Source organism: Alteromonas sp. 1_MG-2023 (assembly GCF_030547075.1).
Lineage (GTDB): Bacteria > Pseudomonadota > Gammaproteobacteria > Enterobacterales > Alteromonadaceae > Alteromonas.
Genome location: NZ_JAUOQH010000005.1, coordinates 173,015 through 230,685, shown reverse-complemented (window position 1 = coordinate 230,685; position 57,671 = coordinate 173,015). Strand labels below are relative to the sequence as shown.

The 57,671-nt window shown below is 43.9% G+C and carries 50 protein-coding genes (2 of these 50 running past the window's edge); 34 read left to right on the top strand and 16 right to left on the bottom strand.

Annotation, left to right across the window (positions count from 1 at the left end; genetic code table 11):
- From Q4561_RS07645 to Q4561_RS07630, 4 genes are all read right to left on the bottom strand, one after another.
- On the bottom strand, positions 1-396 hold the 5' portion of the coding sequence (locus tag Q4561_RS07645; protein ID WP_303458820.1) for a bifunctional diguanylate cyclase/phosphodiesterase. 1,539 nt of this gene lie to the left of the window's left edge; only the first 396 of its 1,935 coding nucleotides appear in the window; its start codon is at positions 394-396; the stop codon falls past the left edge of the window.
- 517 nt (positions 397-913) lie between these two features.
- Positions 914-2,554, bottom strand: a complete 1,641-nt coding sequence (gene groL / locus Q4561_RS07640) for a chaperonin GroEL (RefSeq protein ID WP_303458819.1) — start codon at positions 2,552-2,554, stop codon at positions 914-916.
- 40 nt (positions 2,555-2,594) lie between these two features.
- The gene (locus Q4561_RS07635; RefSeq protein WP_013786601.1) at positions 2,595-2,885 is read right to left on the bottom strand and encodes a co-chaperone GroES; all 291 of its coding nucleotides are present in this window, start codon (positions 2,883-2,885) and stop codon (positions 2,595-2,597) included.
- A 219-nt stretch (positions 2,886-3,104) separates the two neighbouring features.
- A complete protein-coding gene (locus tag Q4561_RS07630; RefSeq protein WP_303458816.1) occupies positions 3,105-3,635 on the bottom strand; it encodes an FxsA family protein in 531 nt (176 codons plus the stop codon).
- Positions 3,636-3,837: 202 nt separating this feature from the next.
- Here Q4561_RS07630 and Q4561_RS07625 point away from each other — a divergent pair, with 202 nt between their 5' ends.
- The 7 genes from Q4561_RS07625 to Q4561_RS07595 all read left to right on the top strand — a co-directional run bounded on the left by Q4561_RS07625 (position 3,838) and on the right by Q4561_RS07595 (position 11,373).
- Positions 3,838-5,733 (top strand): protein-disulfide reductase DsbD, encoded by a 1,896-nt coding sequence (locus Q4561_RS07625; RefSeq protein ID WP_303458813.1) that lies wholly within the window; start codon positions 3,838-3,840, stop codon positions 5,731-5,733.
- A gap of 49 nt (positions 5,734-5,782) precedes the next feature.
- A complete protein-coding gene (locus Q4561_RS07620) occupies positions 5,783-6,598 on the top strand; it encodes a M23 family metallopeptidase (protein WP_303458810.1) in 816 nt (271 codons plus the stop codon).
- A gap of 356 nt (positions 6,599-6,954) precedes the next feature.
- Positions 6,955-7,395, top strand: a complete 441-nt coding sequence (gene aroQ, locus Q4561_RS07615; RefSeq protein WP_303458807.1) for a type II 3-dehydroquinate dehydratase — start codon at positions 6,955-6,957, stop codon at positions 7,393-7,395.
- 14 nt (positions 7,396-7,409) lie between these two features.
- Positions 7,410-7,871, top strand: a complete 462-nt coding sequence (gene accB / locus Q4561_RS07610) for an acetyl-CoA carboxylase biotin carboxyl carrier protein (RefSeq protein WP_303458805.1) — start codon at positions 7,410-7,412, stop codon at positions 7,869-7,871.
- A 14-nt stretch (positions 7,872-7,885) separates the two neighbouring features.
- On the top strand, positions 7,886-9,229 hold the full coding sequence (gene accC / locus Q4561_RS07605; RefSeq protein ID WP_303458801.1) for an acetyl-CoA carboxylase biotin carboxylase subunit: 1,344 nt from the start codon (positions 7,886-7,888) through the stop codon (positions 9,227-9,229).
- A 511-nt stretch (positions 9,230-9,740) separates the two neighbouring features.
- The gene (locus tag Q4561_RS07600) at positions 9,741-10,679 is read left to right on the top strand and encodes a hypothetical protein (RefSeq protein WP_303458798.1); all 939 of its coding nucleotides are present in this window, start codon (positions 9,741-9,743) and stop codon (positions 10,677-10,679) included.
- Positions 10,680-10,929: 250 nt separating this feature from the next.
- Positions 10,930-11,373 carry a hypothetical protein gene (locus Q4561_RS07595; RefSeq protein WP_303458796.1) on the top strand — a complete coding sequence of 148 codons (444 nt, stop codon included), beginning with the start codon at positions 10,930-10,932 and terminating at the stop codon, positions 11,371-11,373.
- 4 nt (positions 11,374-11,377) lie between these two features.
- On the opposite strand, the gene Q4561_RS07590 is transcribed toward Q4561_RS07595, so the two are convergent.
- The gene (locus Q4561_RS07590) at positions 11,378-11,668 is read right to left on the bottom strand and encodes a TIGR03643 family protein (protein ID WP_303459018.1); all 291 of its coding nucleotides are present in this window, start codon (positions 11,666-11,668) and stop codon (positions 11,378-11,380) included.
- A 159-nt stretch (positions 11,669-11,827) separates the two neighbouring features.
- The gene (locus Q4561_RS07585; RefSeq protein ID WP_303458795.1) at positions 11,828-13,960 is read right to left on the bottom strand and encodes an exonuclease domain-containing protein; all 2,133 of its coding nucleotides are present in this window, start codon (positions 13,958-13,960) and stop codon (positions 11,828-11,830) included.
- A gap of 250 nt (positions 13,961-14,210) precedes the next feature.
- Here Q4561_RS07585 and Q4561_RS07580 point away from each other — a divergent pair, with 250 nt between their 5' ends.
- The 3 genes from Q4561_RS07580 to Q4561_RS07570 all read left to right on the top strand — a co-directional run bounded on the left by Q4561_RS07580 (position 14,211) and on the right by Q4561_RS07570 (position 15,761).
- Positions 14,211-14,402 (top strand): CPXCG motif-containing cysteine-rich protein, encoded by a 192-nt coding sequence (locus Q4561_RS07580; RefSeq protein ID WP_303458793.1) that lies wholly within the window; start codon positions 14,211-14,213, stop codon positions 14,400-14,402.
- Positions 14,395-15,111, top strand: coding sequence for a flavin reductase family protein (locus Q4561_RS07575; RefSeq protein WP_303458792.1), 717 nt, complete (start codon positions 14,395-14,397; stop codon positions 15,109-15,111). Before Q4561_RS07580 ends, Q4561_RS07575 begins: the two co-directional genes overlap by 8 nt.
- A gap of 356 nt (positions 15,112-15,467) precedes the next feature.
- Entirely contained in the window at positions 15,468-15,761 is a 294-nt protein-coding gene (locus Q4561_RS07570; protein ID WP_303458791.1) for a high-potential iron-sulfur protein, read from the top strand.
- Positions 15,762-15,862: 101 nt separating this feature from the next.
- Here Q4561_RS07570 and Q4561_RS07565 read toward each other — a convergent pair whose 3' ends face one another.
- Together Q4561_RS07565 and Q4561_RS07560 are read right to left on the bottom strand one after the other, a co-directional pair.
- Positions 15,863-17,512: an amidase gene (locus tag Q4561_RS07565; RefSeq protein WP_303458789.1), complete on the bottom strand. Its 1,650-nt coding sequence runs from the start codon at positions 17,510-17,512 to the stop codon at positions 15,863-15,865.
- Positions 17,513-17,784: 272 nt separating this feature from the next.
- Positions 17,785-18,495, bottom strand: coding sequence for a substrate-binding periplasmic protein (locus tag Q4561_RS07560; RefSeq protein ID WP_368411524.1), 711 nt, complete (start codon positions 18,493-18,495; stop codon positions 17,785-17,787).
- Between the two features lie 383 nt (positions 18,496-18,878).
- On the opposite strand from Q4561_RS07560, the gene prmA reads away from it, so the two are divergent.
- From prmA to purD, 6 genes are all read left to right on the top strand, one after another.
- Positions 18,879-19,760 carry a 50S ribosomal protein L11 methyltransferase gene (gene prmA, locus Q4561_RS07555; RefSeq protein ID WP_303458786.1) on the top strand — a complete coding sequence of 294 codons (882 nt, stop codon included), beginning with the start codon at positions 18,879-18,881 and terminating at the stop codon, positions 19,758-19,760.
- A gap of 235 nt (positions 19,761-19,995) precedes the next feature.
- A complete protein-coding gene (gene dusB, locus Q4561_RS07550) occupies positions 19,996-20,994 on the top strand; it encodes a tRNA dihydrouridine synthase DusB (RefSeq protein WP_303458785.1) in 999 nt (332 codons plus the stop codon).
- A gap of 30 nt (positions 20,995-21,024) precedes the next feature.
- Positions 21,025-21,318, top strand: a complete 294-nt coding sequence (fis, locus tag Q4561_RS07545; protein WP_012520109.1) for a DNA-binding transcriptional regulator Fis — start codon at positions 21,025-21,027, stop codon at positions 21,316-21,318.
- A gap of 81 nt (positions 21,319-21,399) precedes the next feature.
- Entirely contained in the window at positions 21,400-22,998 is a 1,599-nt protein-coding gene (purH, locus tag Q4561_RS07540; protein ID WP_303458783.1) for a bifunctional phosphoribosylaminoimidazolecarboxamide formyltransferase/IMP cyclohydrolase, read from the top strand.
- Between the two features lie 666 nt (positions 22,999-23,664).
- On the top strand, positions 23,665-24,480 hold the full coding sequence (locus Q4561_RS07535) for a class I SAM-dependent methyltransferase (protein WP_303458781.1): 816 nt from the start codon (positions 23,665-23,667) through the stop codon (positions 24,478-24,480).
- 41 nt (positions 24,481-24,521) lie between these two features.
- Positions 24,522-25,814 carry a phosphoribosylamine--glycine ligase gene (gene purD, locus Q4561_RS07530; RefSeq protein ID WP_303458780.1) on the top strand — a complete coding sequence of 431 codons (1,293 nt, stop codon included), beginning with the start codon at positions 24,522-24,524 and terminating at the stop codon, positions 25,812-25,814.
- Between the two features lie 136 nt (positions 25,815-25,950).
- Here the strand turns inward: purD and Q4561_RS07525 are convergent, their stop codons facing one another.
- The gene (locus Q4561_RS07525; protein WP_303458778.1) at positions 25,951-26,703 is read right to left on the bottom strand and encodes a sugar-binding protein; all 753 of its coding nucleotides are present in this window, start codon (positions 26,701-26,703) and stop codon (positions 25,951-25,953) included.
- An 89-nt stretch (positions 26,704-26,792) separates the two neighbouring features.
- On the opposite strand from Q4561_RS07525, the gene Q4561_RS07520 reads away from it, so the two are divergent.
- Entirely contained in the window at positions 26,793-27,764 is a 972-nt protein-coding gene (locus tag Q4561_RS07520) for an ion transporter (protein ID WP_303458777.1), read from the top strand.
- Positions 27,765-27,777: 13 nt separating this feature from the next.
- On the opposite strand, the gene Q4561_RS07515 is transcribed toward Q4561_RS07520, so the two are convergent.
- Positions 27,778-30,438, bottom strand: a complete 2,661-nt coding sequence (locus tag Q4561_RS07515) for a DUF2339 domain-containing protein (RefSeq protein ID WP_303458776.1) — start codon at positions 30,436-30,438, stop codon at positions 27,778-27,780.
- Between the two features lie 150 nt (positions 30,439-30,588).
- Here Q4561_RS07515 and Q4561_RS07510 point away from each other — a divergent pair, with 150 nt between their 5' ends.
- The 3 genes from Q4561_RS07510 to Q4561_RS07500 all read left to right on the top strand — a co-directional run bounded on the left by Q4561_RS07510 (position 30,589) and on the right by Q4561_RS07500 (position 36,007).
- Positions 30,589-31,494: a phosphoribulokinase gene (locus tag Q4561_RS07510; protein WP_013786634.1), complete on the top strand. Its 906-nt coding sequence runs from the start codon at positions 30,589-30,591 to the stop codon at positions 31,492-31,494.
- A gap of 407 nt (positions 31,495-31,901) precedes the next feature.
- Positions 31,902-33,299, top strand: coding sequence for a nucleobase:cation symporter-2 family protein (locus Q4561_RS07505; RefSeq protein ID WP_303458774.1), 1,398 nt, complete (start codon positions 31,902-31,904; stop codon positions 33,297-33,299).
- Positions 33,300-33,457: 158 nt separating this feature from the next.
- A complete protein-coding gene (locus Q4561_RS07500) occupies positions 33,458-36,007 on the top strand; it encodes a TonB-dependent siderophore receptor (protein ID WP_303458772.1) in 2,550 nt (849 codons plus the stop codon).
- A gap of 151 nt (positions 36,008-36,158) precedes the next feature.
- Here the strand turns inward: Q4561_RS07500 and Q4561_RS07495 are convergent, their stop codons facing one another.
- Together Q4561_RS07495 and Q4561_RS07490 are read right to left on the bottom strand one after the other, a co-directional pair.
- Positions 36,159-36,977, bottom strand: a complete 819-nt coding sequence (locus tag Q4561_RS07495; protein WP_303458770.1) for a hypothetical protein — start codon at positions 36,975-36,977, stop codon at positions 36,159-36,161.
- Positions 36,978-37,140: 163 nt separating this feature from the next.
- Positions 37,141-39,507, bottom strand: a complete 2,367-nt coding sequence (locus Q4561_RS07490; protein ID WP_303458768.1) for a TonB-dependent receptor — start codon at positions 39,505-39,507, stop codon at positions 37,141-37,143.
- Positions 39,508-39,679: 172 nt separating this feature from the next.
- On the opposite strand from Q4561_RS07490, the gene Q4561_RS07485 reads away from it, so the two are divergent.
- The 5 genes from Q4561_RS07485 (at position 39,680) to envZ (ending at position 44,595) form a co-directional block, all read left to right on the top strand.
- On the top strand, positions 39,680-40,357 hold the full coding sequence (locus Q4561_RS07485) for a TetR/AcrR family transcriptional regulator (protein WP_303458767.1): 678 nt from the start codon (positions 39,680-39,682) through the stop codon (positions 40,355-40,357).
- On the top strand, positions 40,354-41,088 hold the full coding sequence (locus Q4561_RS07480) for a hypothetical protein (RefSeq protein WP_303458765.1): 735 nt from the start codon (positions 40,354-40,356) through the stop codon (positions 41,086-41,088). The genes Q4561_RS07485 and Q4561_RS07480 overlap by 4 nt, the downstream gene beginning before the upstream one ends.
- A 101-nt stretch (positions 41,089-41,189) precedes the next feature.
- A complete protein-coding gene (locus Q4561_RS07475; protein ID WP_303458763.1) occupies positions 41,190-42,287 on the top strand; it encodes a DUF2855 family protein in 1,098 nt (365 codons plus the stop codon).
- A gap of 224 nt (positions 42,288-42,511) precedes the next feature.
- A complete protein-coding gene (ompR, locus tag Q4561_RS07470) occupies positions 42,512-43,234 on the top strand; it encodes a two-component system response regulator OmpR (protein ID WP_303458762.1) in 723 nt (240 codons plus the stop codon).
- 44 nt (positions 43,235-43,278) lie between these two features.
- Entirely contained in the window at positions 43,279-44,595 is a 1,317-nt protein-coding gene (envZ, locus tag Q4561_RS07465; RefSeq protein ID WP_303458760.1) for a two-component system sensor histidine kinase EnvZ, read from the top strand.
- On the opposite strand, the gene Q4561_RS07460 is transcribed toward envZ, so the two are convergent.
- Entirely contained in the window at positions 44,586-45,761 is a 1,176-nt protein-coding gene (locus Q4561_RS07460; protein ID WP_303458759.1) for a sugar MFS transporter, read from the bottom strand. The genes envZ and Q4561_RS07460 overlap by 10 nt on opposite strands.
- A 532-nt stretch (positions 45,762-46,293) precedes the next feature.
- On the opposite strand from Q4561_RS07460, the gene Q4561_RS07455 reads away from it, so the two are divergent.
- On the top strand, positions 46,294-46,785 hold the full coding sequence (locus Q4561_RS07455) for a hypothetical protein (protein ID WP_303458757.1): 492 nt from the start codon (positions 46,294-46,296) through the stop codon (positions 46,783-46,785).
- Between the two features lie 138 nt (positions 46,786-46,923).
- Here Q4561_RS07455 and Q4561_RS07450 read toward each other — a convergent pair whose 3' ends face one another.
- The 3 genes from Q4561_RS07450 to hslR all read right to left on the bottom strand — a co-directional run bounded on the left by Q4561_RS07450 (position 46,924) and on the right by hslR (position 50,113).
- Positions 46,924-48,486 carry a phosphoenolpyruvate carboxykinase gene (locus Q4561_RS07450; protein ID WP_303458756.1) on the bottom strand — a complete coding sequence of 521 codons (1,563 nt, stop codon included), beginning with the start codon at positions 48,484-48,486 and terminating at the stop codon, positions 46,924-46,926.
- A 303-nt stretch (positions 48,487-48,789) separates the two neighbouring features.
- Complete coding sequence (gene hslO, locus Q4561_RS07445; protein WP_303458755.1) at positions 48,790-49,689, bottom strand: Hsp33 family molecular chaperone HslO; 900 nt, start codon at positions 49,687-49,689, stop codon at positions 48,790-48,792.
- 28 nt (positions 49,690-49,717) lie between these two features.
- On the bottom strand, positions 49,718-50,113 hold the full coding sequence (gene hslR, locus Q4561_RS07440; protein WP_303458753.1) for a ribosome-associated heat shock protein Hsp15: 396 nt from the start codon (positions 50,111-50,113) through the stop codon (positions 49,718-49,720).
- Positions 50,114-50,249: 136 nt separating this feature from the next.
- Here hslR and gspC point away from each other — a divergent pair, with 136 nt between their 5' ends.
- The 8 genes in view from gspC to gspJ are tightly spaced (at most 18 nt apart) and all read left to right on the top strand, a layout consistent with a single transcriptional unit that may run on beyond the window.
- Positions 50,250-51,188 (top strand): type II secretion system protein GspC, encoded by a 939-nt coding sequence (gspC, locus tag Q4561_RS07435; RefSeq protein ID WP_303458751.1) that lies wholly within the window; start codon positions 50,250-50,252, stop codon positions 51,186-51,188.
- A gap of 18 nt (positions 51,189-51,206) precedes the next feature.
- Complete coding sequence (gene gspD / locus Q4561_RS07430) at positions 51,207-53,252, top strand: type II secretion system secretin GspD (RefSeq protein WP_303458750.1); 2,046 nt, start codon at positions 51,207-51,209, stop codon at positions 53,250-53,252.
- A gap of 1 nt (position 53,253) precedes the next feature.
- On the top strand, positions 53,254-54,819 hold the full coding sequence (gspE, locus tag Q4561_RS07425) for a type II secretion system ATPase GspE (protein WP_303459015.1): 1,566 nt from the start codon (positions 53,254-53,256) through the stop codon (positions 54,817-54,819).
- A gap of 1 nt (position 54,820) precedes the next feature.
- A complete protein-coding gene (gene gspF / locus Q4561_RS07420; RefSeq protein ID WP_303458749.1) occupies positions 54,821-56,047 on the top strand; it encodes a type II secretion system inner membrane protein GspF in 1,227 nt (408 codons plus the stop codon).
- On the top strand, positions 56,047-56,484 hold the full coding sequence (gspG, locus tag Q4561_RS07415) for a type II secretion system major pseudopilin GspG (protein WP_303458748.1): 438 nt from the start codon (positions 56,047-56,049) through the stop codon (positions 56,482-56,484). Before gspF ends, gspG begins: the two co-directional genes overlap by 1 nt.
- Before the next feature lie 9 nt (positions 56,485-56,493).
- Positions 56,494-57,138: a type II secretion system minor pseudopilin GspH gene (gene gspH, locus Q4561_RS07410; protein WP_303458747.1), complete on the top strand. Its 645-nt coding sequence runs from the start codon at positions 56,494-56,496 to the stop codon at positions 57,136-57,138.
- Entirely contained in the window at positions 57,135-57,539 is a 405-nt protein-coding gene (gene gspI / locus Q4561_RS07405) for a type II secretion system minor pseudopilin GspI (protein WP_303458745.1), read from the top strand. The genes gspH and gspI overlap by 4 nt, the downstream gene beginning before the upstream one ends.
- Positions 57,539-57,671: the 5' end (the start) of a type II secretion system minor pseudopilin GspJ gene (gspJ, locus tag Q4561_RS07400; protein WP_303458743.1), read on the top strand. The gene runs 491 nt beyond the window's last position; 133 of the gene's 624 nt are visible here — the first part of the coding sequence; the start codon lies at positions 57,539-57,541; its stop codon lies off the right edge, out of view. The genes gspI and gspJ overlap by 1 nt, the downstream gene beginning before the upstream one ends.

The following is a 57,671-nucleotide window of genomic DNA, read 5'->3' as shown; positions in this document are numbered from 1 at the left end:
AGACTCGTAATCCGCCAGAGCCAATAACGATTTATTAGCGCTCTCAAGATCCCTTTTACATATATCCACCACCATCTCGGTACCAACAAGATTCATAATAAAACGCTCTGTTTTACCAATCATTGATAAGCATTCTATAGGTTGTTGACGAATGTTAAGAATGGTTTGTCGAATTTCACTTAGCTTTACAGGATTGTCGTCTGAAAATAGTTCTGCTGGCTCAGAAATTTGTTCGCTTAATTCAGAGGTATATTTGAAGTGGCGAATATTTAATTGATGAAAAAAATTGCTGTGATTGAGTGTGAAAAAACACCAGACGAGGATTAAAGCAAAAACAAAAAACGTAAACGTTAAGACAGGTAACGCCTTCCTTATGCCACTTTTTTTCACATCCATTGTTCAAACTGCTCTTTTAATGTGGACTCGCTTTTGCGCAAGTTTTTTTTATGGGTAAGTACGCTAGCGGCAAACGATTATTTTAGAAGGTGCAATATTGAATTTATAGCAGGTAATCGTAATTAAGCAAACGTACAGTAAGTTTTAAAATTTTTTTCATAAAGTATATTTTCATCATTAAATACGTAGTGCATGTAAACAAAGACCAGTTCCTACATTTAACCTTCCTTTTTAACTAACAAAAAACGCTGAAAATTAACTCCGCGCTTTTCGTGAAGCTATTTAGCTATTTAGCTTTTTAGATTTTTGCTATCGGGCATGATTGTAAACGAATTAATACCCGAACTAACACTTAGAGTGGCGGTAAGAAAAGACGTAATGAAGTTATCGATAGAGTGGGTAAGTTACTAAATAGCTTACTTTTTTACGTATAAACAAGAAACCCTCCGAAATGGAGGGTTTCTTTTATATCTAGGTGTTTAAACAAACACCCTTCAAGCAATTAAGCTTGGGTGGCTTACATCATGCCGCCCATACCGCCCATGCCGCCCATATCAGGCATTGCAGGAGCTGCTTCGTCTTGAGGTATGTCTGCAATCATGGCTTCAGTCGTGATCATAAGTGAAGCGATTGATGCTGCGAACTGTAGTGCAGAGCGCGTTACTTTAGTTGGGTCAAGAATACCCATCTCTAGCATGTCGCCGTACGTGTCGTTGCCCGCATTGTAACCGTAGTTACCGTCGCCATTTTTCACTTCGTTAACCACAACAGATGCTTCTGCACCGGCGTTGCTAGCGATTTGACGTAGAGGCGCTTCCATTGCACGTAGAGCAAGCTTAATACCTACAGTTTGGTCTTCGTTTTCGCCAGTTAGGCTAGCAAGCTTAGCTGCTGCACGAACTAGCGCAACACCACCACCAGGTACTACGCCTTCTTCAACCGCGGCGCGAGTTGCATGAAGTGCATCTTCAACGCGGTCTTTCTTCTCTTTCATTTCTACTTCGGTAGCTGCACCAACTTTAATTACTGCAACACCGCCAGAAAGCTTAGCTAAACGCTCTTGAAGCTTTTCTTTGTCGTAGTCTGAAGAAGAGTCTTCAATCTGACCTTTAATTTGACCACAACGGCCTTCAATTGCTTCTTCGTCGCCGTTACCATCAACAATAGTAGTATTGTCTTTATTGATAACTACGCGCTTAGCAGTACCAAGGTCTTCTAGCTCTACTTTTTCAAGGTCTAGACCAATCTCTTCAGAGATAACCGTACCACCAGTAAGAATAGCGATGTCTTGAAGCATTGCTTTACGACGGTCACCAAAGCCAGGTGCTTTAACAGCAGCAACTTTAACAATACCGCGCATGTTGTTAACTACTAGAGTAGCTAGGGCTTCGCCTTCAACATCTTCAGCAATAATCATCAGTGGCTTACCTGCTTTTGCTACGCCTTCAAGGGTAGGAAGCAACTCACGGATGTTAGAAATTTTCTTATCAACCAATAGGATGAAAGGGCTGTCTAGTTCAACAGTACCGTTCTCTTGGTTGTTAATGAAGTAAGGAGATAGGTAACCGCGGTCGAACTGCATACCTTCAACAACGTCTAATTCGTTTTGAAGTGCTTGACCTTCTTCAACGGTAATTACGCCTTCTTTACCTACTTTTTCCATTGCTTGAGCAATGATGTCGCCAACTTCTGAATCAGAGTTTGCAGAGATAGTACCAACCTGAGCAATTGACTTGCTGTCAGCACAATCAGTAGATAGGGCTTTAAGCTCTTCAACCGCAGCAAGTACTGCTTTGTCGATACCGCGCTTAAGATCCATTGGGTTCATGCCTGCAGCAACAGACTTGTGACCTTCAGTTACGATAGCTTGTGCAAGCACGGTAGCAGTAGTAGTACCGTCACCCGCTTCGTCATTCGCTTTAGACGCTACTTCTTTAACCATCTGTGCGCCCATGTTCTCAAACTTGTCTTCAAGTTCGATTTCTTTCGCTACAGATACACCATCTTTAGTGATGGTAGGAGCGCCGAAAGACTTATCTAGTACTACGTTACGGCCTTTAGGACCTAGTGTAACTTTCACTGCGTTTGCCAGCGTGTTTACGCCTTTAAGCATTTTTGTACGAGCGTCGTTACCAAAACGTACTTCTTTAGCTGCCATGATTAAATTCCTCTCTTAATTCGTTTAACGTTAGTTGTAATTACTCAACAATCGCAAGAATGTCGCTTTCGCTTAGGATCAGAACTTCTTCACCATCCAGCTTTTCAGTTTTAACGCCGTAGCCTTCGCTAAAAATAACGGTGTCGCCAACTTTAACGTCTAGCGCTTTAACATCACCATTTTCTAGGATGCGACCATTACCTACAGCGATGATTTCACCACGTGTAGATTTTTCTGCTGCTGAACCAGTCAGAACGATACCGCCTGCAGATTTACTTTCTTGCTCTGCGCGTTTAAGAATTACGCGGTCGTGTAAAGGACGAATTGCCATTTTCAAGTCTCCTGAAAATTTCACTATTCAAGTTAATGATTGTCGACAACCAATTGTTTGGATGTCGTATGCTTGGGTTGCTCGTTACCGAGCAGTTAAAATCGTGTCTGCGAGGATAAATGGGGGAGTCGCCATACAAGTTCAAGGGTTTTTGAGCAAAAAAATGTAAAAAAATTGATTTTAATGCTCAAAGCTTGCACTTAAGGCCAAAAGTACAGATTACTTAAGGCGTTTATCTGGGTCATTTTTGGTTTTATCTGAAAATTCACCTTCAAATACGTCACCGCTATCTGAGCTATCCGGTTGACCGGACTGTTGCTGATTAAATGGGTTTTCAAAAGGATTATACTGTGCGCCGCCGGGTTGTTGATTAAACCCGCCAGCTTGCGTAACCACTCTTAGTTTCATGTGCTTACTTAGCTGTGAAGCAATAGCGTGGCGTGAACCTGGTAACGCAAACATAAAACCAAGTATGTCAGTAATAATACCGGGCGTTACTAATAGTATGCCGGCTACCACCAGCATAAGCCCTTCTACCATTTCTTTACCTGGCAGCTCATTGCGTTGCATTTTTGCTTGTGCGGTTTGTAATGTCGCTATACCTTCGCGCTTAACAAAATAAGCGCCAATGAATGCCGTTAAAATAACCAGCCCAATAGTATTCCAGCCGCCAATGATACCGCCCACATGCACCAACAGGGCAATTTCTACGATGGGCAATATGGCAAACAATATAAATAAAAACCGCACAACGTTTCCTCTTTCATGTACTCATAGAATAGTATTGGGGTAAAGACCGTAATAACAAGCAAAGGTGCAATGCTTTAGGTTAAGTGGCAAACTAAAGCGACCATTGGTAGCTTTGTTAAACTGCGTTTGTGAAAGAATAGCGTATGCATTTAGGTCTTACCTTTTTATAGGCCAATAGCTTTAGGATAAAGAAAGTCGTTTTATGAAGTACTTCAGCCGTTTATTTTCTTTTGTTGTATGTTGTCTATTTGCTGCATCGCTTGCGCTGCCTAGCTATGCGCAAACTTCTATAGAGCCATCTGCAAAGCCTTTATCTCAGCCTTTAGAGCAACCCTTATCTCAGCCATCGAGTCAGAGCATAGGTGGTTTCGACGATGTATTCAGTAACCAAGAAGAATTTTTAAAAGTAGATCAAGCCTTTGTATTCGACTTTAATCAGGCAGACGACACCTTAAGCCTTACCTTTACTATTGCCGACGGTTATTACCTTTATAAAAAGCAATTCAAGTTGGTGGCTAAGCAAGCCACCATTGGCGAACCTAGTTTTCCACAGGGCGTAATCATTGAAGATGAATACTTTGGTGAGTCGGAAGTATTTTACAACGAAGTCACCTTAACCGTTCCTATTACCCAAGCTACCGACGACGGCATAGTAAAAATACGCTATCAGGGCTGTGCCGATGCTGGGCTGTGTTATGCACCTACTATTAAAACCGTATATTTAACCGCCATTGCGGATACGGCCATTGTCGGCACGAACTCAACAACGTTAGATACTGAAAGCCCTTCACAAGATATTCAAGGCACTTCACAAGCCTCTCAATATTCGCTAGCCGATAAGTTGATTAGTAAAGAAAACCTTGCCCTTACCTTAGTACTATTTTTTGTACTAGGTATTGGCCTAGCGTTTACCCCCTGCGTATTTCCGATGTACCCCATAGTGTCGGGTATTGTGATTGGCCAAGGCAAACAGACTAAAACCAGCAACGCGTTTTGGCTTACATTTATTTATGTACAAGGTATGGCCATTACCTACTCTATACTGGGATTAATAGTGGCCTCGGCGGGAATGCAGTTTCAAGCGGCGCTTCAACATCCGCTCATTCTGGGTATTTTCATTAGCATCTTCGTATTGCTGGCTCTGGCTATGTTTGGCCGCTATGAGCTTCAACTTCCCGCAAAATGGCAAACTCGCTTAACGAATTTAAGTAACAACCAAACACCAGGCAGCATGGCGGGTGTTTTCGCCATGGGTGCGCTGTCGGGGCTAATCGCTTCACCGTGTACCACTGCGCCGTTAACCGGTATTTTATTGTTTATTGCACAAAGCGGTGACTTAACCCTAGGCTTCGTTTCACTTTATGTATTAAGCGTTGGTATGGGCGTGCCGCTAATTATATTTGGCATCACCGGCTCTAAATTGCTACCCAAAGCGGGTCAATGGATGAACGTGGTAAAAGTATCGTTTGGATTTATGATGCTGTCGGTGGCCATTGTTTTTGTGGAACGTTTATGGCCAAAAGCATGGCCTAGCGATTACATTAACTTGCTGTGGGCAGCCCTAGGCTTAGGGGCGTTTGGCTATTACTTTGTGGTAAACGAAGCTAGCAAAAAGGGTATTGCGAAGTACGTACGGACTTTAGTTATTACCGCCGGTCTATTTGCCAGTGCATTATTGGCTTACAACACCCTTATTTCATCTGAAAACACTGCCTCGGAGCATAATCCACTTACCCACCCAGAGTTTATCCTAGTTGAAGATGTAGATGATTTACGCCTGCACGTTGCCGCAGCTAATGCAGAAGGCAAAACTGTGATGGTAGATTTGTATGCCGACTGGTGCGTAGCTTGTAAAGAGTTTGAAAAATACACTTTTCCTGATCCTAACGTGGTGAAGGCGCTTAATAATACCGTGTGGGTGCAGATAGACTTAACCGATACGTCTGCTACCAACTCAGCCTTTCAAGAAAAGTTTTCTATTCTTGGACTGCCGACCATTTTATTTTTCGATAAAAACGGCAATGAACTAACGCAATCTCGGGTAACTGGCTTTATGAAAGCGCCTGCTTTTGCTGAACATGTAGAGAATACCTTTTAACGTTATTATTGGTGGGTCACTAGGCTTCATCGTAAATGGAGGTTGAGCTATGCCCCTAATGACTCAGTTTTCACTTGCGCTGTTTTTCGTTTTTGTGTGTTGTGCTCCGCTGTCTGCGCTATTAGCGCAAGAGACCATGAAGCAAAACCAAACCATACAAGCGCCTGGCTGTTTTGATGCCAACCGGTTTTGTATCAGCATTTCGCCACCCACCAATGGCAACTATGAAGTCTATGCTCAGCGAAAGGTGCCCTTACCCCTTGTGCTTACCCTGTCGGCAAATGGACTTATACCAAATTCAACATCAAACGTATTTTTAAACGATGACACTCCTGTATTGATGGGTGCCATAAAGAACCCTCGGCGGTTTTGGCATTCTATGAAAGTAAGCTGGACTTCAGGGGTGCTGAATGCTGTGCACAATGATGAAGTGATATATATGCCGCCACTGCGCCCCGCGGCCAAATACCGTGTTGTACAAGGTTTTGGTGGAGGCTATAGCCATACGGGTGCTTCTCGTTATGCGTTAGACTTTGCCGCACCGGTAGGTACTCCCGTTTATGCTGCTCGCCATGGTGTGGTAATAGATACGAAAGATGATGGCAAGAGAGGCGGTCCTTCTAAACAATTTGCTAAGCACGCGAATTTCGTTGCCATATTGCATGACGACGGCACAACCGGTGAATATTATCACTTAAAGTATAACGGCGTGGTTGTTGAACGAGAGCAGCAGGTAAAAGCTGGAGAGCTTATTGGCTACTCTGGCAATACAGGGTTTTCATCCCTGCCCCATTTGCACTTCGCCGTATATAAGGCGAAGTACGAAGGAATGTATATGTCGGTGCCGTTTGAATTAAAAGACTGAACCCGCTATTGATTGAAAGCCCCCACTAACATTGCTTAAACATTATTTTGGAAATTTTCGGTCTTTCAAGCTTATTTTCGCGCAGTTTACTGGCTTTTACGTCTTTCGACCAGAAACATAACAAAGCCCTTATATACCCCGACACATCTAGTATATAGCTTACCTTGGAAAGAGAACTTTGCGCCGAAAACACCTGATTAGACCAGTATTTTGCTGCGAAAACTTTCACTCGCACTATAATCACTCTCTAATTAAGTAAACGAACGGATTTATTGTCTTTTTTTCGTGCAACTGTCATGTAATTTTGTTGAAATGGCGAATACATTGATTTTTTCCCGAAGATAGCAGCAACTTTAATGAATATTTTGTTACTGAACGGCCCTAACCTAAATATGTTAGGTCAACGTGAACCCGATAAATATGGCACGCAAACGTTACAGGATATCGTCGATAACCTGAGCGCGCAGGCCGCGTCGTCTAATGTCACCCTTACTCATTTCCAGTCGAATGCAGAATACGCACTTATCGACCGCATTCATCAATCTATGGGTACTATCGACGCAATCATTATTAATCCCGCTGCTTTCACACATACAAGCGTTGCGCTTCGCGATGCATTGTTAAGTGTCAATATCCCGTTTATTGAAGTACATCTGTCGAATGTTCATGCCCGTGAATCATTCCGACATCACTCATATTTCTCAGATGTTGCGGCTGGCGTCATAGTTGGCCTTGGTGCCATTGGCTATTCATTAGCCCTGACCGCCGCCATCAATTTACCGCAATCAAAAAATTAACGTAGAGACTGAACATGGATATTAGAAAAATCAAAAAACTCATCGAATTAGTGGAAGAGTCTGGCATTGCCGAACTTGAGATCACTGAAGGCGAAGAGTCTGTTCGAATTCACCGTGGACCTACTGGTGTTCAAGCGCCAATGAACTACAGTTTTGCGGCCCCTGCTCATGCAGCGCCGGCACCTGCTGCCCCTGTAGCAGCGGCAGAACCTGCACCAGCGGCAGCGTCTACTGTACCTGATGGCCATGTGGTTAAGTCACCAATGGTAGGTACTTTCTACCGCGCATCGTCACCAACGGCGAAGCCATTTGCTGAAGTAGGCCAAACAGTAAATGCTGGCGATACGCTTTGCATTATTGAAGCTATGAAGATGATGAACCAAATTGAATCAGACAAATCTGGTGTGGTTAAAGCAATACTGGTAGATAACCAAGACCCAGTAGAGTTTGACCAACCTATGTTTATCATTGAATAAGCGGGCGGCGTACTATGCTAGATAAAGTACTCATTGCAAACCGTGGTGAAATTGCCCTTCGGATTTTGCGTGCCTGTAAAGAACTAGGCATCAAAACCGTTGCGGTACACTCCACGGCAGACAAAAACTTAAAGCACGTGTTGTTAGCAGACGAGTCGATTTGTATCGGCAAAGCCTCGGCAACCGAAAGCTATTTGAATATTCCTCGCATTATTGCAGCGGCGGAAGTCACTAATTCCATTGCTATTCACCCAGGTTACGGCTTTTTAGCAGAAAACGCCGACTTTGCTGAAGCAGTTGAAAAGAGTGGCTTTATTTTCATTGGCCCTAAAGCCGACACCATCAACCTTATGGGCGATAAAGTGTCTGCAATTAGTGCAATGAAAAAAGCGGGCGTACCTTGTGTACCAGGCTCAGACGGCCCACTTACTGGCGACAATGACAAGAACAAAGCCATTGCTAAACGTATTGGTTATCCCATTATTGTTAAGGCAGCTGGAGGTGGTGGTGGTCGCGGTATGCGCGTGGTTCGTAGCGAAGCCGAACTCATCAGTGCAATTGAAACCACACAGGCAGAAGCCGGTGCGGCATTTGGTAACGCGACTGTGTACATGGAAAAATTCTTAGAAAATCCACGTCACGTAGAAATTCAAATTTTAGCCGATGGCCAAGGCAATGCTATTCACTTAGGCGAGCGTGACTGCTCTATGCAGCGTCGCCACCAAAAGGTAGTAGAAGAAGCTCCTGCTCCAGGTATTTCTGAGCAAATGCGTACTAAAATTGGTGATCGTTGCCGTAGAGCATGCATTGAAATCAATTACCGCGGCGCAGGTACGTTCGAGTTCTTGTATGAAAACGGCGAGTTTTACTTCATTGAAATGAATACCCGTATTCAGGTTGAGCATCCAGTATCTGAAATGATCACCGGTGTTGACTTAATTAAAGAACAACTGCGTATTGCAGCAGGTCAGCCTTTGTCTATCGATCAATCGCAAATTCAAATTCGTGGCCATGCTATTGAATGCCGAATTAACGCTGAAGATCCTAAAACCTTTATCCCAAGCCCAGGCACTATTGATATTTTCCACTCGCCAGGCGGTTTAGGTATTCGTTGGGAATCTCACATTTATGCTGGCTATACGGTACCGCCTTTCTACGATTCCATGATTGGTAAATTGATTACCTTTGGTGAAAGTCGTGACGAAGCTATTGCCAGAATGCGCCATGCGTTAGATGAGTTGGTCATTGAAGGAATAAAAACTAATATTCCTTTGCAACGCTCTATTATGGCCGATGAAAACTTCTTTGCTGGTGGTACAAACATCCACTACCTTGAAAAGAAACTAGGTATGGCTTAATTGCTAAACTAAAATTCGGTGCCGTACTTTGTGCGGCGCTGAGTTTATCCCTCTAATCCACTTTTAAACTTACACCCTCTTTTTCAGTATCTCCCCTTTTTATTACTCTCTTCCAGTGCATTTATATATGCGCTTTTGTTCATCTGAATCAGTGCGCTGAATCTGTATGCCGCCCCCCTTATGCCAAAGAAACCGTAACTGCCTTTACACTGCTATTACTCAGCATAGTTCATTCTAATTTTACGATTAGAACAATCATATTTTAAGGTTTTTCAAATAAGGGCTACAGGCATATACTGAATTCAGTTTCCTAGCCCTCCCTGCTATTGAAACTTTAGTTGTGTTTTATGTGTTTACCCTCATTGGAGTCCACCTCCAATCTTTAGCCGGCGCCTTTCGTCGGCTTTTTTTTGTCCTTATTTTCTTCATTTATTTTTACCCAAGTTACCCTTTTTTTTCGTATAAGTTTAATAGAATTAATATGCGCGAAAATGATTTGGACTCTACTTGAATGAAATGGGCTGAAAGCACGGCAATATTTGGTGCTCTTTTACTTTTTGTATCTACGAACGCGGTAGGCGACGGCTTAAGCTTTTCACAAAAGCTTGATATGCAATTTCGTTTTGATGAACGCTCTGATAGAGATCATAGAAGCCAGTATAGAATGCGCTATTACCCTTCACTTTCCCTTTCTTCTGACGATGCTTGGTCGTTAAATAGTTTTGTAGTAACCGGGGACTCTTTTGCTTCAAGTCACAATACCTTTGGCAGCGACACTTCAGACTACCTTTACGCTCGACGACTATTTTTACGTTATGACTATTCTAATGGCAAAATAGAAGCAGGGGTAATACCTACATACAAAGGTCGCGTTTCCTCTTCTGGCTTATCTAAAGATGGCTGGATTAAAGGCATGCGAAGTGTTTATGCTTTGCAAGACGACAGTGAACTAGAACTGGTTATTGGCGAACTTGATAATACCAATGCCGATAGTGCATTTGAAAGCTTCCAACAGCTTAATTATGTTGAATTAGAATACTCGGCCAAAATGGGGCAAACCCATAGCTACGAGGTAAGTGTAGAGCGTATGACCGAAAGTAACTTTATTCGGGGTGAATACCGCTGGCAGTACTCACAAGCCAATACGCTTTTTGTTGAATCTGTGCAGCAGCTATCGTCCTCTGCTTCAAAATTTGTCATCGGTTTAAGCGGAAACGCCAGTTTGCTGGGTTATCCTGTCTCTTATTTTTCTCATTATTCTTATGTCAGTGAAGGTTTTGGACCTAGGGCAGAATTAACAGAAGATTTTTTGGGGACGGGGCACGGTGCTTCAGCAGAAATCAGCGGTGATATAACTCTAGTAGATGACACCGAATGGTTCATTCGTGCCGATGTAGTAGACAGTGTCAGCAGGTTACTGGCGGGTATAAAGGTGTCATTTCAGCAATAAAAAAAGGCCCATCAAAATGATGGGCCAAACAGCAAGAACGCGTATGCACTTAACAGTGCGTCTAATTATACGTGTGACAGACTATTGCCAGTTCATCTTTATCCATTACGTTTTTTTAATTAAAAGTACCGCTATTGGCGCTTCGGTTTACTAAGTTAACTGACTAAAGTATGGTAGTGTTTACTAACACTGAGGCTATCTACTAGCATTATTTTTTAAATCTTTGCCACATAGGTAAAAAGGTTACAAGGTGCCCAAACGCTACGAAGAACTAAAATCTCTACTTCCTGTTTCACGCCTGTCTATCGACGTATTGCTTGCCCTACGTGTGCTTTACGACAAGCCCGAAAACGAAGTGAAATTAGAACAAGAAATTGAAGAGCTTTCACACGAGCCTAGCAAGCTAGAACTAGAATACCGTTCTGAATGGGAAGCGTATGTGTTGCGTGAATTGGTATTAGATTTGAAGCAGAATACCCAACGTAGCCCTGCTATTTTTATCGACTCGGTGTTAAGTCGCATCGAAAGCCTCAAAGAAAGCTGCCCTTACTATAAAGTTTATAGACAACAAATTTCAGAAGCTACGCCAGCGGACGACACCACTACGGCGCTATTCCCCATTCCGTGGCGACAGCAGCTTATGATGTTGTTACTGCCGGTCACTACCGTGAAGCCATTGAAACCAGCGGAATAGTAGGTTACTTATTCGCACTCTTGGGTTTGTATTGAGAAGGACAATATCCTCTTTCCACACCAGCAGGACGTAAAATTTTATGTTTAGTTTTCCGTCCTGACACTCGTTCCCGCCAATTTTTAAAGGTTTTATGCTTTAGATTCTGACGCATTAACTTGATGACCTCTTTCTCAGGCAATCCATATAAGTTTTCGATGGCCTCGAATGGCGTTCTATCTTCCCACGCCATTTCAATTACGCGAGATTGTTCAACCTCGGTAAGCCGCCCTTTTGTCTGACGTTCTAAGGGATACATCTCTGTTGGATACTCTTTTGACGCGCGTTTTTTTGAAGGACGCTCTTCGTTATGTTGCTCTTCGATATATTGCATGCTGCTGGCTCTTGTTATTTAACACTACTTCTACGCCAATATAGAAAAAATGTTCACCTTACCTAGCCTTATGTAACCTTACATTTATTTAATCGTTTCGACAGACATCGTTAGAATGATATCAAGTAAAGCAGCGGCCGCTTTTGCGTCGGAGAGCGCTCGGTGATGTTGATCCATCTTAATATCAAAATGCCGAGTAAGATTCGCTAAGGAGTACGATGGTAACCCAGGATTAACCCTTCGCATTTCTCTTACCGTACAAAGCTTAGGTCTTTTGAACGGTAGCTCTAACCGTGCGAATTCATGCTTAATAAAGCCATAGTCAAAATTAACATTGTGGGCCACAAATACGGCCTCATCGGTGAAGTTGGCAATACGTGCTGCCACCTCTACAAACAGCGGCGCATCAGCCACCATATCATCCGAAATACCAGTAAGACGTGTGATGGTAGCCGGAATTCTTCGCTGCGGATTAATTAAGGTTTGGTAGGTATCCACCACCTCGCCTGCAACAATTTTTACCATGCCTATTTCGGTAATTCGATTGTAACTGTTGTTGCCCCCTGTGGTTTCAATATCAACCACCACGTAAGGCTGGTTTGGATCACGATGCCAATTTACCGTAGTAACGGCAACATCAAACCCTGCTCGCTGCAAACGCTGAATAGACACCAGTTGGTTGCGTCTTAACTGATCTCCTGGCGCTTTCACTTCTTCAAAACGTAATTTTTCATCGAATACCATAATGTCAGGGAAGCCGTCGCTTAAAGAGGCAAAATCTTCACTCATCATACGTAGAAGGCTAACAATAGCGCTTAGGTCACCGTGTTTAATGAGTGCATCGATAGGTTCTAACAGATGGCTACTCCACATGAATAAGCTATTCACTTTTCCATAGTGTGCGGTCGCCATTTTGTGAACGTGGTGACGAAACTTATCTTTGCTATCTAACCGTTCAAATAAGGCTTCAATACTGCTACCAAAACGGGCATAAAAGTTGTTTTGCTTCAGTGATAATGGTCGTCTATCAAACTCAGTGACTAAGGTATCTTCCTCATACAACTGTGCCCAAAAGGTCAGCCCAAACAGGCTGCGCCATAATCGGTTTTCTGTACGCCACCCCGCAATTCCCAAGCGTTTATAGTGAGCTAAAACGCCGCGTTCTACTTGTTGATTCTGACTAACGTCAATATCAATAGTACGGCTGGCATTTCTGAGCATATCGGTCACCGCACTGGTGCGCTTTTTATGGTACTTCCTAGCGTAAAAATCTTCTGCGAACGCCAGCAATGTATCGGATGGCGGTGAGTCGATAATAAGTTCTAGCGCTTCTTTAACATTGTCCACATTGCCGTCTTTATAGCTCTCTCTAATCCATTTTTCTTTCGCTTTGTCGCTATCGGCGCTAGACAATAAAAGAAGGGCCTGCTCTCGATACTCTGCCAATAGCTTCAACGCCAACGCATAGAGAAATTGATCGCGATAGAACATAGCCGATACCCCATCACTATTGGGGAAAGCCTCTTGGGCCAATGTATTGGCTTGCGAAATAGAGAGGAAGGGAAGCTTTTCTATATGATTAGCAAAGAACCATGCCGCTTCAGCATCGGCTTTGCTGTCAAAACGGGTAGTATCTGATACCGAATCTCCGCGAGTACGCATTACCCCTAAGTCACGCATAGAGAATTGATTCAGCCTACCCTTGGTATTACCAAAATAGAGAAATAATAAGAATTTTAGTGGCGCATCAAACAAACAGACCAGATAAGTATGCTCACTTAAGCCTTGTGGCCAGCCATGCTGATTAATACTTGCTTCCAAACGCGATACCAGTACAGGTTTGGTTAATGAAGCCAAACCTTGGGTAGCGCCATATTCACTGAGCAGTTTTAAAATAGCGTCTTTGGTGAGAACCCCTGCAATATCTTGCAATGAAGCATGCTGCAAGTCGCCAAACCAGTTGGCATCCACCAACTCATCAATTTGATACTGAGGGTTGGCAATTTCTGCGTAGCTAAACTGCGACCTATCAATAACTGCATACTTGCGATTAGCCGCACGCACTACAATGCATTGCTTGTCGTCATCTAGCTGTTTGAAGCTTTCTATAAACCTGTTGGCTTCATCACTTAATAACGCAGCATTCGCCCCTTCAAAGAACGCTAAAAACTCAAAAAAATGGGCTAAATAATATCGCGGTGGTAAATCTTTTCGCATAACTGAACCAAGCTAATTCATACCCAAACAAGTGTATATTTATACAGCCCCTTTATTCAACCTTTTCTCTTTTTATTTAATCCAAGCCCTTTGGGGCCCTTCAAGCTTATTTAAGCCTCTTAGCGTCACTGAAAGGCCACGCGAAGTCAGTTAGGGGCTACCATAATTTTGCTGACTACACTGACAGTCAATCCAGTTTCCTACTTTACTCGTAATGATTGTTACTACTACATTCACGTACGAGGAATACATGAGCTTAACTCGATCGATGGAATTCTCTTGCCCATACTGCATGGCCGCCAATGATGTAGAAATTGATGAGATTAACGATGTTGGCCAAGTGCAGGTATTAGATTGCCAAGTATGTTGCCAACCTATTGAACTTGAGGTTTACCAACAAGGTGAAGATTTGAGTATTGTTGCGGAGCAGGAAAATGCCTAGTAGCGGTACCCATTTTTCTTTACAGGATATTGAAGCACTGCCCGAGCGCTATCGGGCTAATTTTATTAATAGCTTGTCTGGATTTAAATCTGCAAGTTTATTGGGCAGCACAGATGGCCGCTCCAATAACCTCGCCATCATAAGCTCTGTGGTGCATGTTGGTGCTAACCCGCCTTTGTTAGGCATCATTATGCGTCCGCATACCGTACAGCGTGATTCTCTTTCAAACATAAAGCAGCAAGGGAATTTCACTTTAAACCATGTGCACACCAGTTGGACAGACAAAGCCCATCAAACATCGGCGCGATACGAAAATGGTGTGAGTGAGTTTGAAGAGGTTGGCTTAACCCCTTGGTTTAGTGACACGTTCAGCGCGCCTTATGTTAAAGAAAGCGCAGTAAATATTGGGCTAAAAGTAGAGCAGCACTTCACCTTGTGTAATCAAACCGAAATGGTAATAGGCGAAATTCAAGAAGTGTTTATTAAGGGAAGTAATATTTCCGAACGTGCTGTTTCGGGAAATCGTATTACAGTAAACGGCGCTTCAGGGTTTAGCGCTGTAGAAAGTGTTATAGCCGAAAATGGGTTTGTTGATGAAAATGGCTATGTCGATATTGAATCGTTACATACCGCATGCGTATCGGGGTTAGATAGCTATCATAGTACTCAAAAGATAGCCCAATATCCGTATGCAAAGCCTAAAACCTGATAGCAAAACTTGATAGAGAGTCTCCCATAACGAATACGCCCTTAGCGAATAAGTCTTTAATGAATGGCTTATTAACTAATGCGGTATTCATTAAAAAATATTTCATAATTTGCGTCTGGTACTAGAATCAAGCCAAGTTATGTTTATATCGCATTGATTTTTTAGCGGTTCAGTCAGTGTTCAGGTGAAAGTGATTAATCTAGATCAACAAATCTTTATTGCTTTTTGATCGATCCAAACGTCACGGGTTATAGTATAATTATCAATATTCAAAACCTGCCTCGCGGCAGGTTTTTGCGTTTTAAGCGCTGAGTAAAAAAGAATCATTATCGTTATTATCTCAATTGGAGAGAATTATGAAGTCTGTAAACCGTCGCGATTTCCTAAAATTGTCAGGTACCTCTTTGATAGGCCTAACATTAGGTAGCGTAGCGTTACGTGCTAATGCGCAAGAACAATTGCAAGCAGATGATCCAAGCGCGAAAGCGCTAAACTATACCGCTGCCTCTACCGTAGATGGCGCGAAATGTAACAATTGCATGTACATTCAAGGTGCCGACGGCGCGCAGCACCGCCCATGTGCCATTTTCCCAAATAAATTGGTTAACGCCAACGGTTGGTGTAGTGCTTGGGTTAAACGTCCAGGCTAGTTACTCCAGTTATTGAAAAAGCCCCAAGGTCGGTTTGAAGTGATCTTGGGGCTTTTTTATACTTTTAAAAAAAGTGATTTAGAATAAACGAATTAAGCTAGCTATAGACCCTTCACGGCCTCTAATAGTGCTGGGCTATGCAGTCGGGTTGGCAATAGGCTAGGCTTTACATGCACCCCATGCTTGGCTTCAAATATACTGCCAATGCGAAGTACTTTTTCATCATCCCATTGCTTACCAATAAAGCTTATTCCTACGGGAAGGCTTTTTACTTCACCGGCAGGCACAGTAAGGTGCGGATAACCTGCAACAGCGGCTAAATAGCCGATACCAATGAAGCCCATTGGAGCATGATCGCCATATACCCCGTCAATAAGGAAAGCAGGGCTATTTGAGGGCGCTACAAGCACATCAACTCTATGTGCCGCCAATAAAGCATCAATACCGTTATCTCTAGCGGTTTCTCTTACCAATGCTAATGCCGAAGCGTACTTCTGGCTATTGATATCATCTGTATCCGCTGCTTTTTCGAAAATATCTTGATTAAACAGCGCAAGCTCTCGAGGGCTTGATTGGTTGTAGGTGATAAGTTCAGACACGCTGCGCACAGGAATATCGGCGGGGCTGCCTTCTAAGTATTCGTTTAACGAATAGTGAAACTCACTGAGTAACACTTGGTAAGAGTCTGCCCAAAAGGTTTCTGGCTGTTTGAAATCGCTAATTTCCACTAATTCTGCGCCCGCTGCTTTCAAACTATTTAACGCCTGCTCATAAGTAGATAGCACATGGGGGTTATCACCCTGCCGATATCGCACAACGCCCACGCGCACGCCTTTTAAATCGGTCGCTAACATACTTTGCTGCGGCGCACTAAGCCTATGCTGGCTAGCCTCTTTAGTTGCGCTATCTTTTGTATCTACACCTGCCATCACTGAAGCCATTAACCATGCATCATCAACACTTGCTGTCATGGGGCCTGCAGTATCTTGTGTATACGAAATTGGCACAATATGCGTACGAGATAACAGCCCTACTGTAGGCTTAAAGCCTACAACACCGTTCATTGAAGCAGGGCAAATAATAGAGCCATTGGTTTCTGTGCCCACCGCTAGCGACGCTAAGCGCAATGCCATAGCCGCACCAGAACCAGACGAAGAACCACACGCACTTCGAGACAACATATGAGGATTTCGGGTTAACCCCCCTACAGCACTCCAACCACTAATAGAAGATTCAGAGCGAAAGTTCGCCCATTCAGACAAGTTAGTTTTACCTAACACAATAGCACCCGCAGCTTTAAGGCGGGCTACAATAGGGGCATCTCGCTTTGTATCGTTATTAACCAGCGCCATGGCTCCGGCTGTAGTGGGCAACTCACTGGTTTCAATATTATCTTTTAGTAAAACAGGTAAACCAAATAGTGGCCCTTTACGCATTTTATTTCTACGTGCTAAATCAGCCGCTTTAGCTTCTTCAATGGCGTTGGGGTTGAGCGCTAAAATACTATTGACGTCACCATCAAGTTTTTCGATTCGAGCAAGATAACCTTTCACCAATGCTTCAGATGACAATTCACCTTGTGCTATGGCCTGCGCTTGTTCTGCAGCAGATTTATCTAACCAAAATTCAACCGATGCCCTACCAGCGTCTTCATCTGTGCTGGCAACTGAAGCATTGCTTGTGGTTGGTTGGGATGGTGCGCATGCGGTACAGAGTAAAATAACGGCAGCGTAAAATAGCGTAGCCTTCATGTGGTTAATCCCCGAGTTTTTCTATTATAAGTTTTAGTGACAAAGCTGCTTAAACATAAGCGTGCTAACTTCAAGTGTCTGAAATTAAAACAGCTTAGATGTGCATAGAATGGTTGAGCATAGAAAGATCACTATGCAGCATGCGACAAACTGGGTTGAAACGTCAATACTATTGGGGAAGCTTATTAGCGCAGGCTAGGTTTACAGCACTACATTTACAGTACTATGTTCACAATAAAACGTTTAAAGAAAGGTTTAGCTGAACGGGGGGATCAATTATACGAATTTACAGGGTTTGGGTTGATGGTAGATGTTGAAGATTTTTCGCTCAAAAAGTTAAATAACCCGAACTCCTCCAGCAGCGACTGGTAACGCCCATCTTCAATAAATTTTGCCAGTATTTGATTAAATTGGCTTCGAAGATAAGGATCTGGAATTGCCGCACTGTAAGAAGACACAGGGAATAGCTCGTGAATGGTAGTGTCGTGTTGTTTTTCTTGAGGTAATCCCTTTTTTATATGTTCAAATATATTTCTATCAAGTACAGCGACATCCACACTGCCAAGCAATAGCAAGTGCACCTGCCTATCTTGCTGTGCCAATTCCATGTAGTTTTTCTGATGTGCTAACAATTTCCCAAACTCGTCGCCAAGCACAGAACTCGCTGTTTGAAAGCCAATAATACTATAACCGAGTAAGTCTTTAACTTGGTTAATTTGCAAGTTTCTGTCGGTACGCGTTATCGCTACATTTTGATAATGAACATAGTTATTAGAAAGAATAGCAGGGTCAATATCATGCCAGGGGTTTAAGGTTAACCCCATATCTACCTCTCCACTGCGCACAAAACTGGCAGTACGACCAAAAGGTACATAAATAGGTATCATTTCGTGCCCCATTTCTAGCAAGATAGCGCGTACCAGCTCTACCTCAAACCCCGAATCATTCTCTTCGATAACATAAGGCGCTTTTGTCCAACCCACGACGACCTCTACCTGCTTTGCAAAAGCCAAGTAAGGAGAAAACAAAAATATAAAGAATATTGCTATATAACGCATAAGCCATGAGGTTGGTGAAAGACGCAGTAACTATAAGCATTAAGTTAAAAAAGACCATTCGCCAAAAGGTTGATTTTTAATCAAATTTATTAAAAACAACAAGTAAGTGAATCAAGTTTATACTTAAGTTTTAGAAAAATTAGCGTTTATTGCCCGATTTGCTCGTACGCTTTACCTATTCGCGAGTACTTTAATAAGTCGGATGTCGAAAATAGGGAGACAGCACTTAATCTGTAATCTAGTATTAATATTTCGCTTTAACCAAGCAGGCGGTACAATACCGTCAAACTCTTTGAACATGTTTGAATATGGCCTGGCTACAGTTACGAATAAATACCTCCTCAGAATATGCTGAATCAATTGGTGATATGCTAAGCGCTAACGGTTCGCAAGCTGTAACTTACGTAGATGCGAAAGACACACCTATGTACGAGCCCAAGCCCGGCGAAATTATGCTGTGGCCAGACACGCAAGTCGTTGGCCTATTTGAAGCTACCGATGACATGAAAGCCATCATCAAACGATTAGGCAAAGCGCGTATATTGGGTTCAGACTTTAGATACAAACTAGAACCACTAGAAGACAAAGACTGGGAGCGTGAGTGGATGGATAACTTTCACCCCATGCAATTTGGTAAACGCTTATGGATTTGCCCTAGCTGGCGAGACGTACCAGAGCCTGACGCAGTAAACGTGATGTTAGATCCAGGCTTAGCATTCGGTACAGGAACCCACCCCACTACCGCACTGTGTTTGCGTTGGTTAGATTCAATAGACGTAGAAGATAAGCTAGTAGTCGATTTTGGATGTGGCTCGGGCATATTAGCTCTAGCAGCACTAAAACTGGGGGCCAAACGGGTAGTAGCTATTGATATCGACCCTCAAGCCCTTCAAGCCACACAAGAAAATGCACGCCGTAACGGTGTTGAAGATAGGCTTGATGTTTACCTACCGGCTGACCAGCCCGCGTTAGAGGCCGATGTGGTCATGGCTAATATATTATCTGGCCCTCTTCTTGAACTTCAGGACGTTATTTCATCTTACTGTAAGCCCTCTGGTTTACTTGTACTTTCCGGTATTCTTGCTGAACAAGTAACCAAAATTGAAGCTGCCTACACTCGCGATTTTACGCTTGATGAAAGCGCTATAGATGGAGAATGGGCGCGAGTATCTGGAAAGAAACACGCTTAAATGTAAATTTTTTGTCTTTCAATGCCTTTCAATTCGGGGGCTTAAAGCAATTTGCACAAATTTCACCCGGCAAAACAGTGTTAGATGGCTAATGTTACAGTTTTTTTTCACTGTCAAGCCCATAGAGTGAAATTTTGTGCGATTTTTAGCCTTTTCAAGTATTGCGAAAACACGTACACTTAGCGCCCCGTTTTAGCCGGGTGTATAAATTCTGTGCAGTTCTAGATGGCGAAATATGCGAATTGGTTCCTACACGTTAGACAACAATTTGATGCTGGCTCCAATGGCTGGCGTGACTGACCGTCCATTTCGTCAACTATGTAAACGTATGGGTGCGGGGCTTGTGGTATCGGAAATGCTTTCTAGCAATCCAAAGGTATGGAATACCGCAAAATCACAAGCACGAATGAATCATGAGGGCGAAGAAGGTATTCGTTCTGTACAGATTGCAGGCGCAGATCCAGAGCTTATGGCCCAAGCGGCACAATTTAATGTTGAGAACGGTGCGCAAATCATCGACATCAACATGGGTTGTCCAGCGAAAAAGGTGAATAAGAAACTGGCAGGTTCCGCGTTGCTTCAGTACCCGAGTACGGTGGAATCAATCATTAAAGCAGTGGTTAACGCTGTAGATGTTCCTGTAACACTAAAAATTCGTACCGGCTGGAATACCGATAACCGCAATGGGGTTGAGATAGCCCGCATTGCTGAGCAAAACGGCATACAGTCACTGGCTGTTCACGGTAGAACGCGAGCTTGTATGTACAAAGGAGAGGCGGAGTTCGACACTATCCGTCTTATAAAGGCGGCAATTTCGATACCCGTAATTGCCAACGGAGATATTACCTCTCCTGAAAAAGCACAACAGGTACTGAATTATACCGGTGCAGATGGTGTGATGATAGGTCGCGGTGCTCAAGGAAATCCTTGGATCTTCAAAGAGATCCTGCATTACCTAGAAACTGGCGAGAACCTAACGCCACCACCATTGTCTGAACAGTATGAGATTTTGCACGAGCACGTCGCTAATGTACAAAGCTTCTACGGTGAAGTCGCCGGTGTAAGAATTGCCCGCAAACATGTGGGCTGGTATCTCTCGGAACACGATACGGATCGTCAATTTCGTAAATCGTTCAACGCTATCGAGGATGCGTCAGCGCAACTTGAAGCACTAAACGCTTATTTTGAAGCGCTGCAGAATCGAGAAACCCGACAGATTTCTCCTGCAGCATAGTAATGACTAACTTAAGAGCAAGACAGTATTATGTTCGATCAAAACGTGACTTCACCTTTTACTACTACAGTAACTACGCCTTCTCAAACCCAAGCGCAAAAGCCACTTCGCGACTCAGTTAAGCAAGCGGTAAATAAATACCTCAAGCAATTGGACAACGCCAACATCGATAATTTGTACGAAATGGTACTGGCCGAAGTTGAGGCCCCGCTGCTGGAAGAAGTTATGACTTACACCCGCGGCAATCAAACCCGCGCTGCCATCATGATGGGAATCAACCGTGGCACGCTTCGCAAAAAGCTGAAGCAGTACGGCATGAACTAAAATCACCGGGCCTAGCCCACCGAAGAGCACCTACAGGTGCTCTTTTTGTTTCACCACTCTTAACTTTGAAGCCTATATTTTATGCAAACACCAAAACCCATTAAACGTGCTCTTTTAAGTGTCTCTGATAAAACCGGTATCCTCGATTTCGCCACCGCGCTGCATAACGCTGGGGTGGAACTTCTGTCGACGGGCGGTACTGCTAAACTCATCGCTGAAGCTGGCTTGCCAGTAACAGAAGTGTCTGACCACACAGGTCACCCAGAAATTATGGCTGGCCGCGTAAAAACCCTTCATCCTAAAATTCATGGCGGCATTTTGGCTCGTCGTGGTATTGATGAAGCGGTAATGGACGAAAACAACATTGCTCCAATCGATTTGGTGGTAGTGAACCTTTACCCATTCGCAGCAACAGTGGCTAACGACGATTGCACGTTAGAAGACGCTATCGAGAATATCGATATTGGTGGCCCAACTATGGTTCGTGCTGCGGCTAAAAACCATAAAGATGTAACCATTGTTGTTAAAGCTGCCGACTACGGCCGCGTTCTTGCTGAAATGGAAGCAAACCAAGGTTCACTGACTTACAAAACCCGCTTCGACCTAGCGATTAAAGCGTTTGAGCATACCGCTGAGTACGACGGCATGATTGCTAACTACTTTGGCGCACGGATTGATACCGCTGATTGCGAAGATGACTGCGGGCATGAGCACAGCGAATTCCCACGTACGTTCAACGTACAAGTTAGCAAGAAGCAAGATTTGCGTTACGGTGAAAACAGCCATCAAAGCGCTGCTTTCTACGTTGAAAACGATATTCAAGAAGCGTCAGTGTCTACTGCTACTCAGCTTCAAGGTAAAGAATTGTCGTTCAACAATATTGCCGACACAGACTCTGCTTTGGAATGCGTTAAAGAGTTCGAAGAGCCAGCTTGCGTTATTGTTAAGCACGCTAACCCTTGTGGTGTCGCTATTGGCGAAGACATTTTGTCTGCCTATGATCGCGCTTTTAAAACCGACCCAACCTCTGCGTTTGGCGGCATTATTGCGTTTAACCGCGAGTTAGATGCAAAAACGGCACAAGCGATTGTGGATCGTCAGTTTGTAGAAGTCATTATTGCACCTACGGTTAGCGACGAAGCAAAAGACATTGTTAGCGCGAAGAAAAACGTACGCTTATTAGCGTGTGGTGATTGGACTGGTCAACTTACCGACGGTTACGACTTTAAACGTGTTAATGGCGGGCTGCTAGTACAAGAGCGCGACTTCGGCATGGTTGAAATGGAAGACCTTCAAGTAGTGACCAAGCTTAAGCCTTCTGAAGACGAACTTCGCGATTTGATGTTCTGCTGGAAAGTAGCGAAATACGTGAAATCTAACGCCATTGTATATTGTAAAGACGGTATGACAGTAGGTGTGGGCGCAGGTCAAATGAGCCGCGTATATTCTGCCAAAATTGCAGGTATCAAAGCCGCCGATGAAAACCTAGAAGTAGCAGGTTCTGTAATGGCATCAGACGCTTTCTTCCCATTCCGCGATGGCATTGATGCTGCCGCAGAAGCTGGCATTAAAGCAGTCATTCAGCCTGGTGGCTCAATGCGCGACCAAGAAGTGATTGATGCAGCCGACGAACACGGCATCGCCATGGTGTTCACTGGCATGCGCCACTTCCGCCATTAAAATAGACGATGTATTAGCTGTCTAAGAAGGTAAGTAGGCAGGTGTGATAAACACGCCGTAAACCCATCCATGGGGGCTCCGCTATGGCATCCATGCCATAGAGGGTTTATCACTCCTACCTACTTACCATCTAGCCTAATACCCAATTACGTATTGAAGTGTCGCTAGAGCGCTGCAAATACACGCTGCATCTTGCTAGCTTATTGCGTGCTGTGCATTGGAAACAGAAAGCTGGTTAGAGATAGGTGAAGGGCTCCGCTGTGGTATCCATACCATAGAGGATTTAGTACTGACATTCACTTCACCTCTTTTGATAGCTAGGCTCTACAGTTGTAATTGAATAAAAATTCAACCAGGTCTCGCACTTAAAAAGCATGACGCCGGTTGAGAGGAGTGAGAGCAGAAGGCATTCGAAACCTTCCACAGCATGGATGCTGTGGCAGAGCGCCCATGGATGGGTTTACCGCGTGTTTTGAATGCCTTCTGCTCTCGCTCTTAGCTTTGAGCTCTAAGCCACAAAAAGCAAAACGGCAGAGTACAGATTTAGCATGTTGGGTGTCGGGTAGGTGTAATAGTTTGTTGTTAAGCTTAATCTGAAACTGGTGTTTATCAGTATTAGCAGTTAACGTAATCGCCGTTACCCTCGATGATAATAAGGAAATAACAATGAAGAAGTTAGCCAAATTAGTACTCGCAGCCACGCTAGGCATGTCAGCAACCTATGCTAGCGCCGATGCTATATCAGATGCAGCCATGAGCGAACACCGCTCAGCACAAGCTAAAGTACGTGACGAATTCCGTAATCCTCAACAAACATTACGATTCTTTGGCGTTAAGCCAGATATGACCGTAGTTGAGATTTCTCCAGGTGGCGGCTGGTATGCCGACATTATTGCGCCTTTGGTCCAAAAAGAAGGGCAATACATTGCTGCTCATGCTTATGTTGACGAATCATCTAGTGATTACTACCGCAACTCGCTTGCAAACTTTAACGAAAAAATAAAAGACAATGCCCCCTATAAAGGCGTGAAAGTTACCGCTTTCCACCCAACCAAAGCCCTTGATATTGCAGAGCCAGGTAGTGCCGATGTGGTACTTACTTTCCGTAATATTCATAACTGGTACATGGGTCAAGGAAACGAAGGTATCGATAACGCTTTTGGTGCTTTCTTTAAAGCCCTTAAGCCTGGTGGCGTGCTAGGTGTGGTTGAACATGAACTGCCAGAATCTGCTGATGATTCAGCAATGGAAAAAAGTGGCTATATGAAGCGCTCTTTCGTTGTTGCTGCCGCAGAGAAAGCCGGCTTTGAGCTTGAAGAAGCCAGCGATATTAATGCGAACGCTAAAGATACTGCCGACCATCCGCGCGGTGTATGGACGCTTCCTCCTAGCCTTAAATTAAAAGATGTAGATCGCGAGAAGTACCTTGCCATTGGCGAGAGTAATCGTATGACGCTTAAGTTTAAAAAGCCTAGTTTGTAAAAACAAAGTCGTAAAATCAAAACCTTAAAACGGAATAGTTAATGAACGTACTTGTAATTGGCGGCGGTGGCCGCGAGCATGCGCTAGCTTATAAAGCGGCGCAATCTTCTGATGTTTCAACTGTGTTTGTTGCCCCTGGTAATGCAGGAACGGCAATAGAGCCTAAACTAGAAAACGTAGCAATTGATGTAAACGATATTCTTGGTTTACTGTCTTTTGCTAAAGGTAACGATGTTGAATTAACCATTGTTGGCCCAGAAGCGCCGTTAGTTGCAGGTGTGGTAGATGCGTTCATTAACGAAGGCTTAATGATATTTGGCCCTACTCAGGCTGCAGCGCAGCTTGAAGGGTCAAAAGCCTTTACTAAAGATTTTCTTGCTCGCCACAATATTCCTACCGCTGAATATCAGAACTTTACTGAGATTGACCCTGCCATCGCCTATGTGCGTGAAAAAGGCGCACCCATTGTAATTAAGGCAGACGGCCTAGCAGCAGGTAAAGGCGTGATTGTTGCGATGACGCTACAAGAAGCAGAAGATGCTATTCGCGATATGTTAGCAGGCAACGCGTTTGGCGAAGCCGGTAGTCGTGTTGTAGTAGAAGAATTCCTAGATGGTGAAGAAGCCTCATTTATCGTTATGGTAGATGGCAAAAATGTACTTCCTTTTGCCACCAGCCAAGACCATAAGCGCGCTGCTAATGGCGATAAAGGTCCTAATACAGGCGGTATGGGTGCATATTCTCCTGCCCCAGTGGTAACACAAGAAATTCACGACCGCGTGATGAAAGAAGTGATTATGCCAACGGTTGAAGGCATGGCATCAGAAGGTAACCCTTACATGGGCTTCTTGTACGCTGGGCTTATGATCATGGCTGATGGTACGCCCAAAGTGATTGAATATAACTGCCGCTTTGGCGACCCAGAAACCCAGCCTATTATGCTGCGTTTACAATCAGACATCGTGGCTTTGTGCCAAGCGGCCTGTAAGGGCGAGCTTGATAGCCAAACGATTGAATTTGATACACGTGCCGCCATTGGTGTTGTTTTAGCAGCTGGTGGTTACCCTGGTAGTTACGACAAGGGCGATGAAATTACCGGCTTTGAGCAAGCCGCCGATTTAGACGGCAAAGTTTTTCATGCTGGTACGTCATTAAAAGATGGGAAGGTTGTCACCAATGGAGGCCGCGTATTGTGCGCCACGGCCATGGGTAATAACGTGACTGAAGCTCAACAGAAAGCGTATGAGCTGGTAAATACTATTCAGTTTAAAGATGCGTATTTTAGAACCGACATTGGCTACCGTGCCATTGCCCGTGAGTCTAGTGCCGACTAAGCGCTAATAGAATTCTTATAGATTTCTTATTTAGCCTCTTATCTCTTCTCTTATTGAGAGAGTCGCTGGATAAAAGCACATTTAAACGCCGCCCAAGCTAATACTTAGGCGGCGTTTTTGTTTGTATTAACCGTGCTTACTTTAGCTCAAGCACATCAAATACAGACGCATCTTTGTACCCTTGGTTTTTATCCCCGTCTATTGGAGTAATAGGGTGCGACCCCATGAAGTGTTCTCTATCGCCTCCGTCGGCATCACAATAAGCCAGCATAAAACCTAGCTTCATGCCCTTTTTAAGCGTTACAGGGGTGTTGGATTCACCGTGAACATAATCATCAGCGTACACTTTTATTGCGGTTTCCCAGTGCACCACAAACGGCGCGTCTGACTGGCGTTTCCATGCACTATCAACATGGTCGTTATAAAGCTGAGGCACGGCTTCACCTTTATTTTGTGCAGCCATGCTAGGGCCGATATCCGCCACTTGGTTATCTAACGCTAAATGGTATGCAAAGGCATTATAGTTGTTGAAGTGGTCGCCGCCTGAGCCATCAGCATCAATAAATATTTCCAAACAATCATCATCCCAATAGCGCTCTAATGGCGAGGCATAGGTATCAGATAAATGATCGTCTCGAATTTCGGCCAATAAGTACAAGGCATCTTCGTTCCAACGAAGCTTATACTTCCCCTTAAAATCGCTGGCAGCAGGAGTATCACCAATGATCGCTTCATTCATAGGATACCAATCGTCACCTTGCCAAAGCGCTTCATTAGCCACCCCATCAATGGTTGGCACTGCTGAGGTATAAATCGCTTCATCGGCATTTGCATTTGTTTCAGCCGCTGCAGCACATATAATTGCCACCAGCCAATGGTTTACCTTCATATTTTATCCTTAAATTAGAAGCGTGAATTTTTGCTTACACGCGATTTCTTGGTAGAGTATTAAACAGCACCTGTAACGCAAAGGCATTTATGTCACTTCAGACCACTTGTTACAACATTTTAGCTTCTTACAAAGACGCCCCATCACATCGTACAGCCAGTAAGTTATTTGATGTCGCGTTAGTCGCTATTATTGTGCTTAATGTTGTAACCATGATGTTATCTACTGTACCGGATATTTCATCTGAGTGGGCCGCTGAACTACATATAATAGAGGTGGTCTCTGTAGGCCTATTCACCCTTGAGTATGCGCTTCGTATTTGGAGTAGCGGTGCAGCCCCTACTTCCGCTCTCACATCATCAAAAGACGCTCAATTAGATACCCCTTGGCAGAAGCGCTGGTTTTATTTGAAAAGCCCCATGGCGCTAGTCGATTTGCTTGCCATATTGCCCTTTTATTTAAGTATGTTCTTTATTCTAGACTTACGGATATTGCGGGTATTTAGAGTGCTGCGAATTTTAAAGCTTGGCCGTTACTCACGCTCGATGCAAACGCTAGTCACTGTTATAAGAAACGAGTCTCATGCATTAATTGCCGCACTTAGTGTGCTGATGTTGTTTACCGTTATTGCGGCCACCTGCATTTACTACATTGAACATACCGCACAGCCAGAAGCATTTAGCAGTATACCTGCTTCGCTATGGTGGGCGGTGGTAACACTGACCACTGTTGGCTATGGTGACATTGTTCCCATCACGCCTGGAGGCAAAGTTTTTGGGGGTCTTATTACTATATTAGGTATTTGCTTCTACGCACTGCCAGCGGGTATTCTTTCATCCAGTTTTACTGCCCAAATGCAGCTAAAACGAGACCGCTTTAAAGAGACCGTTCGCACAGTACTAGAGGATGGAAAATTTAGCGAACACGATAAAGGTCACATTGAACGTGTTCGCGATTTGTTAGACCTAGATGAAGAAGAAGCTCAACTCATAGTGCGGCTTCTTCAGCACCACCATAGCACGTCTCAAAAACCTAACGCCGACAAGAAGTCGCATACATAGAAGCCATTCTCAACTACATCACTGGGCTTGCTTGATCACGAGGCCTATCCGATTCCATATTAAATTTCTGAAATAGCCAGCCTATTCCCACCAAGCTTAACCCCAAGCCAATGAAGGAGAGGGCACGATATAAACCGTCAAGGCTAGACATGTCGATAATAAAGGCTTTCAGCAGTACAACCGTTAACAGACCAAAACCAAATTTCACTGCAATATCTTTATGCATGTATTGACCGAGGAAAATCGTTAAGGTCGCCAAAATAAGCCATACCACTGAGTAGGTATATTGCTCAGCTTGACCTAACCCTAAACTAAACTCAACGTGTCCATGATGGAAAAGACTCCGAATGATGCTATTAATATAAAGCACCAAAAACAGACCGAAAATCACCACAACACCTTTTAAGCATGGCTCTGAAATTAGCGCTTTTATCTGTGAAGCGCTGCTCGGCAATACCCTAAACCAAGGTGGCAACCACAAGGTACTAAGCAGTAATGCTGGGGCTAACCATTGTAAGGCCATATAGTTCAGCACTGCATTGCCCCCAGTATTTTGTGGGAACACAAAGGGGTTATTCACCACTGATATATCTAAGTGAAGCCAAAAAGCCCCTACCATTAAGATAAAGCCCGCCACACGATAGAGTTTAGTCAACTGTTGAGCAACACAAGCTCGGTGCCAATAAGTTACCGCGAGAGCGACCCACCCCAAGGCTAAAAAGACTTTTTCCGTGTATGAAGCGAGGAATAGCTCTGGGTAGGACCCCGTTAACCAATAACTAGGCTCGGTGGTAATAAACAGCGCAACAACATGTAATAGCGCGCCTTCCAACCACACCTTTAACGTTGGCGAAGGGTTATAATTGCGAGCTAACCATAAGCTTAAAAACACCGCTGGATAGACAACAGCCGTCCAATGTATGCTAAAAATATATTCGTCAGAATAATCCGCTAACCATGGCGCGCCAGTGAGTCTTACCAACACGGCAATCAATAAACCTTTAAACAACCAGTCGGGTAGCGCTACGCGATATTTTGCACTTTGTATACTCACCATAGCCACTTGAATAGCCAACGCCAGTGATAGTATTGTTGCATCGAGTACCATGGTGAAACATAATGTTAAACACGCATTGGCAAGCACGGAATAAGAGAGCTTTTCTATATGAGGGTTAACTCTCAACGTGACTAAGGCACTTATTAGTGCAATCAGCGCAAGTTCAAGCGCCCAAATACCATAGAGAACATCGGTGACCTTGCTAGGTGCTAGCGCATAACTTGCCCCATACAACGCCACTGGGCTGACCACCATATAGAGCCAAAACGCAGGTCGCGCGGTGTCATGCGTATTGTGTTTTCTCGCTAAAATACCCCCGTACACGCAAAGCCCTACCGCGAGCAGCTGAGAAAACAGATACTTTCCACTAAGAATAAAACTAAGATCTATTGGGCCTTCAGCTGGCCTTAACATAGCAAAATGTGTTAAACCAGCAACCAACATAAGTGCTGGCCACAGATCAAAAGCACTGTGTCGAATAGGCGCTACAAGCAGTAGAGCGGCCAATGTGAAGGCGCTAATCCATATTTTTTCATTGCTGCCGTATTGAATCAGAAACCCATGAATGACGATTAAAACCAGTGAAATCGCCGCGAGTTGTTGTCGTTGAGAAAATATGCTTCTCAGTGACATTCCCTGATCTTGCGTAGCCATTAATGACCACCCCAATGTACGAACCAATGCAAACAAGTATGTTGAAAATACGCTAAAACATAACCAAGCAACAAAATGGCTCGCCTCTGTACTTGATAGCCCCACTAATGCCCATAAAAATTGCCCTAAAAAGCTCACTCGCCACAACCAAACCGCGGAGACCTTTTGCGCCACCCACACGCCAGATAAAGAAACAAGGCTAACAAACGCCAAAAGCAAAGGAATATTATTCGCCCCGGTGTTAACGAGCACTGGAATGGCAAATGCCCCCAATATCCCAACATATGCTAACAACGGGCCAAATCGGAGCGACAATGAAACCGCTCCTAAAGCAATAAGCGCTAACGTTGCAAAAGCAATGAAAGGCGATAAAAAGCCATAATAATTGAAGGCCACTAGCGTAATGGCGTAGCAAGTGACCACACCGCCTGAGGCAAGTGCCGCACATACCGCTGGTGAATAAATAGAAAAGCGAATGCGATGACGTGCTAAAAATTCTGAGGCCACCATCAGAGAAACACCAAACACGCCACCGAGTATCACGCGAAGTTTGGCTGAAACGAACCCCGACTCAATGGCGTAATTTGCAAGAAAAATGCCCCCCACAGCCAAAACTAAGCCGCCTAGCCATAATAACCCGTTATCCTTAATGGCGTTAACTAGCCCCTGTTGATGCTTTTTAAAATAGGAAATAAGCGCAGGAGGCCTTGACGGGTTGCTCGATGCTCGAGGTTTAGAGACGCCCCCTAAATCATTAGCCGAGGTGTCGCGTTTAGGAGCGGTTATGCTTTCAACGCGAGGAGAGGGCTTTGAAGACGCAGATTTTTGCTCAAATACCCTTAAGCGTTTTTCCAATTGCTCAATATGGATTTGCATGCGTGATAGCTTGCCCACATGTTGAAAGGATAGCACTGCACCCGCTACGACGACTAAAGTCAGTATACCCAGTAGAAAAGATTCCATCGCCACTTCCTGATTGTGCTTTTTGTTATTTATTTTCGCCACGTTAGCGCTAATTCGTGCTTGTAGTCAATTTCTCAGTAAGAGGGTGGTCTTGATTCTTTACCCACATCAGCTTATAACTAGTACCCGTCATTTCTCAAACGAATTTCTATGTCTGTAAAACATCCAATTATTGCCATTACCGGTTCGTCAGGGGCAGGAACAACCACGACAACCAATGCTATACGCCACATTTTCAGGAACCTGAATGTGAACGCAGCTGTGGTTGGCGGCGACAGCTTCCATCGTTTTACTCGTCCTGAAATGGAAGTCGAAATTCGCAAAGCCCAAGAGCAAGGCCGACATATTAGTTACTTTGGCCCTAAGGCCAACGATTTTGAGTTGCTTGAAACCTTATTTAGAGAATACGGTAGTTCGGGCTCAGGCCAGTTCCGTCAGTATTTGCATACCTTCGATGAAGCCGTGCCTTTTAATCAAATGCCGGGTACCTTTACGCCATGGCAAGATTTACCACAAAATACCGATTTACTGTTTTATGAAGGCTTACATGGCGGGGTAAAAACCGAAGAAAATGATGTGGCCAAGCATGTGGATTTATTGGTTGGCATGGTGCCAATTGTAAACTTAGAGTGGATTCAAAAAATTGTTCGAGACACCACCGATAGAGGCCATTCTCGTGAAGCGGTAATGAGCAGCATTGTGCGTGGATTAGATGATTACTTCCAGTACATCACGCCTCAGTTTTCTCAAACCCATGTTAACTTTCAACGTGTACCTACTGTAGATACATCAAACCCCTTCAGTGCTCGTGAAATACCTACCCAAGATGAAAGCTTTGTTGTGGTTCGCTTTAGGCGTGAAATGAAGCATGTTGACTACCCTTATTTACTGCAAATGATTGATGGCGCGTTTATGTCGCGTATTAACACCCTAGTAGTACCTGGCGGTAAAATGGGGTTAGCGATGGAGCTTATTCTTACTCCACTTCTTGAAGATATTTTGAATAGAAAGCGCCGCGCTGGCCATCAAATGGATTGGTTAAATTCTCAAGAATAATTTAAACCAGTGGGTTTTATGTAGCATATAGAAATTCGAAAAAAGGCTTTTTAGAAAGCCTTTTTTTATTATTTTCGACAGCAAACAAAACTATACAACAGTATTAGGAATTAAATTTAAGATTTGATATTTCCTCGTTAACATTGCACTAAAATGATCACTTAGAACGCACCATATTCTTTTCAATATTGATTTATCACCCACCAAAAACTGTTATTTTTCAATTTAGCATCAAACCACTAACACTATTAAAACAATGTAATTCAAAGCGTTAATAAAACCTCATTTATTTCTATGACTGCTTAAAAATAACAATATTAAAAAAGGATAATTTCTTGCATAGCTATTAATGCATAAAGAACTGTATGCGTTAAATTCTGATGACACTTGGTTTATAAAGGGACTTAATGAAACCAAATACCGATGTCTTATTTGCATTAGACGACATTCCAACAGTAAACCAATCTATTACTGCCGCGTTGCAACATATATTGGCGTGCTTCGTAGGTATTATTACCCCGTCGCTGATTATTGGCACTGCGCTAGGACTTGAATCAGAAATACCTTATCTCATTAGTATGTCGCTGTTTGTTTCAGGCGTTGCCACTTTCATTCAAGCAAAAACCTTTGGGCCAGTCGGCTGCGGCTTAATTGCCGTTCAAGGCACCAGCTTCGCGTTCATTAGCGCGTTATTAATAGCCGGGCTGTCTATTAAAGCTAACGGAGGCAGTAAAGAAGAAATACTCTCTACCCTATTGGGTGTCTGCTTTCTCGGCGCTTTCATTGAAATAATCGTTAGCTTGTTTATAAATAAAATTAAAAGAGTGATCACGCCATTAACCACGGGGATCGTTATTACCACTATTGGCATTAGCCTGATAAAAGTGGGCATAACTGATTTAGCAGGCGGCTTCGGCAGCCCTAATTTTGGCAGTATTGAGAACCTTTCGCTTGGCCTACTTGTGCTAGTTACTATTATTGCACTTAACGTTTCTAGTAATCCTTGGATACGGCTTTCCGGCATCATGATAGGCATGATTCTAGGCACTATCGTGGCCTCTATTTTAGGCTGGATTTCATTTTCTAGCTTAGCCGAACAACCTATTATCAGTATTCCGGTTCCTTTTAAGTATGGAATCAATTTTAACCTCGATATATTTATTCCCATTGCGCTTATTTATTTTCTTACTGCACTGGAAACCTCCGGCGATCTTACCGCTAATAGCTTGTTTTGTGGCTTACCGATAAAAGGCCCTAAATATCTAAAAAGAATTAAAGGTGGCATTTTAGCCGACGGCGTAAATTCGGCCATCGCCGCCATATTTAATACTTTTCCAAATACTACATTTGGGCAAAACAACGCCGTTATTCAATTAACTGGGGTGGCAAGCCGGCATGTGGGCTTTTATGTGGCGGCCATGTTGGTCATTTTAGGTTTATTTCCCATTATCGGCGGCGTGCTTCAATTGATGCCTAAACCCGTGCTTGGCGGTGCAACACTGGTTATGTTCGCCACCATTGCGGTAGGCGGAATTAAGATATTGGCAAGCGAGCCTATAGACCGCCGAAAGTCACTTATTATCGCCACCTCGCTAGGCACCGGGTTAGGTGTGTTGATGGTACCCGATGCTATTCAAGGCTTACCTGTAGCCTTTAAAAACGTGCTTTCCTCCTCGGTCACCTCTGCGGGCTTTACCGCCATTATCATGAGCATTTTAATTCCAGAGAATAAGGTTACCGAACAAGAAAGTGACGAAACAAAAAATACTGACACTCCGCTTTCTCCATCAGTAGATAGGAATTAAACAAATATTTTAATTAATAACATCAAAAATTGCCTTGTTGAGCCGTGTATTACAACAACCAAACTGTTTACGCCTACTACTTAAAGCAAAAAAGGCGTGAACAATTTAATACATAACTAAAGAAGCGCGTTGCGCGATAACACACACTAGGCTGCTCAATGAAAACATTTACGCATAAAACCCTCTATTTAACGATGCTTTCGCTCTTTGCCTCATACTCGAGTGCTTCCTTGGCACAAGAACCACCGAGTGATGAAGACATGGAAACCATTTCAATTACCGGTGTAAAAGACCTTAACTCACTCATTCCAATAGAATCGAAAAGTGCGTTTGGCTTAGACAAATCTTTGGTAGAAACACCTCGCTCGGTTACCGATATTAGTTCAGACCTAATAGAAGCTTACGGATTGCGCTCGGTGGATGATTTAGTCCGCATCACCCCTGGAGCCTTTACCAGTTCGTTTTTTGGTATTCAAGGCGCCATGGATATTCGTGGTGAATCGGCAGATAACTACTTTCGTGGCTTTAGGCGAATTGCCAACCCTGGTGCGTTTAAAACCAATATTCGCGGAGCAAAAGGATTGGAAGTGATGCGCGGGCCGGTTAGCCCTTTATATGGCAATGGTAGTGTAGGCGGGCAGTTAAATTACTCACCAAAATCGGCCAAGTCAGATGCCACTAAGTACTTTGATGAAGCCACCGGCGAAATTCATTTAACCCTAGGTACATACGATCAAAAAATTCTTGCGGTAGAGGGCGGTGCGCCTTTCATGCTTGGTGATAAACAAGCCGGCGTGTACATTTTTGCTGAAGCAGAAGATTCTGGCTCTTATTACGATAATTACGAGCCAACGAATGAGATTGTACAGGTGGCACTAGATGTCGATTTAACTGAAAACACATTGATGGAATTTGGTTTTCAGTATCAAACCTCTGATGCTATTCAAGTGCCTGGTTGGAACCGGGTAACCCAAGACTTAATTGATAATGGCACCTACATCACCGGCGCACCTGTGGCGAAGAATTCAGATAACCCTATTGGAGCAGATAGGTTACTGCCTCAAGAATCAGGTTTTATTTCGCCGTTTGCCCCTTACTTTATTAATTCGTCTTTCTCTGGTGTAGGCACCTTTTGTAGCCCGGGTACCGTCGATAACAGTAACTATACGTATAACGCCATGCTGCTTTCTTGCCCTGGGGTAGATAATGGTATTGAGAATGCCTATGCACTCAGTAACCCCGGCACTACACAGATAGATCATAAAACGACCTTTATTGACGACATTGATTTTGCCGACTCAACAGCATTCACTGCGTACTTAGATTTTACGACCTATTTGTCTGACGACATGACATGGAAGAACCAGTTCTATTACGATTATATGGATCATAAAAAATTCCAGAGTTGGGGCTTTACGGCTGATTATCCTGGGGCTGAGGCCATGGAGTTTAGATCTAGTCTCAATTTTGAAACTTTCCACGATAGTGCCACCATTCAACATATTACCGGCATTAGTATTCGTAACGAAGATCTTGACTACAACCATGCGTATTATGATGAAACCTTCGACTTTCGAGACATTACGGTAGGGCCCACTCCTGACGATAGAATTGATTGGGCGGTAGATGACCCTTATGAAGATGCCACCATTATTTACGATGAAGACGGCAACCCTACCGGCATTGATGGCACCGTCAGAAGAAACTACAACGAAGAGCAGGTTTCCAACATGCTCAATGCAGGCTTGTTTTATATTGCAGATATCACTCTTGAGTCTTGGAGTATATTACTTGGCGCTCGGTACGATTATTTTGATGTGGAGTCGGAAGACCAAGCTATTTCCTTGTTAGGCATTCCTTTTGGCGATGGTGAAGTGCATACCGATACTGAGTCAGCATTTAGTTACAACGTGAGTGTGTCGTACAAGATGGAATCAGGTTTTGTACCTTACGCCACTTACGCCGAGTCTAGCTCGCTAAGCACTAATCAACTTGGCGGTATTATTCCAAGCAGTGTGGATAACGGTGAGTATTTAGCGGAATCGACCTTGGCCGAGTTAGGGATTAAATACAGCAGCGACGATGAATCACTCTATGCCGCCCTTGCCGTATTTGATCAGGAAAAAACCGACCGAATTGGCCAAACCTCTGCATTAGTAGCGGTTTACAGTGAAGGGGTTGAATTTGAGGCCCGCGCTATCTTAAATGAAAGTTTCTCGCTTACTGCTACCGCCACCCATATTGAAACCACCGAGGTGAGTGATGGTGCGTTAGCAGTAATCAATGGCGCTGACTTTGCGGCCCAAAATGGCCTTGAAGCGTATCAGGTGTATGGTGGACGCATTGCAGGAGACAGGTCGACATTTGTTGGCGAAGGTGTAGAACTTGACCGTGGGGGCTTGCCTGACAACACCGTAAGCTTGTTCCTAAATTATAATAAGCCATTAGAAAGAGGCAGAGTAACGGCTAGTCTTGGCTTTGGGTGGGCCGATGAAACCTACACCGATGTGCTGGAAACCATATTGCTGCCTAGTTATATGGTATGGACCGGCTCAGTGGGCTATGTGGCCGAGAATTACCGCATATTACTTAGCGTAAATAACTTGTTCGAAGAGGAATATTACACGTCTGCCGACTTGTTCGACTCGGTAGTGGTCAAACCTTCCGAAGGCCGCACGGGCTCCATCATGTTTAGTTATTCTTTTTAGCGTAAACATCGACCGCCACTTTGCGTAAAAAGTGGTGGTCGCTTTTACTTACTTAGTTACTTGCGCTGGTTTTAATCTAGCATTGCTCGCTTTTACCTACCAATGCTCCTTTTTATTTACTGCATTCATCTTTATCTACTAGCGCTCCTCTTTATTTACCTACGCTCGCTTTTAACCGTAAACGAAAGCGAAAAATTAGCATTGCTGCCGATATGATAAAGAGTCCAAAGCTATTAGGTGTGCTAACACTTGAAATTTGCTGAGTAGAAACTTGGTTAAGACGAAAATACAACATAGCATCGGCAACCGTCTCTCGACTTGTTATCCCATCATCAAACGTTTCATAATAATCAAAAGATCCACCGCCAGACTTCCCATTATCAATGGTACCGTCATCTACCCATAAAATTTCTTGTAACCAATCGGGTTGGGGCTCACTTACACCAGGGACGGGCCTAAAGTCAGTTAAAAAATCAATCAAGCTATCTGAGATACCGAACGCAAACTTTTTATTGATGAAGGTCACTTCACCGTTAACCGTAGTCTCTTGCTGTTCAGTATCTTTCAGCCCAAAACTGTCAGGAACAGCATCACCATATTCATCAATACCACCGCCATATTCCAAAAATTCATCGGTCACGTAGCTGTCGTACATGGCGTTATAATCATAATCACCAGAGAGCACGTAGTTTTTACCTAAAATTTCAAAAAATGTGGTGAGGGCACCAGGGTCGCTATCGATATTGTTCCACCAGTAATAAGAAACTTCTTCTCGCCCACCTATGGCAAGTTCAGTATCCATAATCATATAACCGCTAATTTTAGTGCCTATCACTGAGGGGTCCCAAAAGTTGCCGACTATATTGTCAATTTCAGTAACTTCACCTTCAAATGAAAACTTCACTAAGGCCGCCGATGATGAAAACGACAGCATCATTGTTAATAGAATTAATACGTTGCGCTTTAACATGCTCTTTTCCTTTGAACATTCCGCTTATATAGGTATTGGTACAGTGCCTACACAAACGCTAAGGTAGACTTTAGTATAATAAATAAACAGCGCAGTGCTAGTATTTAAGCGGGTGCGTGGGGAATAAAGGGTTAACCGTTCTGATTAACCCATGAGGGGCAAATTAATATTGTACGCTAAACGTAGCGCCAACGAGTCTGTCTGCGGTTTTAGGAACAAATTGAATAACAGACTCTCCCACGCCTGTAGAATCTACGAAAGCGGCTAGGTTATTCACGTATTGGGTATCGAAAACATTCTTAACGAATAATGATACTGAATACTTCTGTGAGGCTGACCGATAGCCTACGAAAATATCTGCAATACCATAGGCACCTTGTAAGGTTGCAGGGTTTTGATTGGCATCGTATTGCACCTCAGACTGCCAGCGATGATTTCCTTGTAAGAACCAACTTGCCCCATTACTGAGTGCATCACTTTCATAGCGTACCCCAGACACTAGCTTAAATTCCGGTGAAAAGGTGGTGGTTTCTCCTGATACATCTTTTGTGCCTGAGGTTGAGGCAGAGACTGAGCAGGATGGAGAAGGATCGTTAGTGTAACAAGCAACTGAATATGACTCGTATTGTGCATCTAGCCACGTCGCTCCCACCGTTAGCGTGATGTTATTGGTCGCCGCTAACATGGTGTCTATTTCTATACCTCGTTGTCTTGTTTCACCCGCATTAGTGGGTCTAAAAATGACATCATTTTCGTCAAAATAAGAGACCTGAGTGTTTTCGAAGTCTTGCCAAAACAACGCTGTGGATAGATTGAGCCTACGGTTAAACCACTGCGCTTTATAACCCAGCTCATAAGCATCAACATACTCTGGGTCTAAGGCTGCACTGTCTGGTAAAGCGAAATCAGCACCTGGGCCTTTATAGCCTCGTGAGTAAGACAAATAAGCATTTGCGCCTGAGTCCAAGGCATACTGAAACGACAACTTACCCGTGGTTTCGGTATAAGTTTCTTTGCCTTCACCTAAATATCTTGGCTCTGGTAAGTCGCCTTCCTCTAATACACCACGCTGTTGTACATCCCACTCAAACACATCGCGCTGTGCGCGTAGCCCTAATGAAACGCCAAGCTTGTCACTTAATGCATAATCTAGCTGACCAAAAAGCGCATAATACTGGGTGGATACATCGGTAAGTTGATTGTACGACTGGCTAGCAATAAACGCTGCCGGCACAGGCACACCCTCACAGTTACTGTAAACAGGCCTAGCGGCCACCAAGTCATAACATACCGTACGCCTTTCTTGATTTACACCAAGGTAGGTGGTTCCCCACAGATAAGCGCCTACCACATATTGAAGCGAGCTGTCGTGAGTAGACTGAATCCTAAATTCTTGCGACATTTGCTCGGTGTCTTTAACACTATTCACTACACCTCGAAATGACGGCGTTCCCACGCCAATATAGGCACTAACTGGAATATCTACTCCGGTAGAATCTATATCGAGTGCATCATCCATCTGCCAGTTTCTATAGGCTGTAATTGACGTGATTTGGTGTTCGTCTAACCACCAATTAACCTCTGCACTCAGCCCCCAATCTTTGGTGTCGTAATGATTAGGATCGTTAATGTTCACTTTCCTATTGCTTTCACCCGGTACAACCGGTGTTAGCGCATTAATATCACTAGCTTGCGCCGAAGCCTCGCTCACGGCACGAAATACTCGCACCCCAGAAGGTGCACTGCTATCGGAATAATCGGCGATAAACATCACTTCAACATTATCACTCGCATCCCATTGCAGCTTACCTCTAGCTCCTATCGCCCGCTCTTTATCTAGCGAAGGGCCGCCGTTGTTAACGTTTTCAATATGATTGGTCCCCACGTATTCGTAGTTACCTGAGAATCGGTAGGCGATAGTTTCAGATATAGGCCCTGTGACAGTCCCTTTGGTATTCCATTCACCATACTCGTCGTACGACGCAGTTGCGCTCATTTCAAGCTCATCGAAGTTTGGCTTCTTGGTAACAATATTTAATACGCCCGCAGACGCATTTTTACCGAATAACGTGCTTTGCGGCCCTCTTAGTACTTCTAATCTTTCGGTGTCAGCAAAATTGCCAAAGAACTGCCCCTGCCGTGCAAGCACAACACCATCAACTACCGTTGAAACACTTGACTCTACCGTGGCTGAGTTAATGGTTGTTCCCGTTCCCCGAATATAAATACTCTTTTGGAACGGCGACAAATTATCCTGTAACGAAATAGAGGGAGAAATATGTACTACATCTTCAAAGTCATTAATTCCACTGCTTTCTAGCGCATCCCCTGTCAATGCTTGTACCGACAAAGGCACCTCTTGAATTGATTGGGTTCGCTTCTGTGAAGTCACCTCTATCACTTCTAGAGAAGGGCTGGTTAGCTCTCCTGAGTCTGTGTCATTTGACTGCACTTCATCTGCTTTAACCGTAAACCCGCACAACATCATATTAATACCAACAACTGCTCTAAACACCTTCATCTTTTCCATATTTGCTCCGTAGGCAAAACCAGCCCTGTTACATTAAATTTACAACAAAGAAACATTAGACTAACCTTAATTGCACACATGTGCAATATTGCACTATTGTGAAATTTAGGTATTATGGCGTGAAGTGCATTACATTTAGTGACATTAAACCTAGCGAGAAAGGCCATTTAAATTGAAAGAAACAAATACCTCGAGTGAAAACCGCTTTACCCGCAAAAAGAATAAAACGCGGGCAGCACTCATGGCCATTGCAGTCGAGCTTCTAGATAAAAAAGGGTTTGATGCTGTAACCGCAGATGACATTGCAGAAGGTGCTGATGTAGGCCGACGGACGTTTTATAACTACTTTGAAGGCAAAGGCGAGTGTATCACCGCCGCTGTTAATGCGAGGTTTGAAGGTTACGCACAATTTCACGCTGACAGAATAACTACCTTGTTTACTGCCCCTGACACAGCCGTCTCTGATACAGATACGCTTCACGCAGACAGCGCAGATATAGTGGCAAGTATGGCTAGCGCTATGTTTCAAAGTATCGCTAACGATCCCATTACTGAAAAGCTCACGGCACACCCACATATTTTAAATAACGCAATCACCGAAAGTCAGCGTGATTTTTTAACCGCTAATATTGCCAACGGCGTAATGACGGGACGATTCAAACCTATGACCTCGCCACAAATCGCCGAGCCCATCACGAGTTGGGGGTTTATAGGGTTAATAATTGCCTCTATTGGCCGTCAAAGCCAAGCTGAAGATGCTACTGAATGGGCGCGGTTTATACTCACGATGATAGGCCTATCTCACCAAGAAATAGATGCAATCAGCTTCTTTAAAGGCAGTAAAAAATGAATAAGTTAATGTTAACTATCGTTGTAATAATAGGGCTTTGTATCGCTATTTGGGGTATCAACCCTTTTTCTGACTATCGTGAAACGTCAGGGCTTTTTAATGCTAAGTATAATAATCTGGAAACCGGCGTTTCCACCCAGTCCAATGGGGTAATGGTAGTAAAAGCCCTTACTCGTATGCCAAATGTAAAAGCCAAGATGGTGCACTGGTGGTTTGCCGATTACTTGCAAACTACTACTCATTATAAAATGTGGCACCCCACCGCGCATGTCTGGATGGATTGGGAAAATAAACGTGATGGCGAAATTGTTGGCGCAAGCCACCTTGTTCACGAATATATTGGTGAAGACCTGCAAAAGCTGCGCATTCAGTTTGTTGACCCCACCGAATTTTTTCCTGACTACACACCTTCAAATAACGAAACACTATTGTGCGCAAAAGCAGGTCAATTAGAGGGAAATTTGAATTTATCCACTATGTGTCACTATATTCGCGATACTCAATTTGGCGCTGAAATGCGTTCTATTTTTTGGATGGGACACGTGGCCAAACGTGACGGGAATAATGAAGTATTCTCCATTGAAGGGGTATTTGGCAATACAGCATTAGTAAGGTATCTATTGCTTGATCACGGCATGGCTAATGATTTGATGACCCATGCTATTGAAGAAATGGGAACACTTGCAGATTTTCTGCCGCAGCTTTATGAAGAAAATGTGCCCACTACCTAGTGTATTCGCGAGCCCTATAACAATCTATTTACAACCTAAAGTCGAAAACCCATTAAAAGTGCGTCATCGTAGTCTATTGAAATCAGATTTAAGGTGACGCCATGACAACCGTAACCAGTACGCAGATATGGGTAAAAAAAGACAAAATTGATGACACCCAAGTTGTAGATAAGACCCTGTCTACCGATGACTTAGCTCAAGATGAAGTTTTGCTTGAAACCGATAGCTTTGGTTTTTCAGCCAATAATATTACCTATGCTGCGCTTGGTTTTACCATGGGCTACTGGGGTTTCTTCCCTGCTGATGAAGATTACGGCATTGTGCCTGTATGGGGCTTTGCTACGGTTGTCGCCTCCAATCATGCTGATGTTAAAGCAGGCGAAAAAGTGTTTGGTTACTTGCCCATGGCAAGTCACTGGGTAATTAAGGCAGGAAAAGTAGCACCTCACGGATTTTCTGATATACACGAAAACCGCAAAAGCATTAGCCCCGTGTACGACCTATACCTACGCTGTGCCGTTGACCCTGGCCATGATGCAAGCCGCGAAGCTTGGCAGTTAAATTTTCGTCCGTTATACATGACATCATTTGTGTTGGATGATTTTGTGGACGAGTGTAGCCAAGGTGAGTCGTTATTGCTTTCAAGTGCATCTAGCAAAACCGCACTGGGTACAGCTCAACTGCTGAAAGATCAAAAAAGTCACAGACATGCTAATTATCAAGTAATAGGGTTAACCTCTGCTTCAAATGTAGACATGGTGAAAGCCTCAGGGTGCTACGATCACGTATTTAGCTATGACGATGTAGAAACTTTATCTAAAGATCACCAGTACTGGCTACTCGATTTTGCCGCTAATGGCACTCTGATAAATTCACTAGGCAATGCACTTGGCGACAGGCTCTCGAAGGTTACCCTCATTGGTGCCACCGATTGGAAAGCCGAGCAAAAGCCCAATAAGAAAGCCTTAGATGCCGAGATATTTTTTGCCCCTGCACGGGTTAAACAACGCCAGCAGGAATGGGGACACGATGGCTTTTTAGCAAAATACGCAAAGGCGTGGCAGGGATTCGCGGGCAAAGTTCAAGATACCTTTTTTGAACAAGAACACACAGGCTCTCAGCAAATCGTTGCCTTATATTCCGATACCTTAAACGGCACCGCCGACACCACAGCGCTTAATGTTGTTCGGTTTGATTAGTTTGTACCTAAACGGGGCTGTCTAACTTATTTGTACCTAAGCGGTACTGTCTAACTAATTTGTACCTAAGCGGTACTGTTTAACTAATTTGCACCTAAGCGGTACTGTCTAAACCTATATCTGACACTATTTGTAACAAAGAGAGGAAGGCTTTCATGCATTCCTCTCTTTTGTATTTGGTAACGAGTCGTTATAGTGAGGAAAAATACTATTAAAGGCATGTCATGGGTCAGGAAACGTCTAAAATTCTCGTTGTCGATGACGACATGCGCCTTCGTAGCCTGCTTGAACGCTATTTAGTCGAACAAGGTTACCAGGTGCGAAGCGCTGGAAATGCAGAGCAAATGGATAGATTGCTTGAGCGCGAGAACTTTCACCTTATGGTGTTAGATCTAATGCTTCCTGGTGAAGATGGCTTATCTATATGCCGACGTTTACGCCAAACAGGCAGTGAGCTTCCAATTATTATGCTGACCGCGAAAGGCGATGAAGTCGACAGGATAATTGGCCTTGAAATGGGCGCAGACGATTACTTGCCTAAGCCATTCAACCCTCGAGAGCTTCTTGCCCGGGCCAAAGCCGTGTTACGCAGGCAAAATAGTGAAGCTCCAGGCGCACCGTCTAAAGACGTACAAATTATTGAATTTGGTGAATATAAACTGAACTTGGCCACCCGAGAAATGACCGCTGGCAGCACCCCCCTTACCCTTACTAGCGGCGAGTTTGCAGTGCTAAAGTCTTTAGTTACCCACCCTAGGGAGCCCCTTTCTCGAGACAAACTTATGAACCTAGCCCGCGGGCGAGACTACAGCGCCCTAGAACGCAGTATTGATGTTCAAGTATCGCGATTGCGTAGAATGCTAGAGAAAGACCCAGCAAACCCAAGGTATATTCAGACCGTTTGGGGCTTAGGCTATGTATTCGTTCCCGACGGTGAGCAGGCATAACTACCGATGGGCAAAACCCAGTGTTTACATAGGTCGATAAAGTAGTGCGCCTGGTTCCTCAAAGTGCATTTGGGCAAACAGTAATGCTGATTGGCGTACTTTTGCTTATTAACCAAGTTGTTTCATACCTTTCCGTTACTTATTATTTTATTCAGCCTAGTTACCAGCAAATTAATAGCCTACTTGCCACGCAAGTAAAGTCGGTATTGGCTGACGATTTACTAGTAAGTAATGCTGAAAGTAGGGCCCGCTATTACAACAAAACCGACATTCAAATATTGGATGCCAGTAAGGCTAGAACTAAAGGGTTAGAAAGTGCCGTTTATTATGGGTTTATGTCATCTCAGGTAAGCAAACAAATTGAGCAACTTGCAGACGTGCGCATTAGTACAGTTTCGCAAAAAACCGATGCCAGTGCCCCTTATACGGTGTGGATTTCCTTGTCTCGCTACCCCGACACTTGGATTGCTATTCCCATAACTGGCTTAAACGAAGCGAATATTTCACCGTTGACCATGTATTTAATGGTGATAGGTATTTTAAGCGTGGCTGGAGGATGGTTGTTTGTAAGGCGTATGACCATGCCGCTGTCTTCGTTGCAAAAAGCAGCATTAGCGGTAGGTAAAGGCGAACACCCAGCACCACTTAAAGAGCAAGGTAGCACGGAAATGATCCAAGTTACCCGGGCGTTTAACCGTATGAATCAAGGTATCAAGCAACTAGAGCATGACCGAACGTTAATGACTGCGGGCATCTCTCATGACTTGCGCACCCCGCTTACGCGTATTCGTCTTGCATCTGAAATGCTGCCCGAGTCACAAAACTGGATTAAAGACGGTATTGTGAATGATATTGAAGATATGAATGCCATCATCGATCAGTTCATCGACTACGCCCGCTATGACACAGAAGAAGTTAAGGAAAATACAGACTTAAACAGCCTGATTAAGGAACTAGCGCAGGCTCGGCATATCGAAGATAAGCATCATATTACGCTTAAACTTAACGATATTCCGTTACTCGATTTACGCCGCGTGGCCATGAAGCGAGTTATTGATAATTTAATTGAGAATGCGTTTCGCTATGGTTCAGAAAATATCGTTATTACCACGTTTTATAACCGCAATGATAAGCGAGCTTTCTGTAAAGTGCGTGACTTTGGCCCTGGTATTCCCGCTTCGGAGCTAGAGCATGTGTTTATGCCGTTTGCCCAAGGCAACAAAGCCCGAAGTATATCGGGCTCTGGTTTAGGTTTATCGATTATTAGGCGTATTGTAGAAGCCCATGGTGGCGGTGTGGAGCTGCGTAATCATCCGCAGCAAGGTTTGATTGCGGAGTTCTATTTACCCCTTCATGCGTAACCGTGCTGTTTCACCATTCGGCTGTATGCCCACGCTGCACCCCATAGAATACAGCCGCCTATTGGAATCACCCAAAACGCCGTAGTCAGCGGCACATAGTTGGCCCACAATCCGGTAGAAAAAGAGGCCACTTGCACACCGGTTGAATTGCCAATAATACAGATGCCAGATAAGACAGGGCCGTTGTCACTATCAATATTCATGGCTGCCGACAACATAAGTGGAAATAGCCCACCTAAGCCAAGCCCTAACAGTAAGTTACCTGCGCCCATACTGTACAAACCGGTCATTAATTTTATTGCAAATACGCCGCACAATGAGGCTGTAGCCAAAATAACGATAAGCCGATGTACCGACATAAATCGAAGTAAGAAAGGAAAGACTAGCCGGCTTATTACCATACCCGCAGTAAAACACGCGAGTAGGTTTCGAGATTGTTCACCGGTAAACCCAATGCCGTTTTGGGCATAGCTTACAAACCAATTAGCGTTGCCAAACTCTACCGCGCCGTAGCCGAAACTAAGCAGCGCCATAAATATAAATATAGGCTGTTTTGCTACTGCACCAAAAGTGAGGGTTTTACGCTGGGCTTTTGGTTGCCCCCGTAATAGTTTTGCTTGCGAGTGCGCTGCCATAAAGGTATACGCCGATAACGCCAACATAAATAATGCGAGTACCTGAATTGGCCTACGCCAATTTTCTTCTTGAAGATAAAGCAAGGTAACAAAAAACGAAGCGGCAAACGTACCCAAGCTGAACATAAAATCCATCAGCCCCATCATGGTAAAGCGCTTTTCTTCGTACAATCGTGCAATAAGTGTATGACCGATAGTAAAAATTGAAGAACTGACTACACCAATAACTACTGCCACCACCAATACCCATTGCCACCCATGCAGCATTGAGATAATCAGCAATAATACAGCGTTCATACCTAATAACGAGGCTAACAAGGGCATGTAGTCAAAGCGGCTAATATACTTACCTCCAACCACAGCCCCCACCATCATGCCTAAAGAAAACAGCGAGAAAAACAAACCACTTACCAACTCTGACATACGTAGGTCGGCTGCAATATCTGGAAGCAAAATACCCCACAATATAAACAACATGCCCAGTAAGAAAAAACCGGAAAATATGACAACAGTAATAGGACGACGGCTCATCCATGCTCCTTTACAAACAGGGTTCTAAACGAAATAACGCAAAATATTGGTACAGCAGGGCATGATTTGTAGTTAAGAGACTTACTACAACGTTTTTTGATTTTTTGTTTGGAGGCACATTGATAACGCAGAAACGTCATCGACTACCAAGATCGCTACAGTACGCCTTTAGTATAATTCACGCAAGATAGGAGACGAAAAAAGCCCGCGGCTAAGCGCGGGCAAAATATTCTTTGGTTTAATCTTTGGTAACTCCCCAAGCCCAAGACCCTTGATTTACAAATCATCAAAAGACTGTGCAATAGTTCCCGGATCTTCTTTTAGTCTGCCAAGACTGAGTGGATTCTGCTGCCATATTATCGTCAAAAGAAACGGCTATATCGGAAACTCAGGTCCGGTGAAAGCGACATTTAAAAATAAGGTTGGGAGTAACACTGGCGTTGAGGTAAGATTTTGGCAAAGATTCAAGTTTTCATCAAACCGCACCGGATGAGAGTGCATTTTTCGAAGTTAATTATGAGCCAGTTTTGTAATGAAGTGGATAATATTTATCGTCAGCTCAACGTTGATTGGGTTTTATTGTTTCTTTAAATTGTTCCAACCCAGAGTATTTATTCATGTTGGAGATAACGTCGCCTTGGCCAAAGTGTATATAGACGCCAGTTGGAGCTTACAAAGATATCCATTTAGTAACGAGAAATTGTCTGAAATTTCCAAATTGCACGAGCTTCCACAAGGCATCACTGTTATTCAAATCCCCGTTATATACAACTCTCAAAATAAAAAAGTACCAGCACCAAACAATAAGGACAGAGAAGTTCAAATTTTTGACACTTCAATTCGAACTGAAAAAGGGCCACTCGACCCATTTAGCGCATCTTACACCCTAAGACTTATTTCCATAGATGATCGGAAGTATTGGTTTTCAGAAAGGGAGGTGGACAGCAAGCTTCTTCAATATAAAAACAATATCAATTTTACTCCTCTGCCCCAAAATTGGTTTGGATCCACATCTTTACATTAAACAGTAAGCAAATCGAAACGAAAAAAGCCCGCGGCTAAGCGCGGGCAAAACATCAATCACGTTGAGTGTGATGAAGGTTGGGAAGAGAAGGGTTGCCTTCCCTAACATTCAACTGCGCCCCTAAAAACGCAGTGTGAATTAGTTGCCAGGACCCGCCTTAACAATGGCGTCACTAACATCGTATTTTTCAAAATTCTGCTTAAAGCTATCTACTAGGTTCTGCGCATATTCTTCATATTTTTCTGCATCATCCCAGGTTTGCTTAGGCACCAGTAGATTATCGTCAACGCCTGATACCGCAACGGGTACATCAAGGTTTAGGCCTTCAATATGTTGGGTTTCAACATCGGCTAAATCACCGGATACTATGGCATCGATAATGGCGCGGGTAGTAGGAATATCGAAACGCTGACCTGTACCATAAGGCCCACCAGTCCAGCCGGTATTCACCAAGTACACTTTGGCGTTAAACGCTTTAACACGTTTAATTAATAACTCGGCATACACGCCTGCTGGGCGTGGGAAGAAGGGAGCGCCAAAACAAGTAGAAAAGGTCGATTCAATGTCAGAGGTTGAACCAATCTCTGTAGAACCTACTTTCGCGGTGTAACCACTTAAGAAATGATAAGCAGCCGCTTCCTCGCTTAGTACTGACACAGGCGGCAATACACCGCTCACGTCACAGGTTAAAAACACAACAGAGCGTGGCTCGCCGCCACGGTTCGCTTCAACCCGCTTTTCAATGTGGCTTAACGGATAGGCCGCGCGTGAATTTTGTGTTAGTGACGTATCTTTATAATCTGGGGTACGAGTGTCATCTAACACAACGTTTTCTAATATGGTGCCAAACTTAATGGCATCCCAAATAACCGGCTCGTTCTTTTGCGATAGGTCGATACATTTTGCGTAGCAGCCGCCCTCAATATTAAACACACTGCCTTCCCCCCAACCGTGTTCATCATCACCAATTAGAAAGCGTTTAGGATCGGCAGATAAGGTGGTTTTACCTGTACCCGACAAACCAAAGAACAAAGTAACATCGCCTTGCTCGCCCACATTGGCAGAACAGTGCATGGGTAATATGTCTTTGGCTGGAAGTAGGAAGTTCTGAACTGAGAACATCGCTTTTTTCATTTCACCGGCGTATCTCATGCCAGCAATAAGCACACGTTTTTTGGCGAAATTAATGACTACTACACCATCACTATTGGTGCCGTCACGCTCTGGTTCACAAACGAATCCAGGCACGTTGAGTACCTGCCATGGCGTTTCGTTATTGGCATTCCAGTTTTCAGGTACGATGAAAAGATTACGGGCAAATACATGCTGCCATGCGGTTTGCGTTCTTACTTCTAAAGGAAGTGCATGCGCAGGATCGGCGCCTACTTGAAGGTGCGATAAAAAGTGCTCTTGGGTAGTTAGATATGCTTCAACTTTGTTCCACAGGGCATCGAATTTGTTGGCATCAAAAGGCTTGTTAACCTTGCCCCAGTCAATGTCGTTTTCAGTAGATGGCTCTTTTACGATAAACCTATCGTTAGGTGAACGACCTGTTCGCTCACCTGTTTCAACCACCAAAGCCCCGTTAGTATCTAGTACACCTTCACCACGCTTTATCGCACGCTCAATCAATTCGGCGCTAGGTAAATCAACCAATGGAGCAATATTCAAATCCGTTTTTAAAGACGCTGCTGCAGTCATAGCCGTAACCCTTAATGTAATATTTCAATAGCACTTTCAAAAAGTATCATTTAATCGAGTCTAATGTAAATAAAGGGGTAGCGATATTTCTATCAAGAATACTGATTATTAATCTGGATCAACTTTCGAAAAAAACGTAATAAAATTACATTTTTATTTTGAGGGGGGAGACAAAACTGGATACGTGATATTTATATTAACTTCCCCTTACGACAAATGCCGTAAAGGGGAAGTGAATTAGAAGATTTGCGTTTTTTAAGGGCGAGTTGAGGGTAAGGAATGTTAAGGGTAAAAAGTCTACCCTTATTGATTAGTATCAGGTGAGGGTGCATTACCGCTATGAATCGCCTCAATATCGATGCTATCGAAACGATATTCTGCATGGCAATACTGACAATTCATTTTAATGTCGCCATCTTCTTTCACTATGAATAAAAGCTCTGCTTTATCTATATTACGAAGCGCTTCTGCACTGCGTTCCTTAGAACAAGTACACGCAAAGCTAACCGCTTTGGCTGGATACACTTCCACTTCTTCTTGGTGGTACAAGCGATAAAGAATATCTTCAACCGACAACGAGAACATTTCTTTTTCCGTTAAGGTTTCGGTCAAAGTCGCAATATGGTCAAACCCTGTTGCTTGAGTGATGTCAGTAGCGCTAGCATCTGTCGGCAATACTTGAAGAAGTACCCCTGCAGCTCTCGCGTTATCTTCATCTTGCAAGTCGGTCATTAGCTGTACACGGGTGGCTAACTGTTCTGACTGGGCGAAGTATTCTTCTAAACACTCAGCTAATGTTGGTTTGTCTAGTGCCACAATACCTTGATAACGCTCGCCTTCATCAGGAGTTATTGTCATTACCAATACCGCTTCGGTAAGTAACTCATCAAACGCTTCTGGAAGCGTTTCAAGGCTTTCATCCCAGCGGGCAACGCCACGAAATGTTTGTTCATGGGTGGCGTTAATTACCGCGTAACTTACTGGCCCTTTACTTTGAATTTGTAAGGCAATTTCACCTTTAAATTTAAGGGTGGCAGTTAAAAGAGACGTCGCTGCCGCTAACTGCCCTAACAAACGCTGAATTTGTACTGGGTATTCATAGCTGTGAACAATCTGCTTTAAGCTTTCATCTAAACGAACTAATTCGCCTCGAACGTTTGCTTGGGTAAATAAAAATCGGTGTAATTTATCAAAATCACTCATAAACTTGTCCTGGTAGGCAGCGTAGCTTTTACTGCTGCTTAAATTTAATAATTTGTCTGCGCTGTTTTTTATCTGGCCGATTTTCCGGCTTAGGACTGTGAAAAGCGTTCAATTTACGTGCAACCTGGTTTTCTTCACGTTTTGTTACACTTACTTCAGTTTCTTCATATAAACCAAGAGCAAGTGCAGCACTGAGTCTTTTATCACTTAACTTTTGAACAATAACTTCGCGGTTATCCCAACCTGAGGGAACTTTTACCACTGCACCAAGCTCTACACTCTTGCCGGGCTTAGTGCGTTGTCCGTTGTAGTGAACTTTTCCTGACTGAACCATGTCTCTGGCAATGGCGCGGGTTTTGAAGAACCTTGCTGCCCACAGCCACTTGTCCAGCCTCACATTTTGTGATGTATTGTTCGTTTCCATAATACCTTTGTAATAATTTCGTCACGGTGCAGCTTTAGTGTTGTGAGCCCCACCTCGACTAAGCTATGATGGGTTGGATAAAGCGCGATTAACCAAATTTTCACTTTAATAATAAGCAGTACCATCAAGTGGCGACATGACATTCGATAAACTCAATCCACAGTCTCTGGTTGTTTTTGTAAACCAGAACCAAAAACAACTTCACACGTTAATTGTGGTGCTGCTGAGCCTATATTTAATAGCCTTTGCCGCCAAGCTAATATGGCGAATTATACCTGAACCTCAATTATCTGCGACTCCTGCAGCGAGTTTTACGCCCAGACCTTCTACGGCTTCAGGGCAAAGTGGGGTCAATATACGCAAAATACAACAACTAAATTTATTTGGTAACGCAGCTGCGGTACCAAGAAAGGTAGATGAAGCCCCGGTTACCGATGCACCTGAGACTCGTTTGAACCTTACCCTTACTGGCGTAGTGGCAAGTTCGGATGAAGATTCTAGCACTGCGGTTATCGAAAATCGTAACAGCCAAGCGGTTTATGGTTTAGGTGAAAAAATAGAAGGCACTAATGCCACGTTGAAACAAGTATTCCGTGACAGAGTCATTATTAAAAACGGCGTTAGAAACGAAACGTTAATGCTTGATGGTATTGATTACGACGAAGCGAATAAGCGCCGTCAACAGCAAACTAGACGTCGCCCACAACCTGTACCTGATGTGCGAGACGAACCCGATGCTAGGCAGTTGAGTGAAGAAGCCATTGAAGCCACCGCTTCACTGCGAGAGCGCCCAGCTAGTTTTACCGACTTCATTTCGATTTCGCCTAAAACGGAAGAAGGCCAGCTTATCGGCTATCAAGTTAGCCCTGGTAAAGAGCCCGCATTATTTAAATCAGCAGGACTTCAGGCCGGCGATGTTATTGCACAAATTAACGGATTGGATCTGACAGACATGCAGCAATCCCAAGAAGCATTATCTGAACTTCGCAATGCTCAGAATATTGAACTTACGATCATTCGTGATGGCAGTTTTACTACGCTCTATCTCGATTTACCTGAGCCATCAGCAGAATAAGAATTAAAGGAAGACAGAATGAAAAGGCGCACCAGCCAAAAATTGTTATCTCGCCTAAGCACCGCCTTGTGTACGGCCCTACTGTGTTTCTCAGTAACAGCCGCTGAATATATGCCTAATTTTAAAGACACTGATATTAGTGAATTCATTAATATTGTGGGTAAGAACTTAGAGCGTACTATTATTGTCGACCCAAATGTCCGGGGTAAAATTAGCGTGCGAAGCTACGATATGCTGACTGAAGATCAGTATTATCAGTTCTTTCTAAACGTACTTCAGGTTTATGATTTCGCGGTAGTGGAAATGCCTAGCGGTATTTTGAAAGTTGTACGTTCAAAAGATGCTAAAACATCTAATATTCCTGTGGTAGAGGGGGCTGCTAAAGACGGTGATGAAATGATCACTCGCGTTGTACCTGTTTATAACGTACCGGTAAGAGAATTAGCCCCTATTTTACGCCAGCTTAATGACCAAGCAGGCGGTGGTAATGTAGTAAGTCACGACCCTTCAAATGTAATGATGATTACTGGCCGCGCAGCCGTAGTAAACCGCTTAGTTGAAATTATTGAGCGTGTTGACCGTGCAGGTGATGAAGAAGTAGAGATTGTGAAACTACGTTTCGCTTCAGCCTCTGAAATGGTGCGTATTATTGACAGCATCAACAAATCACAAGGCAAGACTAATACGGGTGCTAAATCAGACCCTCGTGTGGTAGCTGACGATCGCACAAACTCAGTGATTGTGAGCGGCGATATTAAAGCCCGCCAACGTTTAATAAATCTGATTGAGCGTATGGATCAGGAATTAGAAACCAACGGTAATACCCGAGTGATGTTTCTAAACTATGCCAAAGCAGACGATTTGGTAAAAGTACTCCAAGGGGTATCTGCCAGCATTCAAGCCGAAGAAAAAAGTGGTACTGCCAATAGCCGTACACCATCTAATCGCGATGTCAGCATTGATGCCCATGAAGATTCTAATGCGTTGGTGATCACTGCGGAACCTGACATGATGCGCTCGCTTGAAGAAGTGGTACGCCAGCTTGATATTCGCCGTGCACAAGTACAAGTTGAAGCCATTATTGTAGAAGTATTTGAGAGTGACGGCACTACCTTGGGTGTGCAATGGGTATCTGAAAGTGGCGGTGGTACTCAGTTTAGTAACGGCGTTATACCTGTTGGCTCTTTGGCGGTAGCGGTAAAAGAAGCGGAAGATACCACCACGGATGAAACTTACGTTACTGACGATGGAACCATTTACACAGTAACCGATACAGAAGAAGGCGATTATACTTCGCTAGCTAGTCTACTTGGCAGCGCGAATGGCTTAATTGCCGGTATTATTGATAATGGCTGGGGCGCAGTCGTACAAGCTGTAAGCACCGATACGAACTCAAACGTATTGGCCACGCCGCACCTTACTACTATGGATAACGAAGAAGCTTACTTCATTGTAGGTCAAGAAATTCCTATTATTACGGGTACTACAACCGGGTCGAATAACTCGAACCCTTTCCAAACCGTAGATCGCCAAGAAGTAGGTATTAAACTCAAAGTAACACCTCAAATTAACGAAGGCGATGCGGTACAACTGTTAATTGAACAGGAAGTATCAAGCGTAAGTGGTGCGACTTCGGTAGATATCTCTATCAACAAACGTGAAATTAAAACTACCGTTATTGTAGATGATGGTGGCACGATTGTTTTAGGCGGTTTGATAGACGAAGACGTTCAAGAAAGTGTGTCTAAAGTGCCTCTATTAGGTGATATCCCTATCATTGGTAATTTGTTTAAATCTACCTCGACCAGTAAACGTAAGCGTAACCTAATGGTATTTTTAAAGCCTACTATTGTACGTGACGGCGCTACCATGAATTCTATCAGTCATCGTAAGTACAACTACATTCGTGCCTTACAACTTAAGCGCCAGCAAGAAGGTATTTCTTTAATGCCTAATGCTGAAACGCCAAGCATGCCTAATTGGGATGATGAACTTTCTTTGCCACCATCGTTTGAAGAGTACTTAACGGAAAAAGACCACCTTAATGAAGAAGGTAAAGACTAAGATGGCTGGTCAAGACGAGCAACTCACCCTTGCGGTAGAGGCACAGGAAGAAGCGCTCGAAGCATTGGTTGACGAAGAAGGGCTACCAGAAGCGGTAGCTGGTCCTCGCCAGCTTTCATTTAGCTTTGCAAAGCGCAATCAGGTATTGCTTGAAACCAATGTCGACCCTGCTGTGCTGTACTTTACTGAAAACACGCCCTTTGAAGTATTTGCCGAAGTACGCCGCTTTTATGGCGAACCTTTCGTACCTAAAACCATAGCAGCTGATGAGTTTGAAGGCTTTCTTACCAGCGCGTTCCAGCGAGACAGTTCTGCGGCAAAGCAGTTAATGGAAGATTTAGGCAACGAAAGTGATTTGTTTGCCCTTGCTGAAGAATTACCTGATACCGAAGATTTATTAGATAACGAAGACGATGCCCCTATCATCAAGCTGATTAATGCCATGCTAGGTGAGGCAATTAAAGAAGGTGCATCGGATATTCACATCGAGACCTTTGAAAGCCAACTGGTGGTTCGATTTCGAGTAGATGGTGTATTACGCGAAATTTTACGCCCAAATCGTAAACTTTCTTCCATGCTGGTTTCTCGTATTAAGGTAATGGCGAAGTTAGATATTGCTGAAAAACGGGTTCCGCAGGATGGACGTATTACCCTTCGTATTGCAGGTCGTGCGGTAGATGTACGTGTGTCTACTATGCCTTCAAGCCATGGTGAGCGAGTGGTACTTCGTTTATTAGATAAAAACAACGCGCGGTTAAACCTAAAAGACTTAGGCATGACCCAGCAAAACCGCGACCATTTTTCTTCGTTAATTAGAAAACCTCACGGTATTATTTTGGTTACCGGCCCAACAGGTTCAGGTAAAAGTACCACCTTATATGCGGGCTTAAGCGAAATTAACTCTCGCGACCGTAATATTTTAACCGTAGAAGATCCTATCGAATTCGATTTACCTGGCATAGGGCAAACACAAGTTAACCCTCGTGTAGATATGACCTTTGCTCGCGGTCTTCGAGCGATTTTGCGTCAAGATCCCGATGTGGTGATGGTAGGTGAAATTCGAGACGTAGAAACGGCACAAATTGCGGTACAGGCCAGTTTAACTGGTCACTTAGTGTTATCCACCCTTCACACCAATACGGCGGCTGGCGCCATCACCCGTTTAGAAGACATGGGTATTGAGCCATTCTTGTTGTCTTCGAGTTTGCTAGCGGTTTTATCACAGCGCCTAGTGCGTACCCTGTGTAAAGAATGTAAGACCCCTCACACGCCCGACCCTCAAGAGTGTGAAGCTCTTAATATTGATGCCGATAGCAACTTTACCATCTACCAACCCCACGGCTGCGCCGCATGTAATCAAACCGGTTACAGAGGTCGTACAGGTATTCACGAGCTATTACTGGTGAATGAGAAAGTGCGCGAAATGATGCATGAAGGCGTGGGTGAACAGGCCATTGAAAAATATATCAGGCACTCTACGCCCAGTATTCGGGATGATGGGTGTCGTAAGGTACTTGCAGGTGTTACCTCTTTAGAAGAAGTCCTGCGTGTAACCAAGGAGGATTAGTATGGCCGCCTTCGCTTATAAAGCGGTAAACAACCGTGGCCGTAACGCAAATGGTGTACTGGAAGGTGATAACGCTCGCCAAGTGCGCCAGCAACTGCGTGAAAAAGGCCTCATTCCTTTAGAAGTAGAACAAGTTACCGAGCGCGGAAAAAGTGACGCTAAAAGTGGTGGCTTCTCGTTTTTTAAACCGAGAATTTCAGCCTCAGATCTCGCCCTGTTAACGCGCCAAATGGCCACCTTGGTAGAATCTGCCTTACCGGTAGAAGAAGCCTTACTGGCAGTTGCCGAGCAGTGTGAAAAGCCCCGTCAAAAGAACATGATGATGGCCGTTCGAAGCAAAGTGGTAGAAGGTCATGGTTTAGCCGATGCGCTATCTGAATTTCCTAGTGTGTTTGACGACTTGTACCGCGCCATGGTGGCGGCAGGTGAAAAATCCGGTCACTTAGACACGGTGCTTAATCGCCTTGCCGATTACACAGAACGACGCCAGCAAACTCGCAGTCAAATTACCCAAGCACTTATTTACCCTTCACTTATGCTGTTTTTCGCCTTCGGCATAGTGATGCTATTGCTTACCGTGGTTGTGCCTAAAATTGTGGGCCAGTTTGATCACATGGGGCAAGACCTTCCCGGTATCACCCAAGTCCTTATTTCGGTGAGTACCTGGCTACAAAATTACGGCCTTATTTTGCTGATTGTCGTGTTGATACTAGCGGTAATTGTTCAGCGCGTGCTTCAACAAAAAAAGATGAAGTTAAGATTTCACAAAGTGATTTTGAAACTTCCGCTTATTGGTAAAGTTTCTCGCGGGCTTAATACCGCTCGTTTTGCACGTACTTTGAGTATTTTAAGCGCCAGTGCAGTGCCCTTACTTGAATCTATGCGTATTTCCGGTGATGTACTTGAAAATCAACACATTAAGAATCAGGTGGCCGATGCTGCCGTTAATGTAAAAGAAGGGAGCAGCTTGCGCGCTGCCCTCGATAACACAAAAATTTTCCCGCCAATGATGATGCACATGATTGCATCTGGTGAAAAATCTGGCGAATTACAGCAAATGCTTGGCCGCGCCGCCGATAACCAAGATAGGGAATTTGAAGCCCTTATTGGTGTCTCACTAAAAGTATTTGAACCTCTACTTATCGTGTCGATGGCTGGCATAGTGCTGTTTATCGTAATGGCAATTTTGCAGCCTATTTTGGCCTTAAACAATATGGTGAATATCTGATGAAAACCTTAAAACGTAGTTCTGGATTTAGTTTGATTGAAGTAATGGTGGTGCTGCTCATCATTGGTATCATGGCCTCAATGGTAGCCCCCCAAATTTTGGGTAACCAAGAAGTTGCACAGCTTAAAAAAGCGGCGGTGGATATTCAGCAAATGGAAAGCGCCCTTGAGATGTACAAGCTGCGTAACAATAGCTTCCCTACTACCGAGCAAGGGTTAGAAGCCTTAGTTACAGCGCCAACCCTTGATCCAATTCCAAGAAACTATCCTGACGGCGGCTTTATTAAACGTTTACCTGAAGATCCGTGGGGCAATCCTTATGCGTTAATTAGCCCAGGAGAGTTAGGGGTAGTAGATATCTACTCTAACGGCCCAGACGGTGAAGCCGGTACCGATGACGACATTGGTAACTGGAACATCAACGAATACCTAAACTAAGTCATTCTTATGCCAGCCCGTCCGCGCCCTGATTTCAAGCACAGCTTCAACAAGAGCATTGGCTTCACCTTATTAGAAGTGATGTTGGTGTTGTTGCTTATGGGCTTGGCGGCGGGTTATGTGATGTTCAATGCGTTTGGCGCCAGTAAGGCTGATTTATTAAAAAGCCAAGCTCAACGTTTGCAAGTGCTCGTGGATATGGCCAGCGATTACGCCGTGCTCAATCAGCAGCAACTTGGTATTCGTGTTGAACAGAAAGATAATGAATACTATTTTGTCGTGTTAGATGAAAATGATGAATGGCAACGTATTGAAGGTGAGAAATACTATGAACCTCACACGTTACCTGATGGTTTCTCGTTTACCCTTAATTTAGATGACTTGCCTTGGACGAACGAAGATCAGCTTTTTGATAGAGGGATTTTCGACGAAACTTTAAGCGTGTCTGAAGACGGCGTTGAAATTGGCAGCGAGGAAGAGAAGAAACTGCCACCGCCACAAATACTAATTATGTCTAGCGGCGACATTACGCCATTTAGTCTTATGTTTGCTTACGACGGCGATTATAACGACGACCCTGTCTACTTTGCGCTAAATAATGAAGAGTTCCCGCCACTGGAATTATCTGGCCCTCTTGAGAGCCCTGATCAATGAGCCGTATTTATGCGCGAGCATTATTTCGCCAACAAGGTATGACTTTACTTGAAGTCATGGTGGCACTGCTTATTTTCGCCTTAACCGGTACGGCTATTCTAAAAGCCGCGGGTGATCACTTAAATAACGTAGGGCAAATAGAAGCGGTAACCTTTGCAAACTACGTTGCTAGCAACCGATTGAACCAATTACAACTTGATGATACTTGGCCACCTAAGAATAATTTAAAGGGCAGCATGGACATGGCTGACCGCACTTGGTACTGGCAACAAAAAGTCACTAAAACCACCGATGACGATTTACGCTCGGTAAGCGTAACTGTGGGTTTGAGTTCTGATTACGCTAGCAGTGTTACTTCAGTTACCACCTTTGTGGCAAAGCCCACCAGCACAGGTATTTGATGAAGCAGCGCGGGTTCACCCTTATTGAAATCCTTATCGCCATGGCTATTTTCACGCTAATTGGTTTGGCATCTACAGGTTTGCTAACCACGGTAATTGATAGCAACGACCTATCAAGCGAACGCTTTGAAA

What these genes read in the sequence shown, in the direction of transcription:
- gspC (WP_303458751.1), top strand. Translation starts at nt 50,250, where the DNA reads ATGACATTCGATAAACTCAATCCACAGTCTCTGGTTGTTTTTGTAAAC.
- Q4561_RS07500 (WP_303458772.1), top strand. Translation starts at nt 33,458, where the DNA reads ATGAAAACATTTACGCATAAAACCCTCTATTTAACGATGCTTTCGCTC.
- Q4561_RS07600 (WP_303458798.1), top strand. Translation starts at nt 9,741, where the DNA reads ATGAAATGGGCTGAAAGCACGGCAATATTTGGTGCTCTTTTACTTTTT.
- Q4561_RS07460 (WP_303458759.1), bottom strand. Translation starts at nt 45,761, where the DNA reads ATGAGCCGTCGTCCTATTACTGTTGTCATATTTTCCGGTTTTTTCTTA.
- Q4561_RS07590 (WP_303459018.1), bottom strand. Translation starts at nt 11,668, where the DNA reads ATGTATCCCTTAGAACGTCAGACAAAAGGGCGGCTTACCGAGGTTGAA.
- Q4561_RS07575 (WP_303458792.1), top strand. Translation starts at nt 14,395, where the DNA reads ATGCCTAGTAGCGGTACCCATTTTTCTTTACAGGATATTGAAGCACTG.
- Q4561_RS07635 (WP_013786601.1), bottom strand. Translation starts at nt 2,885, where the DNA reads ATGGCAATTCGTCCTTTACACGACCGCGTAATTCTTAAACGCGCAGAG.
- Q4561_RS07535 (WP_303458781.1), top strand. Translation starts at nt 23,665, where the DNA reads ATGAAGAAGTTAGCCAAATTAGTACTCGCAGCCACGCTAGGCATGTCA.
- fis (WP_012520109.1), top strand. Translation starts at nt 21,025, where the DNA reads ATGTTCGATCAAAACGTGACTTCACCTTTTACTACTACAGTAACTACG.
- Q4561_RS07495 (WP_303458770.1), bottom strand. Translation starts at nt 36,977, where the DNA reads ATGTTAAAGCGCAACGTATTAATTCTATTAACAATGATGCTGTCGTTT.
- aroQ (WP_303458807.1), top strand. Translation starts at nt 6,955, where the DNA reads ATGAATATTTTGTTACTGAACGGCCCTAACCTAAATATGTTAGGTCAA.
- ompR (WP_303458762.1), top strand. Translation starts at nt 42,512, where the DNA reads ATGGGTCAGGAAACGTCTAAAATTCTCGTTGTCGATGACGACATGCGC.
- hslR (WP_303458753.1), bottom strand. Translation starts at nt 50,113, where the DNA reads ATGGAAACGAACAATACATCACAAAATGTGAGGCTGGACAAGTGGCTG.
- Q4561_RS07580 (WP_303458793.1), top strand. Translation starts at nt 14,211, where the DNA reads ATGAGCTTAACTCGATCGATGGAATTCTCTTGCCCATACTGCATGGCC.
- gspI (WP_303458745.1), top strand. Translation starts at nt 57,135, where the DNA reads ATGAGCCGTATTTATGCGCGAGCATTATTTCGCCAACAAGGTATGACT.
- accB (WP_303458805.1), top strand. Translation starts at nt 7,410, where the DNA reads ATGGATATTAGAAAAATCAAAAAACTCATCGAATTAGTGGAAGAGTCT.
- Q4561_RS07570 (WP_303458791.1), top strand. Translation starts at nt 15,468, where the DNA reads ATGAAGTCTGTAAACCGTCGCGATTTCCTAAAATTGTCAGGTACCTCT.
- gspG (WP_303458748.1), top strand. Translation starts at nt 56,047, where the DNA reads ATGAAAACCTTAAAACGTAGTTCTGGATTTAGTTTGATTGAAGTAATG.
- Q4561_RS07620 (WP_303458810.1), top strand. Translation starts at nt 5,783, where the DNA reads ATGCCCCTAATGACTCAGTTTTCACTTGCGCTGTTTTTCGTTTTTGTG.
- Q4561_RS07520 (WP_303458777.1), top strand. Translation starts at nt 26,793, where the DNA reads ATGTCACTTCAGACCACTTGTTACAACATTTTAGCTTCTTACAAAGAC.
- accC (WP_303458801.1), top strand. Translation starts at nt 7,886, where the DNA reads ATGCTAGATAAAGTACTCATTGCAAACCGTGGTGAAATTGCCCTTCGG.
- gspD (WP_303458750.1), top strand. Translation starts at nt 51,207, where the DNA reads ATGAAAAGGCGCACCAGCCAAAAATTGTTATCTCGCCTAAGCACCGCC.
- Q4561_RS07480 (WP_303458765.1), top strand. Translation starts at nt 40,354, where the DNA reads ATGAATAAGTTAATGTTAACTATCGTTGTAATAATAGGGCTTTGTATC.
- Q4561_RS07505 (WP_303458774.1), top strand. Translation starts at nt 31,902, where the DNA reads ATGAAACCAAATACCGATGTCTTATTTGCATTAGACGACATTCCAACA.
- prmA (WP_303458786.1), top strand. Translation starts at nt 18,879, where the DNA reads ATGGCCTGGCTACAGTTACGAATAAATACCTCCTCAGAATATGCTGAA.
- hslO (WP_303458755.1), bottom strand. Translation starts at nt 49,689, where the DNA reads ATGAGTGATTTTGATAAATTACACCGATTTTTATTTACCCAAGCAAAC.
- purD (WP_303458780.1), top strand. Translation starts at nt 24,522, where the DNA reads ATGAACGTACTTGTAATTGGCGGCGGTGGCCGCGAGCATGCGCTAGCT.
- Q4561_RS07625 (WP_303458813.1), top strand. Translation starts at nt 3,838, where the DNA reads ATGAAGTACTTCAGCCGTTTATTTTCTTTTGTTGTATGTTGTCTATTT.
- Q4561_RS07525 (WP_303458778.1), bottom strand. Translation starts at nt 26,703, where the DNA reads ATGAAGGTAAACCATTGGCTGGTGGCAATTATATGTGCTGCAGCGGCT.
- purH (WP_303458783.1), top strand. Translation starts at nt 21,400, where the DNA reads ATGCAAACACCAAAACCCATTAAACGTGCTCTTTTAAGTGTCTCTGAT.
- Q4561_RS07515 (WP_303458776.1), bottom strand. Translation starts at nt 30,438, where the DNA reads ATGGAATCTTTTCTACTGGGTATACTGACTTTAGTCGTCGTAGCGGGT.
- Q4561_RS07455 (WP_303458757.1), top strand. Translation starts at nt 46,294, where the DNA reads ATGAAGTGGATAATATTTATCGTCAGCTCAACGTTGATTGGGTTTTAT.
- Q4561_RS07565 (WP_303458789.1), bottom strand. Translation starts at nt 17,512, where the DNA reads ATGAAGGCTACGCTATTTTACGCTGCCGTTATTTTACTCTGTACCGCA.
- groL (WP_303458819.1), bottom strand. Translation starts at nt 2,554, where the DNA reads ATGGCAGCTAAAGAAGTACGTTTTGGTAACGACGCTCGTACAAAAATG.
- Q4561_RS07450 (WP_303458756.1), bottom strand. Translation starts at nt 48,486, where the DNA reads ATGACTGCAGCAGCGTCTTTAAAAACGGATTTGAATATTGCTCCATTG.
- Q4561_RS07510 (WP_013786634.1), top strand. Translation starts at nt 30,589, where the DNA reads ATGTCTGTAAAACATCCAATTATTGCCATTACCGGTTCGTCAGGGGCA.
- Q4561_RS07490 (WP_303458768.1), bottom strand. Translation starts at nt 39,507, where the DNA reads ATGGAAAAGATGAAGGTGTTTAGAGCAGTTGTTGGTATTAATATGATG.
- gspH (WP_303458747.1), top strand. Translation starts at nt 56,494, where the DNA reads ATGCCAGCCCGTCCGCGCCCTGATTTCAAGCACAGCTTCAACAAGAGC.
- gspE (WP_303459015.1), top strand. Translation starts at nt 53,254, where the DNA reads ATGGCTGGTCAAGACGAGCAACTCACCCTTGCGGTAGAGGCACAGGAA.
- Q4561_RS07585 (WP_303458795.1), bottom strand. Translation starts at nt 13,960, where the DNA reads ATGCGAAAAGATTTACCACCGCGATATTATTTAGCCCATTTTTTTGAG.
- gspF (WP_303458749.1), top strand. Translation starts at nt 54,821, where the DNA reads ATGGCCGCCTTCGCTTATAAAGCGGTAAACAACCGTGGCCGTAACGCA.
- Q4561_RS07475 (WP_303458763.1), top strand. Translation starts at nt 41,190, where the DNA reads ATGACAACCGTAACCAGTACGCAGATATGGGTAAAAAAAGACAAAATT.
- dusB (WP_303458785.1), top strand. Translation starts at nt 19,996, where the DNA reads ATGCGAATTGGTTCCTACACGTTAGACAACAATTTGATGCTGGCTCCA.